The 55,680-nt window shown below is 61.5% G+C and carries 54 protein-coding genes and 2 tRNA genes (2 of these 56 running past the window's edge); 19 read left to right on the top strand and 37 right to left on the bottom strand.

What is annotated here, in order from left to right:
* Together RA19_RS11410 and speB are read left to right on the top strand one after the other, a co-directional pair.
* Positions 1 to 785: the 3' portion of an arginase family protein gene (locus RA19_RS11410; protein WP_039162609.1), read on the top strand. The gene continues 205 nt to the left of window position 1, outside the view; the window shows 785 of its 990 coding nt (coding positions 206–990); its start codon lies beyond the left edge, outside the window; the stop codon is at positions 783 to 785.
* Positions 782 to 1,762: an agmatinase gene (speB, locus tag RA19_RS11405; RefSeq protein ID WP_039162607.1), complete on the top strand. Its 981-nt coding sequence runs from the start codon at positions 782 to 784 to the stop codon at positions 1,760 to 1,762. The genes RA19_RS11410 and speB overlap by 4 nt, the downstream gene beginning before the upstream one ends.
* A 15-nt stretch (positions 1,763 to 1,777) precedes the next feature.
* Here speB and RA19_RS11400 read toward each other — a convergent pair whose 3' ends face one another.
* The 3 genes from RA19_RS11400 to RA19_RS11390 are packed head-to-tail and all read right to left on the bottom strand — an operon-like array spanning position 1,778 to position 4,467.
* Positions 1,778 to 2,425 (bottom strand): class I SAM-dependent methyltransferase, encoded by a 648-nt coding sequence (locus RA19_RS11400; RefSeq protein ID WP_039162605.1) that lies wholly within the window; start codon positions 2,423 to 2,425, stop codon positions 1,778 to 1,780.
* Positions 2,426 to 2,430: 5 nt separating this feature from the next.
* Positions 2,431 to 3,648 (bottom strand): DUF3419 family protein, encoded by a 1,218-nt coding sequence (locus RA19_RS11395; RefSeq protein ID WP_039162603.1) that lies wholly within the window; start codon positions 3,646 to 3,648, stop codon positions 2,431 to 2,433.
* Between the two features lie 15 nt (positions 3,649 to 3,663).
* A complete protein-coding gene (locus tag RA19_RS11390; RefSeq protein WP_039162601.1) occupies positions 3,664 to 4,467 on the bottom strand; it encodes a UDP-2,3-diacylglucosamine diphosphatase in 804 nt (267 codons plus the stop codon).
* Between the two features lie 144 nt (positions 4,468 to 4,611).
* Between RA19_RS11390 and RA19_RS11385 the strand changes: the two genes are divergently transcribed.
* Positions 4,612 to 4,698, top strand: a tRNA-Leu gene (locus RA19_RS11385).
* A gap of 76 nt (positions 4,699 to 4,774) precedes the next feature.
* Here the strand turns inward: RA19_RS11385 and RA19_RS11380 are convergent.
* Both RA19_RS11380 and RA19_RS11375 read right to left on the bottom strand, forming a co-directional pair.
* Positions 4,775 to 6,262, bottom strand: a complete 1,488-nt coding sequence (locus RA19_RS11380; RefSeq protein ID WP_039162599.1) for a flavin-containing monooxygenase — start codon at positions 6,260 to 6,262, stop codon at positions 4,775 to 4,777.
* Between the two features lie 11 nt (positions 6,263 to 6,273).
* Complete coding sequence (locus RA19_RS11375; RefSeq protein WP_039162596.1) at positions 6,274 to 6,717, bottom strand: cupin domain-containing protein; 444 nt, start codon at positions 6,715 to 6,717, stop codon at positions 6,274 to 6,276.
* Positions 6,718 to 6,843: 126 nt separating this feature from the next.
* Between RA19_RS11375 and RA19_RS11370 the strand changes: the two genes are divergently transcribed.
* Together RA19_RS11370 and RA19_RS11365 are read left to right on the top strand one after the other, a co-directional pair.
* Positions 6,844 to 7,860 carry an AraC-like ligand-binding domain-containing protein gene (locus RA19_RS11370; protein WP_039162594.1) on the top strand — a complete coding sequence of 339 codons (1,017 nt, stop codon included), beginning with the start codon at positions 6,844 to 6,846 and terminating at the stop codon, positions 7,858 to 7,860.
* 72 nt (positions 7,861 to 7,932) lie between these two features.
* Positions 7,933 to 8,008, top strand: a tRNA-Thr gene (locus tag RA19_RS11365).
* A gap of 188 nt (positions 8,009 to 8,196) precedes the next feature.
* Here RA19_RS11365 and RA19_RS25785 read toward each other — a convergent pair.
* The 5 genes from RA19_RS25785 to secA all read right to left on the bottom strand — a co-directional run bounded on the left by RA19_RS25785 (position 8,197) and on the right by secA (position 15,199).
* Positions 8,197 to 10,209: an ATP-binding protein gene (locus RA19_RS25785; protein ID WP_052261759.1), complete on the bottom strand. Its 2,013-nt coding sequence runs from the start codon at positions 10,207 to 10,209 to the stop codon at positions 8,197 to 8,199.
* Positions 10,194 to 11,054: a phosphate/phosphite/phosphonate ABC transporter substrate-binding protein gene (locus tag RA19_RS11355; protein WP_082020519.1), complete on the bottom strand. Its 861-nt coding sequence runs from the start codon at positions 11,052 to 11,054 to the stop codon at positions 10,194 to 10,196. Before RA19_RS11355 ends, RA19_RS25785 begins: the two co-directional genes overlap by 16 nt.
* On the bottom strand, positions 11,051 to 11,572 hold the full coding sequence (locus tag RA19_RS11350) for a response regulator (RefSeq protein ID WP_039162592.1): 522 nt from the start codon (positions 11,570 to 11,572) through the stop codon (positions 11,051 to 11,053). Before RA19_RS11350 ends, RA19_RS11355 begins: the two co-directional genes overlap by 4 nt.
* Positions 11,573 to 11,715: 143 nt before the next feature.
* Entirely contained in the window at positions 11,716 to 12,069 is a 354-nt protein-coding gene (locus RA19_RS11345) for a response regulator (RefSeq protein WP_052261758.1), read from the bottom strand.
* Between the two features lie 430 nt (positions 12,070 to 12,499).
* Positions 12,500 to 15,199, bottom strand: coding sequence for a preprotein translocase subunit SecA (gene secA, locus RA19_RS11340; protein WP_039162590.1), 2,700 nt, complete (start codon positions 15,197 to 15,199; stop codon positions 12,500 to 12,502).
* A 177-nt stretch (positions 15,200 to 15,376) separates the two neighbouring features.
* Here secA and RA19_RS11335 point away from each other — a divergent pair, with 177 nt between their 5' ends.
* The 3 genes from RA19_RS11335 to mutT are packed head-to-tail and all read left to right on the top strand — an operon-like array spanning position 15,377 to position 17,852.
* Positions 15,377 to 16,228: a peptidylprolyl isomerase gene (locus RA19_RS11335; protein ID WP_039162589.1), complete on the top strand. Its 852-nt coding sequence runs from the start codon at positions 15,377 to 15,379 to the stop codon at positions 16,226 to 16,228.
* Positions 16,229 to 16,230: 2 nt separating this feature from the next.
* Positions 16,231 to 17,457: a bifunctional glutamate N-acetyltransferase/amino-acid acetyltransferase ArgJ gene (argJ, locus tag RA19_RS11330; protein ID WP_039162588.1), complete on the top strand. Its 1,227-nt coding sequence runs from the start codon at positions 16,231 to 16,233 to the stop codon at positions 17,455 to 17,457.
* Positions 17,454 to 17,852: an 8-oxo-dGTP diphosphatase MutT gene (gene mutT / locus RA19_RS11325; RefSeq protein WP_039162586.1), complete on the top strand. Its 399-nt coding sequence runs from the start codon at positions 17,454 to 17,456 to the stop codon at positions 17,850 to 17,852. Before argJ ends, mutT begins: the two co-directional genes overlap by 4 nt.
* A 674-nt stretch (positions 17,853 to 18,526) precedes the next feature.
* Here the strand turns inward: mutT and infB are convergent.
* From infB to RA19_RS11295, 6 genes are all read right to left on the bottom strand, one after another.
* On the bottom strand, positions 18,527 to 21,013 hold the full coding sequence (gene infB / locus RA19_RS11320; protein ID WP_039162584.1) for a translation initiation factor IF-2: 2,487 nt from the start codon (positions 21,011 to 21,013) through the stop codon (positions 18,527 to 18,529).
* A gap of 8 nt (positions 21,014 to 21,021) precedes the next feature.
* Complete coding sequence (locus RA19_RS11315; RefSeq protein ID WP_039162582.1) at positions 21,022 to 21,642, bottom strand: RNA-binding protein; 621 nt, start codon at positions 21,640 to 21,642, stop codon at positions 21,022 to 21,024.
* A 26-nt stretch (positions 21,643 to 21,668) separates the two neighbouring features.
* Complete coding sequence (nusA, locus tag RA19_RS11310; RefSeq protein ID WP_039162580.1) at positions 21,669 to 23,285, bottom strand: transcription termination factor NusA; 1,617 nt, start codon at positions 23,283 to 23,285, stop codon at positions 21,669 to 21,671.
* Positions 23,285 to 23,875 carry a ribosome maturation factor RimP gene (gene rimP / locus RA19_RS11305; protein ID WP_039162578.1) on the bottom strand — a complete coding sequence of 197 codons (591 nt, stop codon included), beginning with the start codon at positions 23,873 to 23,875 and terminating at the stop codon, positions 23,285 to 23,287. Before rimP ends, nusA begins: the two co-directional genes overlap by 1 nt.
* Before the next feature lie 189 nt (positions 23,876 to 24,064).
* A complete protein-coding gene (locus RA19_RS11300) occupies positions 24,065 to 24,814 on the bottom strand; it encodes an anti-sigma factor family protein (protein ID WP_039162576.1) in 750 nt (249 codons plus the stop codon).
* Complete coding sequence (locus RA19_RS11295) at positions 24,811 to 25,287, bottom strand: RNA polymerase sigma factor (RefSeq protein WP_152615739.1); 477 nt, start codon at positions 25,285 to 25,287, stop codon at positions 24,811 to 24,813. The genes RA19_RS11300 and RA19_RS11295 overlap by 4 nt, the downstream gene beginning before the upstream one ends.
* Before the next feature lie 131 nt (positions 25,288 to 25,418).
* Between RA19_RS11295 and RA19_RS11290 the strand changes: the two genes are divergently transcribed.
* Positions 25,419 to 26,357: a c-type cytochrome gene (locus tag RA19_RS11290; RefSeq protein WP_039162572.1), complete on the top strand. Its 939-nt coding sequence runs from the start codon at positions 25,419 to 25,421 to the stop codon at positions 26,355 to 26,357.
* Positions 26,358 to 26,409: 52 nt separating this feature from the next.
* Here the strand turns inward: RA19_RS11290 and RA19_RS11285 are convergent, their stop codons facing one another.
* Entirely contained in the window at positions 26,410 to 27,255 is an 846-nt protein-coding gene (locus RA19_RS11285) for an ABC transporter substrate-binding protein (RefSeq protein WP_039162570.1), read from the bottom strand.
* A complete protein-coding gene (gene pip / locus RA19_RS11280; RefSeq protein WP_039162567.1) occupies positions 27,252 to 28,232 on the bottom strand; it encodes a prolyl aminopeptidase in 981 nt (326 codons plus the stop codon). Before pip ends, RA19_RS11285 begins: the two co-directional genes overlap by 4 nt.
* Positions 28,233 to 28,282: 50 nt before the next feature.
* Between pip and ubiG the strand changes: the two genes are divergently transcribed.
* Positions 28,283 to 29,029, top strand: coding sequence for a bifunctional 2-polyprenyl-6-hydroxyphenol methylase/3-demethylubiquinol 3-O-methyltransferase UbiG (gene ubiG / locus RA19_RS11275; RefSeq protein WP_039162565.1), 747 nt, complete (start codon positions 28,283 to 28,285; stop codon positions 29,027 to 29,029).
* Between the two features lie 302 nt (positions 29,030 to 29,331).
* On the opposite strand, the gene RA19_RS11270 is transcribed toward ubiG, so the two are convergent.
* The 4 genes from RA19_RS11270 to RA19_RS11255 all read right to left on the bottom strand — a co-directional run bounded on the left by RA19_RS11270 (position 29,332) and on the right by RA19_RS11255 (position 31,686).
* Positions 29,332 to 29,772: a MarR family winged helix-turn-helix transcriptional regulator gene (locus tag RA19_RS11270; protein ID WP_039162563.1), complete on the bottom strand. Its 441-nt coding sequence runs from the start codon at positions 29,770 to 29,772 to the stop codon at positions 29,332 to 29,334.
* A complete protein-coding gene (locus RA19_RS11265) occupies positions 29,772 to 30,602 on the bottom strand; it encodes a carbon-nitrogen hydrolase family protein (RefSeq protein ID WP_039162562.1) in 831 nt (276 codons plus the stop codon). The genes RA19_RS11270 and RA19_RS11265 overlap by 1 nt, the downstream gene beginning before the upstream one ends.
* 15 nt (positions 30,603 to 30,617) lie before the next feature.
* The gene (gene grxC, locus RA19_RS11260) at positions 30,618 to 30,875 is read right to left on the bottom strand and encodes a glutaredoxin 3 (protein WP_039126576.1); all 258 of its coding nucleotides are present in this window, start codon (positions 30,873 to 30,875) and stop codon (positions 30,618 to 30,620) included.
* Between the two features lie 82 nt (positions 30,876 to 30,957).
* Positions 30,958 to 31,686 carry a ComF family protein gene (locus RA19_RS11255; RefSeq protein WP_039162560.1) on the bottom strand — a complete coding sequence of 243 codons (729 nt, stop codon included), beginning with the start codon at positions 31,684 to 31,686 and terminating at the stop codon, positions 30,958 to 30,960.
* A gap of 13 nt (positions 31,687 to 31,699) precedes the next feature.
* Here RA19_RS11255 and RA19_RS11250 point away from each other — a divergent pair, with 13 nt between their 5' ends.
* From RA19_RS11250 to RA19_RS11240, 3 genes are all read left to right on the top strand, one after another.
* Positions 31,700 to 32,515, top strand: coding sequence for a methyltransferase domain-containing protein (locus tag RA19_RS11250; RefSeq protein WP_039162558.1), 816 nt, complete (start codon positions 31,700 to 31,702; stop codon positions 32,513 to 32,515).
* A 111-nt stretch (positions 32,516 to 32,626) separates the two neighbouring features.
* A complete protein-coding gene (gene hemH, locus RA19_RS11245; protein WP_039162556.1) occupies positions 32,627 to 33,688 on the top strand; it encodes a ferrochelatase in 1,062 nt (353 codons plus the stop codon).
* 71 nt (positions 33,689 to 33,759) lie between these two features.
* Positions 33,760 to 36,762: an aminotransferase class III-fold pyridoxal phosphate-dependent enzyme gene (locus RA19_RS11240; protein ID WP_039162554.1), complete on the top strand. Its 3,003-nt coding sequence runs from the start codon at positions 33,760 to 33,762 to the stop codon at positions 36,760 to 36,762.
* Positions 36,763 to 36,841: 79 nt separating this feature from the next.
* On the opposite strand, the gene RA19_RS11235 is transcribed toward RA19_RS11240, so the two are convergent.
* Together RA19_RS11235 and RA19_RS11230 are read right to left on the bottom strand one after the other, a co-directional pair.
* Positions 36,842 to 37,024, bottom strand: coding sequence for a hypothetical protein (locus tag RA19_RS11235; RefSeq protein WP_024092111.1), 183 nt, complete (start codon positions 37,022 to 37,024; stop codon positions 36,842 to 36,844).
* Positions 37,025 to 37,162: 138 nt separating this feature from the next.
* Entirely contained in the window at positions 37,163 to 37,810 is a 648-nt protein-coding gene (locus RA19_RS11230) for a L,D-transpeptidase (RefSeq protein WP_039162549.1), read from the bottom strand.
* A 170-nt stretch (positions 37,811 to 37,980) separates the two neighbouring features.
* On the opposite strand from RA19_RS11230, the gene RA19_RS11225 reads away from it, so the two are divergent.
* On the top strand, positions 37,981 to 38,463 hold the full coding sequence (locus tag RA19_RS11225; RefSeq protein ID WP_039162547.1) for a CAP domain-containing protein: 483 nt from the start codon (positions 37,981 to 37,983) through the stop codon (positions 38,461 to 38,463).
* 100 nt (positions 38,464 to 38,563) lie between these two features.
* Here RA19_RS11225 and RA19_RS11220 read toward each other — a convergent pair whose 3' ends face one another.
* The 8 genes from RA19_RS11220 to hslO form a co-directional block, all read right to left on the bottom strand.
* Positions 38,564 to 39,091 (bottom strand): L,D-transpeptidase family protein, encoded by a 528-nt coding sequence (locus RA19_RS11220; RefSeq protein ID WP_039162545.1) that lies wholly within the window; start codon positions 39,089 to 39,091, stop codon positions 38,564 to 38,566.
* A 91-nt stretch (positions 39,092 to 39,182) separates the two neighbouring features.
* Entirely contained in the window at positions 39,183 to 39,992 is an 810-nt protein-coding gene (locus tag RA19_RS11215) for an ion transporter (RefSeq protein ID WP_039162543.1), read from the bottom strand.
* 1 nt (position 39,993) lies between these two features.
* Positions 39,994 to 41,241 (bottom strand): class I SAM-dependent RNA methyltransferase, encoded by a 1,248-nt coding sequence (locus RA19_RS11210; RefSeq protein WP_039162541.1) that lies wholly within the window; start codon positions 41,239 to 41,241, stop codon positions 39,994 to 39,996.
* Between the two features lie 54 nt (positions 41,242 to 41,295).
* Positions 41,296 to 43,143, bottom strand: a complete 1,848-nt coding sequence (locus RA19_RS11205; protein ID WP_039162539.1) for an ABC transporter ATP-binding protein — start codon at positions 43,141 to 43,143, stop codon at positions 41,296 to 41,298.
* Positions 43,140 to 44,978 (bottom strand): ABC transporter ATP-binding protein, encoded by a 1,839-nt coding sequence (locus RA19_RS11200; RefSeq protein WP_039162537.1) that lies wholly within the window; start codon positions 44,976 to 44,978, stop codon positions 43,140 to 43,142. The genes RA19_RS11205 and RA19_RS11200 overlap by 4 nt, the downstream gene beginning before the upstream one ends.
* 219 nt (positions 44,979 to 45,197) lie before the next feature.
* On the bottom strand, positions 45,198 to 46,349 hold the full coding sequence (locus RA19_RS11195; protein ID WP_039162535.1) for a CCA tRNA nucleotidyltransferase: 1,152 nt from the start codon (positions 46,347 to 46,349) through the stop codon (positions 45,198 to 45,200).
* On the bottom strand, positions 46,349 to 46,975 hold the full coding sequence (locus tag RA19_RS11190; RefSeq protein WP_052261756.1) for a CoA pyrophosphatase: 627 nt from the start codon (positions 46,973 to 46,975) through the stop codon (positions 46,349 to 46,351). Before RA19_RS11190 ends, RA19_RS11195 begins: the two co-directional genes overlap by 1 nt.
* Positions 46,950 to 47,936, bottom strand: coding sequence for an Hsp33 family molecular chaperone HslO (gene hslO, locus RA19_RS11185; RefSeq protein WP_039162530.1), 987 nt, complete (start codon positions 47,934 to 47,936; stop codon positions 46,950 to 46,952). The genes RA19_RS11190 and hslO overlap by 26 nt, the downstream gene beginning before the upstream one ends.
* A gap of 77 nt (positions 47,937 to 48,013) precedes the next feature.
* Here hslO and RA19_RS11180 point away from each other — a divergent pair, with 77 nt between their 5' ends.
* Entirely contained in the window at positions 48,014 to 48,457 is a 444-nt protein-coding gene (locus RA19_RS11180; RefSeq protein ID WP_039162528.1) for an NUDIX hydrolase, read from the top strand.
* A 79-nt stretch (positions 48,458 to 48,536) separates the two neighbouring features.
* Here RA19_RS11180 and RA19_RS11175 read toward each other — a convergent pair whose 3' ends face one another.
* Positions 48,537 to 49,790 (bottom strand): PP2C family protein-serine/threonine phosphatase, encoded by a 1,254-nt coding sequence (locus RA19_RS11175; RefSeq protein ID WP_152615745.1) that lies wholly within the window; start codon positions 49,788 to 49,790, stop codon positions 48,537 to 48,539.
* Positions 49,791 to 49,978: 188 nt separating this feature from the next.
* Here RA19_RS11175 and RA19_RS11170 point away from each other — a divergent pair, with 188 nt between their 5' ends.
* Positions 49,979 to 50,302, top strand: coding sequence for an Hpt domain-containing protein (locus tag RA19_RS11170; protein ID WP_039162524.1), 324 nt, complete (start codon positions 49,979 to 49,981; stop codon positions 50,300 to 50,302).
* Between the two features lie 15 nt (positions 50,303 to 50,317).
* Here the strand turns inward: RA19_RS11170 and ilvA are convergent, their stop codons facing one another.
* Together ilvA and RA19_RS11160 are read right to left on the bottom strand one after the other, a co-directional pair.
* Positions 50,318 to 51,544, bottom strand: coding sequence for a threonine ammonia-lyase IlvA (gene ilvA / locus RA19_RS11165; protein WP_039162522.1), 1,227 nt, complete (start codon positions 51,542 to 51,544; stop codon positions 50,318 to 50,320).
* 72 nt (positions 51,545 to 51,616) lie between these two features.
* Positions 51,617 to 52,381: a hypothetical protein gene (locus RA19_RS11160; RefSeq protein ID WP_039162519.1), complete on the bottom strand. Its 765-nt coding sequence runs from the start codon at positions 52,379 to 52,381 to the stop codon at positions 51,617 to 51,619.
* Positions 52,382 to 52,518: 137 nt separating this feature from the next.
* Between RA19_RS11160 and RA19_RS11155 the strand changes: the two genes are divergently transcribed.
* The 3 genes from RA19_RS11155 to RA19_RS11145 all read left to right on the top strand — a co-directional run bounded on the left by RA19_RS11155 (position 52,519) and on the right by RA19_RS11145 (position 54,569).
* Positions 52,519 to 53,745 (top strand): argininosuccinate synthase, encoded by a 1,227-nt coding sequence (locus tag RA19_RS11155; RefSeq protein ID WP_039162516.1) that lies wholly within the window; start codon positions 52,519 to 52,521, stop codon positions 53,743 to 53,745.
* Positions 53,742 to 54,206: a DUF1810 domain-containing protein gene (locus RA19_RS11150; protein WP_039162514.1), complete on the top strand. Its 465-nt coding sequence runs from the start codon at positions 53,742 to 53,744 to the stop codon at positions 54,204 to 54,206. The genes RA19_RS11155 and RA19_RS11150 overlap by 4 nt, the downstream gene beginning before the upstream one ends.
* Before the next feature lie 78 nt (positions 54,207 to 54,284).
* Positions 54,285 to 54,569 carry an SCP2 sterol-binding domain-containing protein gene (locus RA19_RS11145; protein ID WP_039162511.1) on the top strand — a complete coding sequence of 95 codons (285 nt, stop codon included), beginning with the start codon at positions 54,285 to 54,287 and terminating at the stop codon, positions 54,567 to 54,569.
* 69 nt (positions 54,570 to 54,638) lie between these two features.
* Here the strand turns inward: RA19_RS11145 and RA19_RS11140 are convergent, their stop codons facing one another.
* Both RA19_RS11140 and RA19_RS11135 read right to left on the bottom strand, forming a co-directional pair.
* Positions 54,639 to 55,352, bottom strand: coding sequence for a sulfotransferase-like domain-containing protein (locus tag RA19_RS11140; RefSeq protein ID WP_039162510.1), 714 nt, complete (start codon positions 55,350 to 55,352; stop codon positions 54,639 to 54,641).
* On the bottom strand, positions 55,352 to 55,680 hold the final stretch of the coding sequence (locus tag RA19_RS11135; RefSeq protein WP_039162961.1) for a D-amino acid aminotransferase. Its footprint extends 580 nt past the window's final position; the window shows 329 of its 909 coding nt (coding positions 581–909); the start codon falls outside the window, past its right edge — the gene reads right to left on this strand; the stop codon is at positions 55,352 to 55,354. Before RA19_RS11135 ends, RA19_RS11140 begins: the two co-directional genes overlap by 1 nt.

Raw genomic sequence — 55,680 nt, 5'->3', positions numbered from 1 at the left:
TGCATGGAGAGTTCCGGCTGAACCCTTGGGAGGCCGCCAAAATCGCCGACGTCGGCGATGTGCCCTTCCCCCGCGCCAATGACAACGAAGACTGCATCGAGCAGATCACCCACTTCTACCAGGAAATTGACACAGCAGGCGCCCGCCCGGTCTCCATCGGCGGCGACCACTCAATCACCGGCGGCATCGTGCAAGCCATCGGCTGCGGCAAGATCACTAAGGGCGAGCCGGTCTGCTTCCTGCATTTCGACGCCCATACGGATGTCTTTACCAAGGTCGACCACTTCCTGGGCGCCAAGAAGTCCGCTGCCCATTGGGGCGCCTATCTGGTGGATCAGGGCAAGGTCGACCCGCACCACTCGATGCAGATCGGCATCCGCGGCCATGCCCGCACCCTGGACTGGCTGGAGCCGTCTTATGACTATGGCTACAACGTCGTCACCATGAAGGAGTTCCGCAAGCGCGGGGTCGAGGATGTGGTCGCCCAGATCAAGGAAGTGATGGCAGGCCGCCCGGTCTATATCACCTTTGACCTCGACAGCCTGGACCCGACAATTGCGCCGGCCGTTTCCAACCTGGAGCCGGGCGAAAAGGGCTTTGATATCGACGAAGCCGTTGCCCTGCTGCACGCCGTGCGCGGCATGAACATCGTCGGCGGCGATATCGTCTGCATGATGCCGACCAAGGACAGCCCCAACCAGATCACTGCCCTGACCGCCTCTGCTATCATGTTCGAGATGATCTCGATGATTGCGGAAAACGTGAAGAACGGAGCAACCGCATGACCCAAACTGGTGATGACTTCTTCCAGCCGGTATCTGCCATGGATCTGCCCCGCTTTGCCGGGGTGCCGACCTTCATGCGGCTGCCAGGGCTGACACCGGATCACCCGCGCTATGGTGATGTGCAGATGGGGCTGGTCGGTGTTCCTTGGGACGGCGGAACCACCAACCGTCCCGGCGCCCGGCACGGGCCGCGGCAGCTGCGCGACTATTCCACCATGATCCGGGCGATGAACCCGGTCACCGGTGTGAACCCCTTTACCACCGTCAACTGCGCCGACTTGGGCGATGTGCCGCCCAATCCGGTGGATATCCAGAACAGCCTGGAGCGGATCACCGCCTATTACAGCGGTTTCAAAGCAGCCGGCATCACTCCGATGACGGCGGGCGGCGACCATCTGATCACCCTGCCGATCCTGCGCGCGCTGGCGGCGGACGGCCCGCTGGGGCTGGTGCAATTCGACAGCCACACCGACCTCTTCGACAGCTACTTCGGCGGCTACAAGTATACCCACGGCACCCCGTTCCGCCGTGCGGTGGAGGAAGGGCTGGTCGACCCCAAGCGCTTTGTCCAGGTCGGCATCCGCGGCACCGCCTATAACACCGAGGACATCGAGTGGGGCCTGGAGCAGGGCATCCGGATCTTCCGGGTGGAAGAGCTGTTCGACCGCGGCATCAAGGATGTCATGGAAGAGGTGCGCGGCATCCTCGGCAGCCAGCCGGCCTATTGCACCTATGACATCGACTTTGTCGATCCGACCTATGCGCCCGGCACCGGCACGCCTGAAATCGGCGGCCCCAACAGCTTCCAGGCGCAGCAGGTGATCCGCGAGCTGGCAGGCGTCAACCTGATCGGCGCCGATCTGGTCGAGGTGGCGCCGCCCTTTGACGAAAGCGGCAGCACAGCCTGGCTGGGCATCTCACTGATGTTCGAACTGATGTGCGTGCTGTCGCAGGCGATGGCCGCGCGCGGCGTCTGACGGTTGCGGAGCACCTCAGCGCGGGTGCTCCACCATCCCGTATTGCGCATAGCCGCGGTAGAGCTGGCGGTGCCGCAGGGTGCCGCCAATCTCTGCCGCGGCCTTGCTCAGCGCCTCCTCCAGATCCAGCCGCGGGCTCACGTGGAACTTGTCCAGCCAGCGGTTCAGCCCGGTTCCGAACCAGCGCGGCCAGCAGTGCTGGTCTGAAAAATCCACCACATGCAGCTGGCCGCCCGGCGCCAGATGGGCGCAGGCCATGCGCAGGGCGGCTTGCCAGTCGGGGATCATCGACACGCCGTAAGAGATAAACACCCGGTCAAACCGGGCGCGGCGGAACAGCTGGGCACCGTCGAAATTGCAGGCATCCGCCTGGGCCAGTTGCACCTGCGGGTGCACCTTTGAACGGGCCGACGTCAGCATTTCAGCCGAGATATCCAGCCCGTAGAAAGCGCAATGGGGATACTTCCGCGCTGCAACCTGCAGGTTCCGCCCGGTTCCACAGGCGACCTCCAGCACATGCGAACCCTCGCGCGGGCTCAGCCCTCTGATCAGGTGGTCGCGGCCGAACAGATAGTATTTCCGGGTCAGGTCATAAAACAGCCGCTGGCGCCGGTAGGTCTGATCCATCAGCGCTGCGTGGGTGGCGGAGGTGTTATCAAGCATCGGTCTCAGCCCTGAAAACGGTAAAGATGGAAAGCGCCGTAAATGGCAGAACGGTCCTGCGCGGTGCCGAGGGCAGAAGCCTCAGCGTCATAGACCCAGCGGTCCAGGATCTCAGGTGCCACCCGGCCGGGCAGAATGTCATCGCCGCCGCCGGTGCGGAAAATCACCCGGGCACCGGGTGCCGCGGTGCGTGTGATTTCTGCCCAAAGCGCGTTGAGCTGCCCGTCATTCATCCAGTCCTGTGCATCCAGCAGCACATAACCTTGTTTGGACTTGTCAGCCTCACCTGCCAGCAGATCAGTCAGCGAACGGTTCACGATCCGTCCCCGGCCTGCATAGTCCCGCAGTGCTTCAAAGTTCTGCTGCTGCAGGTAAGGCGGCAGCGAGGCGTCCGGCGCCGGGTCATAGCAGCGGCCAAAGGCTTGCCAGGCAAAGTAATTTTCCCGGATCGGAAAGTCGCACATCAGCTTGCGCACCCGCTCGCGCAGCACTGGCAGCACGTCGCCGCCGCCGTCTGCCGCCAGCTTGTCGTACTGCGCGGGCGGGATGCCCAGGCCGAACAGCGACACCCGTAAACCCGCCAGCGTGCGCACCAGCCGCATCTCGAACAGCGGCGCGATGCGGGTATCAAAAAACACCTGCTGCTCCTCCAGAGTGCGGGCAGCCAGCAAAGGGGTAAAATCCACGCCGCCAAGCCGCGCGATCAGATGCACTGTCCCCAGGAACCGGCCCAGCAACCCGTGACGGTAAAACCCGGTTTGAAACACCGAGATCCGGCGGCGGAACAGCTGCCTGCTGTCCCAGAAGCCACGTGTTTCGGCGTCCAGGCTGCCGCGGATGTACCGGTCATAAAGCGCACCATTGGCAGCCATGTCAGCGCGCCCGAAGAACTGGTAGAACGCCGCGTGATCCGGAAGCCTGCGCGCTGCCGCCAGCTTCAGCCGGCCCAGCGCCACATGCGCAGGTGACAGATCCACCGCAGTCACCGAAGCCGGACCCGCGGTCAGATAGGACAGAAGGTTGCAGCTGCCGGAGGCAATGCAGACCAGATTGTCGCCCGGCGCAATCTCCAGCGCCTCCGTATCAACCACAGGGTCCTCCCATATCTGCGGATAGACCAGTCCCAGAAACAGGCGGGAGAACAGGCGCTCCAGCCGACCGGTTGCGGCATCGCCTTCTTGCAGAACGGCGGCGTCCAGCTGCGCCTGGGCAGTGCTACTCATGTCTCAAAGCCTTCTTCATACATTTTCGAGGTGTTTCTGGCGGGAGCGCACGCGCCGGGTGCGGACCCGGTGGCGGGCCTGCCGCGCCGTGCGTTCCCAGTCGATCAGGGCCAGCCGGCCGCTTTCCAGCTCAACCACCGCCGTGCAGCTTTCGACCCAGTCTCCGGTATTCACATAAGCGATGCCGCCCATGTCCCGAACTGCAGCACTGTGGATATGGCCGCAGACCACCCCGTCATAGCCGCCGCGCCGGGCTTCGGCAGTCAGCACGTTTTCATAGGCGCTGATGAAACTGACTGCCTGCTTGACCTGATGCTTGGCCCATTTCGACAGCGACCAGTACTGCCCGCCCCACAGCCGGCGCGCCCGGTTCAAATGAGTGTTGAGCCACAGCATGAGCTCATAGGCCCGGTCCCCCAGACGGGCGAGCCACTTGGCGTTCACCACAACTGAGTCGAACTGATCGCCATGGGTAACCAGGTAGCGTTTGCCGTCGGCAGCGGTGAAATCCGCGCTGCGCACCACCTCGATGCCGCCGAAATGGGTGCCAAGGTAAGAGCGCAGGAATTCGTCGTGATTGCCCGGGATCAAATAGATACTGGCGCCGCCGTGCGCCTTGGCCAACAGAGCCTGCACCACGTCGTTATGCGCCTGCGGCCACAGGAAGCCTTTGCGCCGTATCCGCCAGGCGTCGATGATGTCGCCAACTAGGTAATAGCTTTCGGCCTCGTGCCTTTGCAGAAAATCAAGCAGCAGCTCTGCCTGGCAGCCGGGAGTGCCCAGGTGAATGTCCGACAGAAAGATGGTGCGGTACTTCATGCGGCGCGCCCCAGCCTGTTTGCTTGGCACCACCCATAGCCCGCCTGCTTAACAGAACCATGACGCCCTGTTTGCCCGCCGGACCAGCGCGTTTCCGTTTGACGCCCCTCTCAAACAGGCTTATACGCCCTCCTCACGACACCTGCCCAGGTGGCGGAATTGGTAGACGCGCTAGCTTCAGGTGCTAGTGTCCGTATGGACGTGGAGGTTCGAGTCCTCTCCTGGGCACCATTCCCCCTAACTCGAAACTGGTTTTCCGCTGCAGAGAAATTGCGCCCGCCGTTTCCGGCAGGCGCGGGCCTGGTACTCAGGCCGCCTGATACTGCGGTGCGGTCGCCAGAAAACGGCCGTAGGCACCGGCATCCGGCGGTGCGAAATGCTCGGCCAGCGGGTTGGAACGCTTCCACTGCGCCGCCCCCATATCCATCAGCAGCTCATCGAAATGCTTGAAATGGAAGGGAGCCGAGCACAAACCGCCGTAAATCTGCGCAGCTGGGCGCTCCCTGCGGCGCCAGTCGAGCATCATCTGGATGTTCTCCTCCATCTCCGCCCGGGAGGGCTGGCGCGTCAGCTTGCCGTCGGCATAGCGCACCAGCCAATTGGCCACCATTTCGGCCGACAGGATCGTGCAGAAGCTGGAGTTGAAACCGACAAAGCCCATTTCCGGCAGGTCCGGGTTCACCGCCAGGCGATAGGTGCGGTACTGGCCGTCCGGCTCGATCAGCTTGTCCAGATGCTGCTGCCCCAGGTAAGGAATTCCCAGCTTCCAGCCCACCGCCGAGATCACCAGATCGGCGCCAATCCTTTCGCCGCTCTCCAGCACAATCTCCTCGCCATCATAGCGCGAAAACGTCGTGTGCTTCGGGATGATCGAGCCATCCCTGAAACCTTCGAACAGGCCCGGCGTCACAATCGGCACCGAGCAGGAGACGTCCTTTTCGATCGGGATATCCGGTACCATGTCCCACTTCTTGAGCCCCAGTTGCAGCTTCAAAAGCGTCTCTAATCCGCGGAAATTGGCCCAGATCAGAGGTTTCGCCAACCCATAGACCGCCCGGTGCAGCCAGCTGCGGCCCCAACCGTTGAACTGCACTTCCTGCGCCCGCATGTAGAGCAGCTTCTTGAAGTTGATGCCGCCGACAAAATACGGCACCCGCCAGACATTCTGCCGATAGACGAGATGCACCTGCCTGGCGCCGTTTTGCGCTGCGTTCACCGCAACATCGGTGGCCGACTTGGATCCGCCCAGCACCACCACCCGCTTGCCGCGCGCATGTTCCGGATCGAGGTATTCCGAGGAGTGCATCACCTCGCCGCCCTGCGCTGTGAAGGTCTCTTGGCCTGGATGAGTGAGGATGTTCTTCTCGGAAAACTGGCCGGTGCAGACGACGGCAAAATCCACGTCTTGCACCCGGGTTTCGCCCTCCGTTTCAACCGTCAGCCGCCAGCCCGGCTGCCCGTCCGGGCGCCGGTCCATCTCCAGCACATTGGTGTTCAGCCGGAACAGCCTGTGCAGATCATGCTTGGACGCATAGGAATGCAGATAGGCGTGCACCTGCGGACCCTTGGGCCACTCGGGATAATCCTTGGGCATTGGATGGTCGGTATAGCAGTAAAGGTCCTTGGGCGACTGCGTCTGCACCCCAGGATAAGAGCGCGAAGGCTCCCACACGCCGCCAAGGTCATGGCTGCGTTCAAATCCAAGAACCTCGTGCCCCTTTTCGGCAAAAGCCTTGGCTGCCGCCAGCCCGCTTACGCCGCCGCCGATCACGGCGACCGTTTTGCGTTTCACCATGTCCGCCCCCTTTACGCAGAGGGAGGCGGCAGGAAGTCGACCTCATGCAGCGCCGACAGCCGCACCAGCTCTTCCGGGTCTGTCACCCCATCGAGTGCGCAGAACAGTTCAAACAGCTTGCGCGACGGCGCCACCCCGAATACGCAAGCCGCCGGAGCTCCGGAGCGGTTGAAGATGCCATGCGCAATACCCATTGGCATCCGCACCGTGTCGCCCGGGCCAGCCCGATGGACATCGCCGCCGAACTCGACTTCCAGCGTGCCTTCCAGCATTGTGATCCACTCGTCTTGAGTAGGGTGCACATGCGGCGGCACAAAGGTGCCGTCCGGGATGACCGCATGCCAGATAAATGCGTTTTCGCTGTGCAGCTTGGGCGTATAGGTATGCCCCACCACATTCCAGGACAGGTTTTCCAGCCCGTCCTGTGCCTTGGTGATTCCCTGATCCAGAGCCATGCTTTCCTCCCATGTCCGTTCACCCGGTGAGCTTAGGGGCGGGGCAGCAAAAGGCTTATCCGGAATGCGCAAAATAACGCAGCCCGGGGCGATTGCCTGGGCACCGGGCCGTGTTAGGCTGTAGCGATGACCACACGGCAGGCAGCACATAGGCGCGAACCTTTGCGGGCATGGCGGCAGTTTCACAGCCGCGACGTGGATGAAACGCGCGCATTGGTGGCGAGGAAGTTTTGCGACCACCGCCTGCAGCCCAAGGGCCAGGCAGGCAGTTTCGCCACCCGCTATAACCACGTGGGCGGACGCAACCTGTCTCTCAACTACCTCAGCTACGGGTCGGCGGTGCAGATCGATCCGGGCGAGCTGCAGGATTTCTACCTGGTTCAGCTGCCGCTTAGCGGCGGCGCGCGGGTTGCCAACGGTGGCACAGAGGTGCGCTCGGACCGCCGGACCGCCACTGTCCTGAACCCGACCCGCGCAACCCGGATGACCTGGCATGCCGATTGCCGGATGCTGCTGCTGCAAATCAGTAAAACAGCGCTGCACGGCTTAGCCGAACGGGCGACCGGATTATCCCTGCCCGAGCCGGTGGTTTTCGACACAGCACTGCCGGTTGGTCAGGGCGGTATGCAAAACTGGACCCGCCAATTCGCAGCCTGCATCAGCGCGACAGATGCACAGAAGGGTTTCGGCCACTGGAGCGCTTTGCAGCAAGAAGTGATCGAAGAGCAGTTGATCCTTGGGCTGCTAACCCGTCAGCACAGCAATATCCGCCACCTGCTGAAATCCCGTGCACCGGCAGGCAGCCGCCAGATCCGCCGGGCGCAGGATTTCATCCATGCGAATGCCGGCGATCCGCTGACTGTCTCTGCTATTGCGGCTGCGGCAGGCTGCAGCATCCGCTCGCTGCAAGCGGGATTCCGGCAGCACGCCGGCCTCTCCCCCGCAGAATATCTGCGCAATCTGCGATTGGACCTGGCACATTACCTGCTCTTGTCCCGGCCCGCTGAGACGGCCGTCGGCAGCATTGCCTATGAATGCGGTTTCTCACATCTGGGCCGCTTCTCCCAAAGCTACCGGAACCGTTTTGGCGAATTGCCCAGCGCCACCCGCGCCTCTTCTGCGAAACCGGAGCAAAGCGCATGATCCCCACTTGCGCGGCTCAGGTGCAATGTTTAAACGAACACCACCTGATTTCTGCCGCCCGCAGAAACCGGTGCCGCTGTAGCTCAGCTGGTAGAGCACGTCATTCGTAATGATGGGGTCGGGGGTTCGAGTCCCTTCAGCGGCACCAAAATAGACTCTGTGGTCTGTGACCTTCTCTAAAGCTTTAAGTGGCAAGGCTATATGAGGCAGGTTGGGGGCGCTCTTCACCCGCCTCAAGCCATTGCAAAAATCCGGCACACAGAACCCCGGCGGGCTGATTTGGACCGCCAACGAAGGCTCCACGGTAAGTGCTTCCGGCAACGGCCTGACCTCAGGCTAGGCCGCAAAGTTCGGAAGGCCGGGTCTCTCTGACAAAGGCGCTTCATCACCCCCCTCCGCCTCAGAGTGCGCAGCAGGCAGCACTATCCGGAAACAGGCTCCGGGCCCTTCGTTTGTGACAGAGATGGCCCCGGACATATCCCGGATAGTGCCAAAGCTGATCGACAAACCCAGGCCTGTTCCTTTGCCAGGATCCTTGGTGGTGAAAAATGGCTCAAACAGCTTGTCCAGGAATTCCTCCGGCACTCCACCGCCAGTGTCACGGATTTCGATGACATGGCCATCTTCCGTCGCGAATTCGGCGGCGATAGAAATCATGCCCTCGCTTGCGCCGCTGGCTTCGATTGCGTCGCGGGCATTGCTGACCAGGTTAAGCAGTACCTGCTCGAAAATGACCTTCTCTCCCAGCACAACCGCAGGCTCGTCAGACATTGCCAGCCGCAGGGATATATCCTGCGTATGCAGCTGCGTCCGGGCCAGGGTTGCCATTTCCTCAAGGCTGGTGCGCAGATCGAACGGCTCGCTGACACCCTCGGCCTTACGTCCGAACACCCGCATGTGATTGATGATCTGAGAGGCACGCTCGGTTTGCTCGCCCATGCGGACAAGCTTGCTGCGCAGGTAGTCAAGCTCAGCCTTGCCTTTGTCGATCCGCTTGACGCAATTGGTCGATGCCATCCGGATCACCCCAAGCGGCTGGTTGAGCTCATGGGCAATCCCGGTCGCCATCTCACCCAAAGTGGCAAGTTTCGAGGCCTGGATCAGCTGATGCTCTGAGTGGCGCAGGTCAGTCACGTCTTTGGCGGACAGCACGGTTCCGATGCCTTCCACTTGAGATTGAACCGTCAGCAGGATCCGGTCCGGCGCACGGCGGATTTCACGCGGCGTGCCCTGTTCGCGGGTAAGCTGCTCTTCAATCCAGCTTTCATGGTCTTTCACGGCAGGGAATGCACCTTGATCCAATCCTTCTTCCAGGAAACTGCGCAGAGTGAAATCATCTGGCAGCACATCCAGCAGCGCGTGGTTGAACGACCGGAAAGCTGCATTCACAAACAAGACGGTTCCATCGATGCCAAAGATCGCAACCTGCTCTTCCACCTGGTCAAAGGCTGTGATCAGGCGCTGCTGTTCAAGCCGTGCCAGCTCGATTGCCCGCATTGCCTCGCGGAAAACGACCGTTGCACGGGCCATATCACCGATTTCATCCTGGCGCTCCGTATCCGGCACTTCGATGATTTCGCGCTTGCCTGCGATGTCCCGCAGGCACCCGACAAGCACCTCAACACGGGCCTTTTTCTCCAGCAGCTCGTCCTGCTGGTTTTGCAGAACCCGGCGGTCATGGGCCAGTGTGCGGGCCATGTTGTTGAAACACCGCGCTGTATCCGCCAGCTCGTCCCGGCCCCGTACATGGATCTGGCAGCCCAGATTGCCGCCGGCGATGGCGCGGGCGCCTTCACGCAGCCAGTGCAGCTGGCGGGTCAGCATGGTGCCAAGCCCGTAGCCGAAGACAGCCACCAGCGACATGCCCAGGATTGCGACAATCACATTCCAGCGCAGCGCCTGGGCGATTTCCTCTTCCACCGCCAATGCCGACAGGCCAAGCTCAATGTATCCGTAAGTGGTGCCGTTGACGGCAATGGGCAAATCAATATCGATCTGATGGTCGCTGCGAGCGGAATCAAAGTCCGCGTCGCGCTGAAAAGGAACGGCAAGCGCGGCTTCCTCGCCGCCCTGCGACAGGACCGCTCCGCTGGGGCTTTTAACGCGCAGATAAGTGAGCTCCTCACTGGAAACCGCAGTGGCAATGGTTGCGTCCAATGTCGCCAAATCCGTCGAAATCACGGCGTCCGAAACAGCATTGGCAAAAACACGCGCGGTTGCTTCGGCCCGCTGATAAAGCTGGGTGGCCGCGGAGCCGCCCAGAGCAAATTGGTTGATCCCGATAAGCAGCGCCATGACCGTAAGCTCGATCAGGGCGATGCCAAGAATTGTTTTCAGCCGGAAGGACATTCAACGTCTCCTTGCTTGGAAATTCCAGTGTCTTCCCGGGCCATTCCCAGCGCCCGGACATCGTCCCAATCGCTGTCCTTGGCCTGGACAAATCCCTTCATACCGATGGCCTTGACAAGTTCAGGGTAGGCCTCGGACAGGAGAAGCAATTCCTCCTGCACAATCTGCGCCAGGTCATCTGCAACGCTTTGGTGAACTGCGACGGCATGAGGGGTGTACCCGTCGGTTTCGTAAATGACCCGCAGTTGCGCACGCACTTCAGGGTCCACCGCATTCCAGGTCCGGGTCACCCCCCCGCCCGCTGCCATCAGCCCGGCGGCAACTGCGCGGTAGACGCTGTCATGGGACTTCACATATGACGGGGTGAACTCGACACCTTCTTTTTGCAGGGAGGCCCGGTTCAGGATGCTTGCGCCAAAAGCGCCCGGTGAAGGAAAGGCAATTCTCTGCCCGGCGAGGCTGCTGAGGTCCGCGAACGCTGAGTCCGCACGGGCCACCATAACGCCTTTCAGGCGCTTGCCCTCCTGATGCGCAATCGCCCGGTATGCCGCCTCCTGCGAGAAGATGGTGTAATGCATCGGGTTCATGTAGGCGAAGTCAAAAGCGCCGGCGGCCAGGCAAGCTTCAAACGTCGGGATATCCTTGGTGGTGCGGAACCGGAAGGTCATCCCCGTGCGGCTGCTCAATTCATCCAGCACAGGCCCCCACATGCGGGCCAGGCGGCTGGCGGATTGCTGCGGCACAATACCAAATGTGACTTCCCGGTTCGCGCCGCTCTGGCCCGACTGAGCGGGCGAACAGTGAACGAAGGTTAGGGCCGCAGCGGCTGCAAGAAGCAGTCTCATGCCACACCTCCTGCGGCACGGACGCGCGCATCATGCATTTCCTGAGTGACTTCTTGCACCCGCTTGAGCAGTTTCTGGCCGCTCTTGAGACAGCCTGGGGCCCCGATTCCAACTCCGGCACCTGCTTTGATCGCTTCGACCAAGAGGTCAGCATCAAGCGGCTTCGACAAGAAATCGACAGCGCCGATCTGTTCGGAGGATTTAACTGCAGATGGGTCGCCGCTCAACACCACAAAGTTGAGATCCCGGTCCGGGAAACGGGCCTGGGCCCTGGAGACAAGCTGGATTCCGGTGGACGAATCGCCCGAAGGATCAACGAAGTGAACATCGGTTACGACCACGCCGATGAACGGGTACCATTCAAGGACTTCCATCGCCATATCGACACTGTCGGCAATGATGGCATTCCAGCCTTCAAGATCAACAATATCCTGCAGCTCTTCCAGTGCGTCCTTGTCGTCGTCAACAACTAGGACGGTCATGGCTTGGACGTCTTTTGGGGTGTCTGTATGGGTCATCTCACTCTCCGCTGGCTGTTGAAGTTACAGTCACAGGATGAGCTATGTATACCGTTGCACACAATGACTTTAGCACGGCCCTATCCGTCAGAGCGCGGCAGGCCTATCCAAAAGGTGCACAGGCCTTACCCGGGTGAATAGGGTCAGGCCCGCTCACCGATGACTTCAATTAAGTCATCAATATCAAGAGGTTTTGAGAAACAGGCCGCGGCTCCAAGTGCGATTGCTTCCTCCCGCGACGATTCTGCGCCATGACCGCTGACGACAACCACAATACCCTGATAGTTGATCTGGTTCAGGTGGCGAATCAACTCAAGCCCGCCCATCTTCGGCATTTTCAGATCAGTGACCACAGCGTCAAAGGCCGCACCCTCGAGCTTCTGGAGAGCATCAGGAACGGACTCGGCAGTGGATACGTCAAAGTCCTCCAGTTCCAAGGACTCTTGAAGCTCTTCCCGCAGCAGGGGTTCATCGTCAACAATCAGAACATTGGTCATATGCAGCCTCCAGCAGTTTCGCGGCCAGCATGACACAGATCTGTTAACATGCTGATGACCTTTCGATCAGCATGGCGCAGCAATTCTTGGAGAAGGTGATCAAAAGGCATAGCCACAGCGCCTTCCCGGCACACCTATTTTAGCACTTTTGATAGATGAGAACGCTCTGAGTGCCGACCCGGTAACGCCTGCCGCAGTCTTCAGAACCACAGGACTGCAAAAAGCGCTATGCAAAGCGCGTCCGGGGTACACCCGCGCCTGCGGGTGCACTGGCTTCACCAGTACTCCCTGGCAGCCTTGGGCGTGGCGCTGCGCCACGCCCAACGGGAGCGGACTTTTCAAAAGTCCTGCGACGGGCGGGAGCCTCCTGCAATGCCCGGAAACCGGTACCGGTGCCTAGCGGCAGCCCCTCCAGATGCCTGTCACGGCCTCAAACGAGGCTGCCGTGGCAATGCTTGAACTTCTTGCCCGAGCCGCAGGGGCATTTGTCGTTGCGTGAGGGGTTGCCCCAAGTCGACGGGTCATCCTCGACGAAACCCGGCGCCGGATCTTCAGCCAATGCTTCAGCTGCAGCAGGCTGAGCAGCCATCTGCTGCATGGCTGCCTGGCGGGCCGCCATCTCCATCAGCATCTGCTGCTGCTCCTCGTCAGTCATCGGGCGCACACGGCTAAGCTGCTGGGATACTTCCTCGCGCAAGCTGTCGAGCATGCTTTCGAACAGCTGGAAGCTCTCATTCTTGTACTCGTTCAGCGGATCCCTGTTCGCATAGCCGCGGAAACCAACAACCGAGCGCAGGTGCTCCAGGGTCAGCAGGTGCTCGCGCCATTTCTTGTCGATGGTCTGCAGCAGCACCTGTTTTTCGATGTTGCGCATGTTTTCCGGGCCAAAGGCCTCGGCCTTCTCAGCCATCATCGTGTCGGAGGCTTCGACCAGCCGCTCGCGGATCTGCTCATCATCCACGCCTTCCTCGGCAGCCCACTCCGCCACCGGCGCGTCGATCGACAGCATTTCGCGGACCTGTTCCTGCAGGCCCTGGGTATCCCACTGATCGGCATAGGTTTTGGGCGGCATATGGGTGTCCAGGAGGTCGTCGATCACCTCGTGGCGCATGTCGTCAGTGATCTCGGACAAGTCCTCGGACGCCATGATCTCGCGGCGCTGGCTGAAAATCACCTTGCGCTGGTCGTTCATCACGTCATCGAATTTCAGCACGTTCTTACGCATGTCGAAGTTGCGGCCTTCGACTTTGGCCTGGGCGCGTTCCAGGGATTTGTTCACCCAAGGGTGAATGATCGCCTCGCCTTCTTTCATGCCCAGCGAGGACAACAGCTTGTCCAGACGTTCTGAGCCGAAGATGCGCATCAGGTCGTCTTCAAGGCTAAGGTAGAAGCGAGTGCGGCCCGGGTCGCCCTGACGGCCGGAACGGCCGCGCAGCTGGTTGTCTATGCGGCGGCTTTCGTGGCGCTCGGACGCCATCACGAAAAGCCCGCCTGCGTCCAGCACCTTCTGCTTTTCCTCAGCGTGTTTGGCTTCTTCCGCTTCACGCAGCTCGGCCGGGTCGGCCTCGGGGCTGGCGGCCAGGGCTTCAAGCACCTTCATCTCGACGTTGCCGCCCAGCTGAATGTCGGTGCCGCGGCCGGCCATGTTGGTGGCAATAGTCACCGCGCCATAGCGGCCGGCGTCGGCGACGATCTGGGCTTCCTGCTCGTGGTGGCGGGCGTTCAGCACGTTGTGCTGAATGCCTTCCTGCTGCAGCAGGTGGCTCAGCAGCTCGGACTTCTCGATCGAGGTGGTGCCCAGAAGAACCGGCTGGCCCTTCTCATGGGCAACCTTGGCTTCCTTGATCATCGCCTCGTATTTCTCGCGGGCGGTACGGTAGACCTGATCGTCTTCATCCACCCGTGCAATCGGGCGGTTGGTGGGCACTTCGACGACACCGAGGCCGTAGATTTCCTGAAATTCCTCGGCCTCGGTCATCGCAGTGCCGGTCATGCCGGACAGCGTGTCATAGAGGCGGAAATAGTTCTGGAAGGTCACCGAGGCCAGTGTGGTGTTTTCCGGCTGGATATCCACCTCTTCCTTGGCCTCGATAGCTTGGTGCAGACCTTCGGACAGACGGCGGCCCGGCATCATCCGGCCGGTGAATTCATCGATCAGCACTACGTTGCCGTCGCGGACAATGTAATCCTTGTCCCGCTGGAACAGCTTGTGAGCGCGCAGCGCCTGGTTCACGTGGTGAACAACCGTGGTGCTTTCCGGATCATACAGCGAAGCGTCTTCTTCAAGCAGGCCATGCTCGCGCAGCTTCTGCTCAAGATATTCGTTGCCGTCTTCGGTAAAGGTCACACCGCGGGTTTTCTCGTCCACCTCATAGTGCTCTTCCGCCAGCAGCGGGATCACCTTGTCGATGGTCGAGTAAAGCTCGGACCGGTCCTCGGCGGGGCCGGAGATGATCAGCGGGGTGCGGGCCTCGTCGATCAGGATCGAGTCCACCTCGTCGACGATGGCAAAATTGTGCTGCTTCTGGAACACCTGCTCCAGCGACGGCTTCATGTTGTCGCGCAAGTAGTCAAAGCCCAGTTCGTTATTGGTCGCGTAGGTCACATCGCAGCCATAGGCGGCCATTTTCTCGGCATCGGGCTGGTTCGACCCGATCACGCCGGTGGTCATGCCCAACTGGGCAAATACCTTGCCCATCCATTCGCTGTCGCGCGTGGCCAGGTATTCGTTCACCGTGACCACATGCACACCCTTGCCGGTCAGCGCGTTCAGATAGGCCGGGAAGGTCGCCACAAGGGTCTTGCCCTCGCCGGTTTTCATCTCGGAAATGTTACCCTGATGCAGGAAGATCCCGCCCATCAGCTGGGTATCAAAAGCACGCAAGCCCAGTGCCCGCTTGGCTCCTTCGCGCACGTTGGCAAAGGCCTCGGGCAGCAGCGCATCCAGGCTTTCACCGCCAAGTGCCCGCTTGCGCAGCTCTTCGGTTTTTTCGATCAGGCCTTCATCGCTGAGCTTCTCGAACGTCTCTTCCAGCCCGTTAATCTGCGCGATCAGCGGCCGCGTCGCCTTGATTTTACGGTCGTTCGGCGTGCCGAAAACCTTTTTGGCGAGTGTTCCGAAACCCAGCATATTTTCTCCAGCGATCCTATCTGCGGCCTTTGCACCGGGCAGGCTTGCCCGCCGTGTCCGCAACCCATAAACAATGGTGCAAAGACGGTCCTGCCAATGGCCTCAAGGCGATGTAAGCGGCAGGGTATTGAGTGTCAACGGCACGCCCCCTTGCGGCCATGGAATAGGAAGGTTTCAATGCGTAAAGGTCTCACTTTTCTGCGCGGTATTGCGGTGGCGGCCTGTGCGGCGCTTCCGCTGGCTGCTGCAGCAGCTCCGCACGCCAATACGGTGGTCGCTTCGGTCAACGGCGAGGAGATCACCATTGGCCACATGGTCATGGCGCGCGAAAACCTGCCTGAACAATACAAGCAGCTGCCTGATGAAGTGCTCTACAATGCCATCCTCGACCAGCTGATCCAGCAAACCGCCCTGAAACAACAGCTGCACGGGGAGGTGCCCCACTATGTGCAGCTGTCGGTTGAAAACGAAGAACGCGCCATGCTGGCCGCCAATGTGATCGAGATGATCATGGCCAAGGCCAGCACCGAGGAAAAACTGCGCGCCGCCTATGACGAGAAATATTCTTCGGGCGACGGCGGAGATGAGTTTCACGCCGCCCACATCCTTGTCGACAGCGAAGAAGATGCCCTGGACGTAAAGAAAGAACTGGATGCCGGCGCCGATTTCGCCACGCTGGCCAAAGAGAAATCTACCGGCCCCTCTGGCCCGAACGGCGGCGATCTGGGCTGGTTCACCACCGGCCGCATGGTGCCGGAGTTTGAACAGGCAGTACTGAAGCTGCAATCCGGCGAGGTGTCCGGCCCGGTGCAGACGCAGTTTGGCTGGCACGTGATTCTTCTGCACGAACGCCGCAAGACCGAAGCCCCCGAGTTCGACGAGGTGCGGGCCCAGCTCGCCGATGAGCTGCGCCAGAAAGCAGTTGAGGACCGAGTCAATGAGCTGACGGCCGCTGCCGAGATCGAGCAGAGCGAGATCGAAGACCTGGATCCGGCCATTCTCAAAGACCTCAGCCTGGTAAGGAACTGATCATGGGCGGAACGATGCCTGTCTCTCCCCTGGCCCCGGCCAGCTTTCCCGATCTGCCGGTTATCAAGGGCGTGCGTTTTGCTGCCGCCGCAGCCGGTGTCAAATACCAGGGCCGCACAGATGTGATGCTGGCTGTGATGGACCCGGGCACCGCGGTGGCCGGCGTCTTCACCCGGTCCAAGACCCGTTCGGCGCCGGTGCTGGACTGCCAGGCAAAACTGGGCGGCGCCACAGATACCGGCGCGGCAATCCTGGTGAACTCGGGCAACTCCAACGCCTTCACCGGCCACTATGGGCAAAGCTCGGTGGCTGAGATCACTGCGGCTGTGGCGGATGCAACTGGCCTGCCCGGAGAGCGGATCTTTACCGCCTCCACCGGCGTGATCGGCGAGCCTTTGCCGCATGACCGGATCGTCGCCAAAATCGGCGAGCTGAATGGCGCGCTGGCTGAGGCCGCATTGGAAGACGCAGCCAAAGCGATCATGACCACCGACACCTTTGCCAAGGGCGCTGCGGCTGAGGTCGAGATCGGCGGCCGGACGGTGCGGATTGCCGGCATTGCCAAGGGTTCCGGCATGATCGCGCCGGATATGGCGACAATGCTGGTTTACATCTTCACCGATGCGAAAGTGGAGCAGGCTGCCCTGCAAGCGCAGCTGGCTGAGATTTGCAACCGCAGTTTCAACTGCATCACCGTGGACAGCGATACTTCGACCTCGGACAGCCTGATGCTGTGCGCCACCGGCGCCTCAGGAGTGGACGCCACCGGCAATGCAGAATTCGCTGCCGGATTGGAGAAGGTCATGCTGGACCTCTCGCATCAGGTGGTGCGGGACGGCGAAGGCGCGACCAAATTCGTGGAAATCCAAGTCACCGGCGCAGCCTCCGATGCCGATGCCAAGGTGCACGGGCTGGCCATTGCCAACTCTCCGCTGGTCAAAACCGCCATTGCCGGCGAGGACCCCAACTGGGGCCGCGTGGTGATGGCGATCGGCAAATCCGGCGCCGCGGCCGATCGGGATCTGCTGTCAATTTCCTTTGGCGATGCTCTTGTAGCAGAAAAAGGCTGGGTGTCGCCGGACTACAAGGAAGAGCTGGGCGCAGCCGAGATGAAGAAGCAAGAGATTACCATCAAGGTGGATCTGGGCCTGGGTAACGGAAAATCTACCGTCTGGACCTGCGATCTGACTCATCAGTACATCTCTATCAACGCGGATTACCGGTCGTGAAGGTGGTTCTGGTTTCCGCAGTCGCGCTCATCGATGTAGATGGGCGTGTGCTGCTGGCGCAGCGGCCAGAGGGTAAGTCGATGGCCGGCCTGTGGGAGTTTCCCGGCGGCAAGATTGAACCCGGCGAAACCCCGGAGGCCGCACTGGTCCGGGAGCTGCACGAAGAGCTGGGGATCGATACCTGGACCTCCTGCCTGGCGCCCCTGACCTTTGCCAGCCACTCCTACGAGGACTTCCACCTGCTGATGCCGTTGTTTGCCTGCCGTAAATGGGACGGCATTCCGCAAGCCAAAGAGGGTCAGACACTGAAATGGGTGCGGCCGCAGGATCTGCGCGACTATCCGATGCCGCCGGCTGACATCCCGCTGATCCCGATCCTGCGCGATTGGCTTTGAGCCGCTGCGGCCCTGCTCCCTGGGGCCGCATCACTACCCTGACGAAATCCAGGCACTTTTCCGGACGTTTGACTGCAGCGATTCGGCCAGTGAACGATTTGTTAATCATTCTCTTCAAACATTAGAGGACGTTCGCAACCACCACCCGGAATTGTACACAGGCAGGAGACGGCCATGTTTCGGACAATTACTGTGGGAAGCTTCTCACTGGTTCAGGGCATCTTCATACGAGCACTCCCGGACGGGAAAATAGCGGTGCGGGTCGGCAAAAAAACATACGAAGGCCGCCCTGTTTCACCGGCCGCCTGAGTCGCCACTCACGGTTTTCAGGCGGAAAGGGCAGCTTCTCCCGGCTGCCCTTTTCCAGTGCCATGGCATGTTATTGAGCGGAGAAGCACCCTGCACTTCCGGTTAGGGCCCCACCGTTTTGAACCTGGGAGACCACCTTCCAGTCAGCTTTCCCTACGGCAGCCGCCAAGGCATAGTAGTTTGGCAGCAGCGAAGGGCCTGACCTGAGAACCACCAGCGCCAGAGAAAATGTTCCGCCCAGGCAAGCGCTTCGTTTAGCTGCTGCACGAAATCAGCCTTGAGCCATCGATCCCCCCCGGGCTCAAAGAAAACAGGCCCCGGCATATCTGCCGGGGCCTGTTTCTTTTTGTCATTCTCCGTACGGATCAGTCGAGAGTGCGGGTCACTTCCTCGCGCTCGAAGATCTCGATCACGTCGTTCGGACGGATATCGTCGTAGTTCTCGAACGCCATACCGCATTCCTGACCGGACTGAACCTCGGCAACTTCGTCCTTGAAGCGCTTCAGGGTCTTCAGCGTGCCTTCGTGGATCACCACGTTGTCGCGCAGCAGGCGCACACCGGCCGAGCGGCGGGCAACGCCTTCGGTAACCAGACAGCCGGCAACCTTGCCAACGCCGGTGACCTTGAAGACTTCCTTGATCTGCGCGTAGCCGATGAAGTTCTCGCGGATTTCCGCGGACAGCAGACCCGAGGCCGCGGCCTTCACGTCATCCACCAGATCGTAGATCACCGAGTAGTAGCGGATCTCGACGCTCTTCTGGTTGGCGGTGTTGCGGGCCGAGGCATTGGCACGGACGTTGAAGCCCATGATCGGCGCGCCGGAGGCTTCCGCCAGGCCAACGTCGGTCTCGGTGATCGCGCCAACACCCGAGTGCAGCACGCGCACGCGCACTTCCTCGTTGCCGATCTTTTCCATCGCCTGAACGATGGCTTCGGCGGAACCCTGCACGTCGGCTTTGACCAGGATCGGCAGCTCGGAGACATTTTCGTCTTCCTTGGCCTTCTGCATCAGCTGTTCCAGCGTGGTCGCAGCACCGGCAGCGGCGCGTTTGTCCTTCGCGGCCTGCTCGCGGTAGGCGGCAATCTCGCGCGCCTGGGCTTCGGTTTCGGTCACGTTCAGAACGTCGCCTGCTTCCGGGGTGCCGTTGAGACCCAAGACCTCAACCGGGACCGAGGGGCCGGCTTCTTTGACGCGCTCGCCCTTGTCGTTGATCAGCGCACGGACCTTGCCGTACTGCTCGCCCACAACAAAGATGTCGCCCTGGCGCAGGGTACCGGTCTGAACCAGAACGGTAGCGACCGGACCGCGGCCCACATCCAGCTGCGCCTCGATCACAGCGCCTTGGGCGGCGCGGTTCGGATTCGCTTTCAGTTCCAGGATTTCCGCTTGCAGCGCAATGGCTTCCAGCAGTTCGTCCAGGCCCTGGCCGGTGTGCGCCGAAACTTCGACGTCCTGCACTTCACCGGACATCTGCTCCACGATCACTTCATGCTGCAGCAGGTCGGTGCGGACCTTGTTCGGGTCTGCGGCCGGCTTGTCGCATTTGTTGATTGCCACGATCATCGGCACTTCGGCGGCCTTGGCGTGGTTGATGGCTTCGATGGTCTGCGGCATGACCGCATCGTCCGCGGCAACAACCAGAACCACGATGTCCGTCACCTGCGCACCGCGCGAACGCATCGAGGTAAAGGCCGCGTGGCCCGGAGTATCCAGGAAGCTGAGCGTGGTGCCGCTTTCGGTCTTCACCTGATAGGCGCCGATGTGCTGGGTGATGCCACCGGCTTCGCCAGCCACAACGCGGGCGTTGCGGATCGCATCCAGGATCGAGGTCTTGCCGTGGTCGACGTGGCCCATGATGGTGATCACCGGCGGACGCGGCTTCAGGTCCTCGTCCTTGTCTTCGACCTCTTTGATCACGTCTTCAACGTCAGAGTCAGAGACCCGCACCACCTTGTGGCCGAATTCTTCGATGATCAGTTCCGCGGTGTCGGCGTCGATGGTCTGATTCTGAGTGACCATCATGCCCATGTTCATCAGCGATTTTACAACTTCGCCGACGCGTTCTGCCATCCGGTTGGCCAGCTCGGAGACCACAATGGTTTCCGGAAGCTGAACGTCACGGATGATCTTTTCACGCTCGACCTGATTGCCCATGGCTTTCTGGCGCGCACGCTCTTGCTTACGCTTCATCGAGGCCATTGAGCGCTGGCGGTTGCCGGCGCCGCCGGTGGCTTGACCAAGAGTCAGCTTGCCAGAGCGGCGGCCATCGTCCTGCCCTTTGCCGCGGCCGGGGCGCTGATCACGCTCACGGTCGGACTTGCGCGGGGTCGCGGACGGGGCTGGCTTGTTCGGCACAGGGCGGGCAGTTTTGGGTGCATCGGGCGCAGGTGCAGCGGCGGCGGCAGCAGCGCGTTCCTTGGCTACCTCGGCTTCGCGTTTTTTGCGCTCTTCTTCTTCTGCCTTGGCCTTGGCACGCTCTTCAGCTTCACGCTGTTCGCGTTCCTTGGCTTCCGCTTCGGCACGGCGGCGCTCACGCTCTTCGGCACGGGCCTTTTCCTCGGCTTCGCGCTGCGCGGCTTCTTCTGCTTCGCGTGCCTTGGCAGCCTGCAGCGCCTTCAGGCGGCGCTCCATCTCCGCGTCACTGATACCGGCAGGCCGGCGGGATCCGGAGCCGCCCGGTGCAGCACCGCTGCCGCCTTTGGCTGCACCCGGCTTGGGAACCACAACGCGCTTGCGTTTGGTTTCCACTACGACATTCTTGGTCCGTCCATGGCTGAAACTCTGTTTCACGTTCCCCGGACGGGAACCCCCACGCAGACCCAGTGTCTTTTTGCCGTCACTATCGCTCATAAAGCTCTTTATCCTTCCGTGCGGCCGATGCCGCCCACCATTTCGCGCAAACCTTGCAGTCGTTGCGCCTCATCTACAACACGTTTGCTGAGTCCGCCAGAGGCGACGGCGGCATGTATCACAGTTTGGCGCCCAAATGCCATTCCCAGCTCGTCCGCCGTGAGGCAGCCGATAAATTTGCCCTTGTAAGGCGTGCTCAGCTTCGACTTGCCCCGCCCGGAGCCATCAGAAGCCTGGATCAGTACCTTGGCGTCTTCCTTGTAGAGCCAGTCCTTGACCTTTTCAAAGCCGGCCACCGCGTCGCCGGACTTGCGCGCCAGGCTGATCAGCTCGACCAGGCGGCGGACAATCAGGCGTTCGACGTCACCTACAAGGTTTTCAGGCAGCTGCACCTGCGACTTGAAACCACGGGCAAACAGTTTCTTCTTTACCGCGGCTTCCAGCGCCTCACGGGTGGAGGACACATAGACGCCACGGCCCGGCAGCTTGCCCATGACATCCGGGAACACCTGACCCTCAGGGCCCATCACAAACCGGATGAGGCCCTGTTTGGGTTCGATCTCCCCGGTTGCGATGCATTTACGCTCGCTGCCTTCGGACCGGTCTTTTGTGGCGCCGCCGCGTGTCATTCAGCTCTCCTGTTCGAAGCCTGGGATCAGGCCTCGCCTTCCTCTTCGCCAGCGTCTTCGTCCTCGGACGCTTCCGCTTCCAGCTCGGCCGGGTCGACCCAGCCCAGGGTGATGCGGGCGGTCATGACCAGATCCTGCGCTTCCTCCAGCGACATGCCGAAGGGCTCCAGGATACCGTCGTCCTTGATCCGCTCGCCGCCGTCGTTGGTCCAGCCGCCGGCCAGTTCCCAGTCGGCGCAGGTGGCGAAGTCTTCCAGCGACTTAACGTCGTCCTTGGCCAGAGCCTCAACCATCTGCGGAGTCAGCCCCTCGAAGTGGATCAGGCTGTCTTCGGCGCCCAGGGCACGGGCTGCATCGATCGCTGCCTTGGCCTGCGCTTCCAGGTAATCGCGGGCACGGGCCTGCAGTTCCTCGGCGGTGCCTTCGTCAACCCCGTCGATGACCAGCAGTTCGTCCAGCTCGACATAGGCGACTTCTTCCAGGTTGGTGAAGCCTTCGGAGACCAGCAGCTGGGCAAAGAACTCGTCCAGGTCCAGGGTTTCCATGAACAGCTTGGTGCGCGCCTCGAATTCCTTCTGGCGGCGGGCCGATTCTTCTTCCTCGGTCATGATGTCGATGTCGAGGGCAGTCAGCTGCGAGGCCAGGCGCACGTTCTGGCCGCGGCGGCCGATGGCCAGGCTCAGCTGCTCTTCCGGCACCACAACTTCGATCTTGCCGGCTTCTTCATCCAGAACAACCTTGGAGACCTCGGCGGGCTGCAGTGCGTTCACCAGGAAGGTCGGCTGATCTTCATTCCACGGGATAATGTCGATCTTCTCGCCCTGCAGCTCGTTCACCACGGCCTGCACGCGGGAACCACGCATACCCACACAGGCGCCAACCGGGTCGATCGAGCCGTCATAGGAGATCACCGCGATCTTGGCGCGCGAACCCGGGTCGCGGGCAACCGCCTTGATCTCGATGATGCCGTCATAGATTTCCGGCACTTCCATCTTGAACAGCTCGGCCATGAACTCCGGCGCGGTGCGCGACAGGAAGATCTGCGGACCGCGCGGTTCGCGGCGCACGTCTTTGATGTAGCAGCGCACACGGTCGTTCGGGCGGTAGCTTTCGCGGCCGATCTTCTCGTTGCGGCGCAGGATGGCTTCGCCGGCGCCCACGTCGACGATGACGTTGCCGTATTCCTCGCGCTTGACCAGGCCGTTGATGATGGTGCCGGCGCGGTCCTTGAATTCCTCGTACTGGCGGTCGCGCTCTGCTTCGCGGACCTTCTGCAGGATCACCTGCTTGGCCGACTGGGCCGCGATCCGGCCCATTTCCACCGGCGGCACTTCCTCGACAAAGGTCTGGCCGACCTCGGGGTTCGCCATGTACTGGCGCGCCTGCTCGACGGTCATCTCGGCCTGGTAGTTTTCCAGCTCGTCATCGGCAACCACGGTGCGCACGCGGGTAAAGGTGGCGCGGCCGGTTTTGCGGTCGATCGACACGCGGATGTCCATTTCGGCGCCATAACGGCTCTTGGCTGCGCGGGCGAGGCTCTCTTCCATCGCCTCGATGACCAGACCGGGGTCGATCATCTTTTCGCGTGCCACGGCCTCAGCGGTTTGCAACAGCTCCAGCTGGTTTGCAGAGGTGATCGCCATTACTTGTTCTCCTCGTCAGACTCTTCGGTCTCGATTTCGTCGAATGCGTCTTCGTTCAGCGTGCCGGCCTCTTTGCGCTGGCGCAGCATTTCCTTGATCAGCTCATCGGTCAGAACCAGCTTGGCATCGCTCAGCCAGTCGAATTTCAGACCGATGGTCACAGGCTGGCCCTGATCCTCGATGTTGATCAGAACCTCGTCGTCCTCAGTGCCTGCCAGCTCGCCCTTGAAGCGGCGGCGGCCGCCAACCAGCTCTTCGGTTTCGAGCTTGGCCTCGTAGCCTTCGAACATGTCAAAGTCTTTCAGCCGGGTCAGCGGGCGGTCAATGCCCGGGCTCGACACTTCCAGCGCATAGGCGTCGATGATCGGGTCCTCGACATCCAGGGTCGCGCTGACCGCGTTCGAGATCGCAGCGCAGTCATCCACCTCGATGCCGCCTTCGGGCTTGTCGGCCATGATCTGCAGCGTTGTCGCCTTGCCGGACATCAGCCGGATCCGCACCAGCTCATAGCCCAGATCCTCGATCACCGGAGAGACGATCTCGGCCAGGCGCCGGTCGATGGCAGCTTTGGCAATCAGGTCGTTGGTCATCAGACCTCCACTTGGAGCGCGCAGGCCGGGCCTGCAAACACAAAAAAACGGGCGCGCGGCCCGTCGAAATTCCCGGTGGAGCCTTGAGCCAGAGGTTCAACGCGCCGCTGTTGTCAAAGGCATATAGGCGGGTTTGGGCGAATCTGCAAGGGGGTCGTGAGATGCGGGCAGATAAGGCACAGCTGACAGTCAGCCCAGCTTGCCGCGGATGTCCTCCGCAATGGCATCGACAAAGCCCTGATCCTGGCCGCCGATCACCAGGTAGCCAACGCCGTTGCTGACCCAGGAAGCCGCGGCCATGCCCGCCAGAAGCTCGCTTTGCATCGGCTTGTCATCGCCGGAGGAGCGGGTGATGCAGAAAGCCACCGGAACGCCGTCCGGGCCGAGATAGGCCATTTGCAACAGAGGTTTGCCCTTGAAGCCCAGCAGCTGCGCGCGCTTGAACTCCAGACCTTCCACGGTTTGCGCCGGGGACAGGTCAACGCCGTGGCCGCTGCCGAACCCAGCCAGCACTTCGGCGGTCGCATCCGGCGACTGCACCGCATTTGCCACCGTGTCGGTTATATAGAGCGATTGGTAGGAGGCAACGACCGCCTTCCAGCCCGGCGCCTTGGCGGGCGGCGGTCCCGGCTGCAGCAGGTAGGTGGAAAGCACGCCCAGGCCAAAGGCCAGCGCCAGCCCGGCCACCAGCCGCAGCGGCGCACGGGTTTCACGTGGAGCAGGAATCAGCGTCTCGGGCATTTGCGGTGCGCCCAGCGCTTCAGGCGAGAACGCATCGCGCAAAGCCGCCACCGGCAAGTCAAGCGCCTGCAGCCGCCGCGCCAAAGCCGCATCGGAGGTGAGCGCCAGCTCAACCCGGTCACGCAGACCGGCATCGGCCTCACCGTCAAGATAGGCCGTCAGTTCTTCGTCTGTGAATGCCGCTTGCGCTTCATTCATGTTCCCGTCTCCGTTTCCGACAGCTCTGCCGCGATCTTCTTGCGGGCAGCTGCCAGCCTGCTCATCACCGTGCCGATGGGGACATTCAGGACTTCCGCCGCCTCCTTGTAGGCAAAGCCTTCGACGTAGACGAGCAGAACCGTGACCCGCTGGCTTTCGGGCAGTTCCCCTATCTTTGAAAACACCTCACGGGCAAAAATATTCGTTTCTGTGTTTGCGCGCTGATCCGGGATTTCGGTTTCTTCCAGCGCCACCAGCCCGCCGCCGGTGCGCACCGCGGTTGCACGCAGCTCATTCAGCCATAGCCGGTGGGCCATTCGGAACAGCCAGCGGTCCAGATGCGTGCCTGCCTGATAGCCCGCATGTTTCTCCAGCGCGCGCAGACAGGTCATCTGCGCCAGGTCGTCGGCCCGATCCCGCCGCCCGGTCTGCATCAGGCAGAACCGCCACAGCCGCGGGTAAAGGGGGCTTATCCCCTCCCGGATCTCATCCTCAGCCGTTTTTTTGCCGAACCAGCGAATAATCCGCGCTCCCGCCGTGTTTTGATCTCAGGGCCGGCCAAATAACCGCGCCACAAGAACATTGATAATCGGAAGGATATAGGATGCTCAACTCACTGTTTCGTGGCGTTTCTGTTGCAGCGCTGGTTTTTGCAGGCCAGGCAGCGCTGGCAGGCGGCTGGGTGCTGGACGGCGCCAGCTCCAAACTTGCATATGGTTCGATCAAGAAGGACAGCGTCGGCGAAGTGAACAGTTTCGAGGAGCTGTCCGGCACGGTGAGCAAGGACGGCATGGTGAAAGTGTCGATCTCGCTGCCGTCGGTGGAGACCTTCATCGACATCCGCAACGAACGGATGATCGAACATGTGTTCAAAGGTACGGCTGAGGCGACGCTGACGGCACAGGTCGACATGGCTGCGCTGGAGGCACTGCCCGCCGGCGGCACCATGGTTGCGGACGTGGAAGGCAAACTGAGCCTTCTGGGCCGCGAAATTGCAGTGGAAACAGAAATGTTCGTGGCCCGCCTGTCGGAGCGCAAGGTGATGGTCTCGACCAACGACCTGCTGTTTCTGGGGGTTGAGGACGCGGGGCTCACCAAAGGCGTCGACATTCTGCAGGAGCTGGCCAAGCTCTCTGGCATTACCCGTACCGTGCCGGTGACCGCCCGCTTTGTCTTTGAAAGCGATGGCGACACGGCACAGGCTGCGCCCACCCAGGAACAGGCCGAGGTTGCACTGGCCGGCGATCCGGCCAAGGGCAAGAAGGTGTTCCGCAAATGCCAGGCCTGCCACAGTTTTGACGAAGGCAAGAACGGCGCGGGCCCCAGCCTGCACGGCATCATCGGCACCGGCTCTGCCGCGGTGGACGGGTTCAAATACTCAGGCGCCTTTCAAGAGGCCAAGCTGACTTGGAGCGAAGACCAGCTGGCTGCTTTCCTGGCCGATCCCAAGGGCGTGGTGCCCGGCAACCGCATGGGCTTCCGCGGGCTGAAAAAGGATGAGGATATCCAGAATGTGATCGCCTACATCCGGCAGGAAAGCTGAGAGTATCGAGCAGGGGGGATGGCCGCCAAAAGGCCTCCCCCAAACTGCGTGCCTAGGCCAGCCACCAGCGTTCGGCGATGCGGCCATCGTCCAGCGGTGCGCGCTGGCCCACCTTGCGGGGGATGCCAACGGTGTGCCGGGCCGCCAGCGCCATATCGCTGGACGAGGGATAATACAGGAACTCGCCCCGTTTCAGCAGGCCGCGCGGTTCCGGCAAAGCGGCCACGTCGACATACCCATCGCGCAGCGCTTCGGCGCGGACAGCAGCGTCAGGGATCACGATAATCTCGACCGTATCCGCCCAGCCGGCCGTGCCGGATTTGTAGTGATCAGCCACTTTAGAGGCACGGAAGTGACGGCCTTCCTGACCGCGCTCCACCTTGTAGCAGCCGGTGCCAACGGCCTCGGCCAGCGGAACCGGCAACTCGCCGCCGGGGGCAATCATCTGATCAGCGCCGGCGAGCAGATAGGGAAGATGCGGATTGGGCTGCGCCAGTTCGACCAGCAACTGCCGACTGCCCAGCGCAGTGACGGCCTGCACGTCTGCTCCAGCAATGCCCTGGGATGTGAGCGAAGCAGCGGCGTCCTCAGCCGTCAGCGGTGCGCCATCGTGGAACGCCACGCCCTCGCGCAAGTCAAAGGTCCAGCTCCTGGCATCCGCTGTGGAGTGCCAAGCCGTGGCCAGCTCTCCGCGCAGCAGCCCGTCAGGGGCAATTTCAGTAAGCGTGTCATAGACCGCGCCGCGGGCCGCCTGCTCCAGCATGCCGCCATCGCGCGGCACCGCCAGACGCAGCACGCCGCCCGCCTTGGGCGCAGCATTGACCGACCCGCCGGCCGCCGCCAGCAAGGCGGCTGCAGCACCCGAGGTAAACAGCGCGCGGCGGTCGATGCGCGTCATCGGACAAGCTCCCCTGCAATCCGGTCCATCGCCCGGACCAGCTCAGCGCTGATTCCCGGCTCCGACAAAGCATGGCCGGCATTGCGCACCATCTTCAACTCCGCATTTGGCCACAGCTCGTTCAATTTCCAGGCAGAGGAAGGCGGGCAGATCATGTCATAACGGCCCTGCACGATCACGCCCGGAATATGCGAGATCCGCCCCATATTGGCGAGGATCTGGCCGTCATAGTCCAGGAAGCCGTGATTGATGAAATAGTGGTTTTCCAGCCGGGCAAAGGCGCGGGCGTAATCACCGGGGCTGTCGCCGCTCTGGCCGTTGGAATGCACCGAGGCCAGTGCATTCTCCCAGGCCGACCAGGCCCGGCCAAAGCGCACTTCCTCGTCCAGGTTCCCGGAAAACAGCCGCTTGTTGTAAGCGCCGATCATGTCGCCGCGTTCGGAATCCGGCACCAGAGACACGAACTTAGCCCAGGTTTCGGGCCAGAACTTGCCGGCCCCGCCGCCATAGAACCAGTCCAGCTCGCCCTTGGTCATCAGGAAGACGCCGCGCAGGATGATGTTCTGCACCCGGTCCGGGTGGGTCTGGGCATAGATCAGTGCCAGGGTCGCGCCCCAGCTGCCGCCGAACAGGATCCAGGACTCGATGCCGAACTGGCGGCGAATCAGCTCCATGTCGGCAACCAGGTGCCAGGTGGTATTGTCCTCGCAGGACGCATAGGGGCGCGAGCGGCCGCAGCCGCGCTGGTCGAACAGGATGATTCGGTAAACATCCGGATCGAAATACCGCCGCATCGCCGGGCTGCTGCCGCCGCCGGGACCGCCATGGCACACGATCACTGGAATGCCACTGGGATTGCCGCTTTGCTCGGCATATATGCGGTGGCCCTGGCCTGCGTCGATCATGCGCTGGTCAAACGGCTCGACCGGCGGGTAAAGATAATGCACAGCGCGCTTTTGGTCCGGGTATCTATCCATTACTGACCTTAGTGAAACGTCAGACTACAAAAGAGCACACGGAGACAGGAATGCAAGCGCATCAATCCACAGTCGACCCTGCGGAAGTCGCCAAATTCGAGGCGATGGCGGCGGAGTGGTGGGATCCGAACGGCAAGTTCAAGCCGCTGCATATGCTGAACCCGTGCCGCTTGGATTACATCACCAGCCAGATCGCCGGCGAGTTCGGCCGCGACCTGACGTCACAGCGCCCGTTCGAAGGCCTGCGCCTGCTGGATATCGGCTGCGGCGGCGGGCTGCTGAGTGAGCCGATGGCGCGTCTGGGCGCCACCGTGATCGGTGCCGATGCCGCTGAGGGCAATCTGCCGGTTGCGCGCATCCATGCCGAGCAGTCCGGTCTGGAGATCGACTACCGCCACACCACCGCCGAGGCCCTTGCCGCGGCAGGCGAACAGTTCGACGTGGTTCTGAACATGGAAGTGGTGGAGCATGTGGCGGATCCGCTGGGCTTCCTCACTGCCAGCCAGCAATTGCTTAAACCCGGCGGGCTGCTGATCTGCTCGACCATCAACCGCAACCCCAAGAGCTTTGCAGTGGCAATCGTCGGTGCCGAGGTGATCATGCGCTGGCTGCCCCGCGGCACCCATGAGTGGTCCAAATTCATCACCCCGGACGAATTGTTCGAATTGCTCCGCAACGCCGGCCTCAATCCGGTCGACCGCAAGGGGTTTGTGTTCAATCCGATCACCTGGAACTGGTCGATTTCAGAGCGCGACCTATCGGTGAACTATGTAACCGCCAGCGTGAAACCCGGCTGAAGCCGGCGCTCGTTCCCTCAGCAAGCGCATCTTCTATCCTTAAGGATAGGTAGTAATCCCAATGCGCACTTTAGTACTCCGGCGCTGCTTGGTATCGTTAGATAACGGATTTGGAATATTTTCCGGTCTGTCGTGGGGCCAAGCCCCGTAACTGAGTGAATGCTTGCCACCGTTACTGGTGGGTCCGCCCAAAGGTTTTCGAAACCGCCACTCACGGATTGATGGGGACTGATGGGGAAGAGGGGCGCCTGCTTGCAGGCGTCCTTCTTGTTTTTCAGCTACTTAGATCCCCAGATCAGGGTTTAGCTGCTTTCTTCCAGCTTGCCGCGCAGCTCACGCAGGATTGGCAGTGTGGCGCGCACGCGGTCGCTGCCCAGCTCGCCCACCACTTCGGAAATAACCGGAATGATCCCGGCCAGCGCTGCATCGCGGGCCTGTTTGCCAGCCGGGCTGATCGCTACCATCTTACGCCGCGCATCGTCCCAGTCGGGGCGGACATGGATATAGCCGGCCACCTCCAGCTTGTTCAGCGTGTTGGTCATCGCGCCGCGGGTCACGTGAAACGCTTTGGCCAGCTGTGCAGGCGAGCGTTCCAGCCCGGCGCGGGCCAGATGGTTCAACACCGAGAAATGCGACAGCTCCATTCCCTTGGGCAGCACTTTGCTGAGGCGTGACCGGGCCAACTGGTCAGCCATGAGTATTTCGCTGAACAGCGATACCGCCAAGGAATTGGTTTCGTCCATCAGGGTCCGTCAAACTCCCGGTCGTGGGTCAGGGAAGGCACGCGTTTGCGTGCTTCTGCCACTTTTTCCAGGTCGAGATCAACGAAAGTCACGCCCGGTTCCTGGCCCGCATCGGCCAGCACTTCGCCCCAGGGCGCCACGGCCAGCGAATGGCCATAGGTCTTGCGGCTGGGCCCGCGGGAGGCCGGGTGTTTGCCGGTCTGGGCCGGGGCCAGCACAAAGCAGCCGGTCTCGATCGCGCGGGCGCGCAGCAGAGAATGCCAATGCGCGGCACCGGTCACATAAGAGAACGCCGCCGGCGCAGTGATGATCTGCGCGCCGCCCTTGGCCAGCGCCCGGTGCAGATGCGGGAAGCGCACATCGTAGCAGATGGTCATGCCGATTTTGGCAAAGGGTGTTTCCGCCACAACTGCCTGGGTACCCGGGCGGTAGCCGTCAGATTCGCGGTAGGTTTCCTCGGGCGTGACCTCCACATCAAACATGTGGATCTTGTCATAGCGCGCCTTGATGTCCCCTTCCGGGGAAATCAGGAACTGCCGGTTGGCAAAGCGGCCGTCATCGTCGTGCGTCTTGATGCCCAGCGAACCAAGCAGCAGCCAGATGCCATGCTTGGCAGCCTCATCGCGCAGGGCCGCCAGAGTCGGATCGTCTTCCTCGTGGCACAGCACACCGTTCTGGTGGGTGCGGCTGCCGGAGAGGCAATTGGTGACCTCCGGCGTCAGCACAAAACCCGCCCCGCCGCGCACAGCTTCTGCCATCATCGCTTTCACCGTCTCCAGGTTTTCAGCCGGAATGTCGGTGGATGTCATCTGCAGCAAAGCTGTGCGCATATCAGGTCTCCAGGTTCAGGCAGCCAGAAGCGGGTCGAGCTTACCCGCCTGCTCCAGCGCATAAAGATCGTCGCAGCCGCCGACATGGGTATCGCCGATAAAGATCTGCGGCACGGTGCGGCCGCCGTTGGCGCGCTCGATCATCTCGGCCTTGCGGCCCGGTTCTGCCAGCACATTGACTTCGGAAAAGCTGACACCCTTCTGGTTCAGCAGACGCTTGGCCGCGTGGCAAAAGCCGCAGAGAGGCGAGGTGTAGATTTCGACGGTTTTCATTCAGGACCCCATGATCTGGTTTGCAAGGTTTTGGAGGAATTGGGGTCTCATTGCAACAATTGCCAGAGGGCGGCCCTTTGCCTCACGCTTGCGTGACCCGGGCCAAAACCGCAACCCGCACCTCTGCCGCGCCCGCCTGCAGGCAAGCGTCGGTGCAGGCGCTGAGCGTCGCGCCGGAGGTCATCACGTCATCCACGATCAGAACAACGCGACCCTTGATCCGATCCAGCCGACGCGGATGCGGCGTGATCGCCGTCCCCAAGAGCTGATAGCGCTGGTCCCGCGTCTTGCCCTCGAGCGCTGGTGTCTTGCGTGTCCTAAGCAACAGGTCGGGGCAATGCTCCAACCCGCTGCGTTTCGCCAGCGCACCGGCCAGCAGAGCCGACTGGTTATACTTGCGCTTGAGCAGCCGGGTCCAATGCAGCGGCACCGGGCAAAGCAGCGGATCATCCCGCAGAAGCGGCTGCGCCGACCGTTCCAGCCATCCCGCTGCTGTCTGCGCAATCTCTGTCCGGTCGCCGTGTTTCAAACCCAGAACCAGCCTGCGCCCCTGCCCTTCGTAAAGCAACGCCGAGCGCCCCTGGCTCCATGGCCGCGGGTGGCGCAGGCAGCTGTCGCATTCCAGCCGGAAACCATCCGCTTCACCAGGCAAAGGCACGCCGCAGCCTTCGCAGACTGTACCAGTGATGAAGTGCATACCCGCCCAGCAGGTGCCGCAGAGGCCAAAGTCGCTGTCGACCAGCCCGCCGCAGCCTATGCATTGGGCTGGATAAATCAGCGAAACAGCGGTTTGAATCCCGGCCAGCAGCATCTAAATAGCCCCCATGACACAAGCTCCCGTTCAGCTCTTCGACCGCCGCACATTGGCGGCCCGCCGCGCCCGCCGGCGCGCTGACGCTTTGTTCCTGCATCAGATGGCACGGGATGAGGCCGAGGATCGCCTGAGCCTGGTTAACAGAACCTTTACAGCGCCCGCTGTGGTCAGCCCTTTCCTGGAGGTTTGGGAGGGGTTCTTGCCCGAAGCCAAAGTTGTGCCGGACGAGGATGTGCTGGCGCTGGAAGCAGGCGCGCATGACGTTGTGATCCATGCCATGTGCCTGCATTGGGCCAATGACCCGGTCGGCCAGCTGATCCAATGCCGCCGCGCACTGAAAGAAGACGGGCTGCTGCTGGTCATCCTGCTGGGCGGCCAGACCCTGCACGAGCTGCGCGCCGCCATGGCCGAGGCAGAGACCATCGTGATGGGCGGGCTGTCACCGCGCGTTGTCCCGATGGGAGAAATCCGCGATCTGGGCGGCCTGCTGCAGCGGGCGGGGTTCGCCCTGCCGGTGGCTGATCTGGTGCCGCTCACAGCCGAATACCGCGACCTCACGCATCTGATCCACGACCTGCGCGGCATGGGCGAGACCAACGCCCTTGCCCAGCGCCTAAAACGACCCTCCCCGCGCGCTCTGTTTCAGCTGGCAGACCACATCTACCGGGAACACTTCGCCAATGCCGAAGGACGCCTGCCCGCTACCTTCGAGATGGTCTGTCTCACCGGCTGGTCGCCCTCGGACAGCCAGCAGAAACCTTTGCGCCCCGGCTCCGCACAGATGCGGCTGGCCGATGCGCTGAAAGTACCGGAATCCAAACTCTGATCCCGATAACCTGCCCCTATGACTGCGCCAATGTGATCCAATTGGCCTTTCGCCCGTAAAGACAGTAACTTCCTCTCGTTCACCGAATTTCAAGCCCCACAGGACCTGCCCATGCTGGACGCCGCCCAGACCGCCAATTGCCCTGCTCACGCTCCTGCCGATCATCCCAGGGTCGCAGCAGAGAAGGTCGGCATCCTGCTGGCAAACCTCGGCACTCCGGATGACTATTCCTACTGGCCAATGCGCCGGTACCTGAGCGAATTCCTGTCCGACAAGCGGGTGATCGACTACCCGTCCTGGAAGTGGCAGCCGCTCTTGCAGCTGATCATCCTGACCAAGCGGCCGTTTTCCTCGGGTGCAGCCTACAAATCGATCTGGAATCACGACAAGGGCGAAAGCCCGCTGATGACCATTACCAAAGACCAAACCGCCAAGATGGCAGAGGTGATGAAAGCGCGCTACGGCGATCAGGTGATGGTCGATTTCTGCATGCGCTACGGCAATCCGTCGACCAAGTCCAAGGTGCGGGAAATGGTGAAGGCCGGCTGTCAGAAGATCCTGTTTGTCCCGCTTTATCCGCAATATGCAGGCGCCACCTCGGGCACAGCCAATGATCAGTTCTTCCGCGCATTGATGGAAGAGCCCTGGCAGCCCGCCGCCCGTACCATCGAGCCCTATTTCGACCAGCCCGCCTACATCGACGCCTTAGCGCGTTCAGTTGAGGATGCCTATGCCACGGCGGAAAAACGCCCGGATATCCTGGTGGTCTCCTACCACGGGATGCCCAAACGCTATCTGATGCAGGGCGATCCCTACCATTGCCAGTGCCAAAAGACGACGCGGCTGCTGAAGGAGCGTCTAGGCTGGGACGACACCCAGATCACCACCACTTTCCAGTCGGTGTTCGGCCCCGAGGAATGGCTGAAACCCTATACCGTCGATCACGTCGCCACGCTGGCCAAGGAGGGCAAGAAGAACATCGCGGTGATCGCGCCGGCCTTCTCCGCCGATTGCATCGAGACGCTGGAAGAGATCAACGAAGAGATCCGCGAGAGCTTTGAGCACGCAGGCGGCGAGGACTTCCTCTATATCCCCTGCCTCAACGACGATGATGATCACGTTGCGGCACTGGCAGGCGTAATCGAGCAGAACCTGAAAGGCTGGCTGGACTAAACGCCCGTCCCGGTCCAAATAGGATCCAATATTGGATCGCCGGGCACACCGGCAGACCGGGGAGAGTTTGGATGACGCTAGCGCATTGGGCGGCCGCCCTGAAACAGCATTGGGGCATCGAGGCGGAGCTGACCCGCCTGGACGGGGAATACGACCTGAATTTCCTGGCCAAAGGGGCTGATGGCCGGGGGTATATCCTGAAAGCCATGCGCCCCGGTTGCGAGACCTGGCTGGTCGATATGCAGGTGAAGGCCTTTGAGCATATCGCCGAACGCCAGCCGGACCTGCCCTGCCCGCGGGTGATCACCTCGGCTGATGGCCAATCACTCCTGACCATCGCAGATGAAGACGGCAAGCAGCGGCTGGTCTGGCTTCTGAACCAGCTGCCCGGGCGCTGTTATGCCAAGGCTGAGCCCAAAGGCGATGCGCTGATCCATGAAATCGGCCAGGTTCTGGGCGGGTCGGCCAAGGCGCTGGCGGATTTCCAGCACGAAGGGCTGGAACGTGATTTCAAATGGGACCTGATGCGCGCGGGTTGGATCACGGATCAGCTCTCCTGCATTTCCGATCCCGCGCGCCGAGCGATCCTGGGAAATATCTGCGCTGATTTTGCCAAGTTAGAGCCTGTTCTAAGCAAGCTTCCAAAACAGGCTATCCACAACGACGCCAATGACTACAACATCATGGTCGCAGGTGAGCTGGGCGCGCCGCGCCAGGTATCCGGCCTCATTGATTTGGGCGACATGTGCACGGCGCCGCGGATCTGCGATCTGGCAATTGCCGCAGCCTATATCGTGTTGGACCACCCTGCGCCTGAAGCGGCGCTGTCGGCGCTGGTGGCCGGTTATCACGAGACCTGTCCGCTGACACCTGCTGAGCTGGACCTGGTCTGGCCGCTGCTGCGGGCGCGGCTGGCGGTGAGTGTGGTGAACTCCACTCTCATGGCGGCGGACAACCCTGACGATCCCTATGTCACTATCTCGCAGGCAGCTGCCTGGCGGTTCCTCGAAGGTACCGCATTGCACGGCGGCCTGCTAAGCGCCCGGCTGCGCGCCGCCTGCGGTCTGCCGGTGGTGGAAGGTGCTGACCGCGTGATGGCTTGGCTGGAGCAAGAGCGCGGCAATTTCGCCTCGCTGATGGGTGAGGATCTGGCTTATGCGCCGATGGGCTCGCTCTCGGTGGAACATTCCACCTGGCCGCAGAACCCCTTCCACATGCCGCTGGAGGAAGCTGCCAAAGTCGGTGATGAGTTCGAAGACAACGGCCGCATCTGGCTCGGCTACTATCACGAACCGCGGCTGATCTATGCGGAACCGGCGTTCCGCAAGGGGCCGTGGAAAGCCAGCGACCGGCGCACGGTGCATCTGGCCGTCGATGCCTTTGCACCCGCAGGCACACCAATGTTTGCTCCGCTGCGCGGTGAGGTTTTTGTCGCCGAGTACCGGGCCGGGCATCTGGACTATGGCGGAGTCATCATCCTGCGCCATGAAACCCCGGAAGGCGATCCTTTCTACACCCTTTACGGCCACCTGAACCCCGAGTTCCTCGACCGCCTGAAACCCGGTGACGTGGTTGAAAAAGGGCAGGAATTCTGCCGCCTCGGCGATCCCAGCCAAAACGGCGGCTGGGCCCCGCATGTGCATTTCCAGCTAGCCCTGACCACCGAGGGAATCGAGGCCGACTGGCCCGGCGTCGGCGACCCGGACGAGATGTACATGTGGCGCGCGGTCTGCCCGAACCCGGCGGCGCTTCTGAACCTCCCTGATGAGAAGGTCCGCTACCACCCCACTGACAAAGGCGAAGTTCTGGCAGGCCGCCGCGCGCATTTCGGTGGCAACCTCAGCCTCACCTACAACGATCCGGTGATGCTGGTGCGCGGCTGGAAACACCATTTGTTCGACGAATGGGGCCGGCCCTATCTGGACGCCTATAACAACGTCCCCCACGTCGGCCACGCCCATCCCCGTATCCAGGCAGTCGCCGCTGACCAGCTGAAGCGGATGAATTCCAACACCCGCTATCTGCACCCTGCGCAAACTGCCTTTGCGGAGAAAGTTCTATCAAAGCTGCCGGATCATTTCGAAGTCTGCTTCTTCGTGAATTCCGGCACCGAGGCCAACGAGCTCGCCCTGCGCCTGGCCCGCGCTCATACCGGTGCCAAAGGCATGGTGACACCCGACCACGGCTACCATGGCAACACCACCGGCGCGATCGACATCTCTGCCTACAAGTTCAACAAGCCCGGCGGCGTTGGCCAGTCTGACTGGGTCGAGCTGGTGGAAGTCGCCGATGACTACCGCGGCTCCTTCCGCCGGGACGATCCCGAACGGACACAGAAGTTTGCTGATCTCGTGGACCCAGCCATCGAAAGCCTGCAGGCAAAAGGCCACGGCATTGCCGGCTTCATCGCCGAAACCTTCCCCTCGGTCGGCGGCCAAATTATCCCTCCCAAGGGCTACTTGCCTGCAGTATACGAGAAAATCCGTGCGGCAGGCGGCGTCTGCATCGCTGATGAAGTGCAGACTGGCCTTGGCCGCCTTGGGGACTACTACTTCGGCTTCGAACACCAGGGCGCGCTGCCGGATATCGTGGTGATGGGCAAACCCATCGGCAACGGCCATCCCTTGGGAGTGCTGGTCACAACCAAGGAAATCGCCGACAGCTTTGCCAAAGGGCCTGAGTTCTTCTCAACATTCGGCGGTTCAACGCTGTCCTGCCGGATCGGCAAGGAAGTGCTGGACATCGTCGACGACGAGGGCCTGCAGGAGAACGCCCGGTTAATTGGTGCCAAACTGATCGATGGTCTGAAAGCGCTTGAGCAGAAACATGCCTGTGTCGGCGATGTCCGCGGCATGGGGCTGTTTCTGGGATTGGAGCTGATCAATCCGGACGGCTCAGAAGCGACGGAGATTTGCTCCTACGTCAAGAACCGCATGCGCGATCACCGCATCCTGATCGGCAGCGAAGGTCCCATGGACAGCATCCTGAAAATCCGCCCACCGCTCACCATTGATGGCGAAGATGCCAGCATGATCATTGCTGTCTTGGACAAAATCCTAGGCGAGGCGGCCTGACGGCCCCTGCACCCATAGTCTTCAGGCAACAAAAAAGGCGGTGGGAAACCACCGCCTTTTCTGTAACCGTGTATCGAAATTAGTTCGATGCAACAGCTGCGCCAACCAGGACCAGCAGCAGCAGCGGCAGCAGGATGCCGCTGGAAGAGCCCTGAGCTTCTTCCACGATGACCGGCGGCTCGACGACCGGCTCGGACAGGTTGCCAGCAGTGGCGGTCGAAGCAGCAGCGGTCAGCGCAGCGGCGATAACGAGTTTTTTCATGTTAACCTCCAGAATTTGCGCGGAACACACAACTGAACCACGCACCCAAGACTTACCTCGTGATTTTTTCTAACCAGCAAAAACGCGGGATTGCAATTGCTTGTTATAGTTAACAGCTTAGCGCCAAGGCAGGTGTCGTCAAATAAGCAACACCTGCGTGCCGACTTTCGCCAGGCTGAACAATTCAGCGATATGTTCGTTGTAAAGCCCGATGCAACCGTTGGAAGATTTACGGCCGATCTTCCGGGTGTCATGGGTTCCGTGAATCCGGTAGTACTTCCAGCTGAGATACAGCGCATGGCTGCCAAGCGGATTATCGGGTCCCGGTGGAATATATGCAGGCCACTCCGGGTTGCGTTTGCGCATGTTCGGCGTTGGAGCCCAGCTGGGTCCTTCCACCTTGCGCACGATCTTGGTGCGGCCGCGGCGGGTCAGGTCATCCGACAGCGGCACTGACGACGGAAACAGCTTGTAGGTGCTTTCGTCCTGAGACCAGTAATGCAGTGCCCGGCTGTCGATATCGACCAGAATCGCGCCATTACGTAGGTTGTCGAAATAGGGCGTCCAGGACTTGGCCCGGAAGGCAGAGATATTGCGCTGGACCGGCGGTTCGGGTTCCGGCGGCGGCCGCAGCGGATCATAAGCCGGCGCTTGTGCCGCAGACTCGGCAGCCTCCTGCGCCGTGTGCTCGCTGGCATCCAGTGCCAATGCAGGAGAGGAGATCAGTGCAGCACCGCCGGCAAGAACCTGCCGCCTGCTGAATCTTTCAAAGGTGTTTCGGGACATTACTCATTCCAACTTGCGCAATCGGGATCCAGGGTTGCCGCATTTTATGACCGGAAAGCCGCAGTCGCAAACCAATCCGGCCGGCGCATCTGCATATTTCTGCCGGCCCGTTTGCACCTCTGCCACAGGAAGGATAAGCCGGTCAGCAACTGACGGAGCGAGAGAGCAAAATGAAACGTGTTATTCTGTTGATGGCTGCTGCAATCCTGTCCGTCGCGGCAGCCTGTACCCCGGCGACAGAACCCAGCGGCGGTTACCGCATCAAAAACGCAGACAAGGTTCAGATCCGCATGCTCGACTCCGTCAACGCCCTGCGCCAGGCTGCGGGCGCACCGGCAGTTCAGCTGAACGCCGAACTGACCGCCGCCGCCGCCACCCATTCAAGGGATATGTCGGTGCAAAACCGGCCCTGGCACTTTGGCTCCGACGGCTCCTCCCCGCTCGACCGGGTTGCCCGCGCCGGGTACGGCGGCACGCTCCTGGGCGAAAACATCTCGGAAACCTATGAGAACGAGCAACAGACTTTGACCGCATGGCTGGAACAGCCTGCCACCCGGGCGGTCATTCTCGACCCCAAAGCCGTGGATATGGGCTTTTCCTGGTTCCAGGAGCCGAACGGCAAAATCTGGTGGACTATGGTGATGGGCAATTGAGCCGCGGCGCCGTGCGTCAGCACGGCGCTACGCCCAAGGCTGCCAAGGGGTGTCCGGCCCTGCCGGTGCACCTGCAGGCGCGGGAGTGCCTGCCTCCGGATTACGGCCGCAACGCAATCGTGGTGCCGTTCGGCACCATCGCATAAATCTCTTCGATTTCCTCGTTGGTCACCGCAATGCAGCCCGCGGTCCAGTCATCCACCCGCGCCGCCCGCTTGCGCTCTTTGGCGTTGTTCGGCTGGCCATGGATAAAAATCTCGCCGCCGGGCCGTTTGCCCTGCCCCCGCGCATGCGCCCGGTCCTGCGGATTCGGATACGAAATCCCAACTGACAGGTGATAGCGGCTGTTCGGATTGCGGCGGTCGATCACATAGGTGCCTTCCGGCGTCTTGCCGTCGCCTTCAAACTGCTTGTGCCCCAGCGGCGCAAACCCCAGGTCGACCTCATATTCCCGCAGGATCTCTTCCTTATGCAGCAGGTAAAGCTTGCGCGCGCCTTTATTGATCACAACAGAGGTGACCTGCGGACCGCTGTATGACTGGAATCTGCTCACCGCACCGCCTGCAGAGCTGCAGCCTGCCAGTGCCAGGCTTGCGGCCGCACTGATCCCAAATGCCCTTCTGTTCATTGTTGAGCCTGTATTTCTTATTTGCCTCTATTCAGCCCATAGCGCGAAATCAGCGTTAAGAAAATTCACATTTTCCTGCCACGTGTTCTCGTCAGGATTTCTTGTCCGGGGCGGACAAGGCGGAAATCCTCTGCTCGATGGCCTCCAGCCGGCTCAGCACTTCGTCCCGGTAGGCATCGGTGCGCTCGCCCTCTTCCTCGCCATGGGCATCCTGCATAGAGTTCACAATGAGGCCGACCAGCAGGTTCACCACCGCAAAGGTCGTCACCATAATGAAGGGCACAAAGAACGCCCAGGCATGCGGATGCACTTCCATCACCGGACGCACGATCCCCATCGACCAGCTTTCCAAGGTCATGATCTGGAACAGCGAATAGGCGCTGAGGCCCAGATCGCCGAACCACTCCGGGAAGTCCTGGCCGAACAGCTTGGTCGAGATCACCGAGCCGATGTAGAAAATGATCGCCATCAGCAGGAACACCGACCCCATGCCCGGCAGCGCGGTGATAAAGCCTTCAACCACCCGGCGCAGCCGCGGCGCGACCGAAATCACCCGCAGCACCCGCAAAATCCGCAGCGCCCGCAGCACCGACAGCCCTTGTGTGCCCGGCGCCAGCGCAATGCCGACGATCACAAAATCGAACACGTTCCAGCCACTCAGGAAAAACCGGTGCCGCCGGACGATAAGCTTGGCCAGGATCTCCACCACAAAAATCGACAGGCAAATGTAGTCGATCAGATGGATCAGCCCGCCCGCCTTGGCCATGACCGAGGGCGCCGTTTCCAGCCCCAGCGTCACCGCATTGACCAGGATGACCGCGGTGATGAACCGGCCAAAGCCATCACTGTCCAGGATGGCAGCCAGGCGGCCGGTTGGAGGAGTCGCTTGGGTATCGGTCATCTCAGTCTTCCAAAGTGAATTGCGCAACCAGTTCGGTATGGGCCGACCAGCGGAACTGGTCAACAACCTGTACCCAATCAAGGCTGTACCCCGCCGAGACAAGGGTCTTTGCGTCACGGGCAAAGCTCACCGGGTTGCACGAGACATAGGCGATCACCGCCGTGCGCGCTTTGGCCAGTTGAGCGGTTTGCGCTTCAGCTCCGGCCCGGGGCGGATCGATCACCGCAGCATCAAAAGCGGCACCAAAGGGGTTCAGGTCTTCGGGCAGCAGCGGGTTACGGAACAGGTCGCGTGCCTCGGTGGTGGTTTTCTTCAGCCCCTGCGCCTTGCGCCAGCCGGCATCCAGCGCCTCGACCATCTCCCGCTCGCCTTCCACCGCGTGGACCTCGGCGTACTGCGCCAAGGGCAGCGTGAAGGTGCCGCAACCGGCAAACAGGTCAACGATCCGCTTGGCGCCTTTGGTGATTTCCAGCACCCCTGCCAGCAGCGCATCCTCGCCCTCGCGGGTGGCTTGCAGGAAGGCGCCGGGCGGCGGGCAGACACGGGCCGCGCCAAAAGGCTGCACCGGCGGCTGCTCCATCGCAACCGGCTCATCATCCCAGGTCAGCCGGGCAATCCGGTGCTTCTCCGCCAGCTGCGCCAGTTCAATACGCAGCGGCCCGTCCAGCGGCTTGCCGTTCTTAACGAGCATGTCCAGACCGGCGTCCGAGGTGGTGACGGTCACCGCCAGCGGTGTCTTGCGGCTGGCGCCGGCCAGGGCCAGCGCCTCGGCCACCGGAATCGCCGCCATCAAGGCAGGCTCCAACAGCTGGCAATCAGGAATTTCGGTGATCACATCCGAGGCCTGGCCATGAAACCCGGCCATTGCACCCTTCTTGGTGCGCCGCACGGCCAGCGTTGCACGGCGGCGGGACCGCGGCGGCGAGGTGCGAAGGGGGCGGAACTCCGTCTCCAGCCCCTGCGCCGTCAGCGCATTTCGCACCACTTCCGTTTTCCACTCGGCCACAAAGGCGTCGCTGGCGTGCTGCAGCTGGCAGCCGCCGCAGGATTTGTAGTGGCGGCAAGGCGGCTGCACCCGGTGCTCGGACGGGGTTTCGATCCGGATCCCAGTCAGGCGGCTGCCCTCGGCGATGCCGGAAACGGTTTCGCCGGGAAGGGTGCGCGGGGCAAACAGGGGGCCGTCGGCCACGCCATCACCCTGATGGCCCAGCCGGCTGATCGTTGCTGTGGTTCTGGCTGCATCAGTCATGGCCGCTCCATAGCGCGGCACATGGGCCAGCAAAAGCAAAATGAACGGGGAATTCTATTCAGCCGCCTCAGCCGCGTCGTCATCGGTGCAGATAAACCCGCCCGACTGCCGCGCCCAGAACTGCGCATAGAGCCCGCCACTGGCCAGCAGCTCCTCATGGCTGCCGCTTTCGGCGATCCGGCCCTTTTCCATTACGACAATCCGGTCCATCTCGCTGAGCGTCGACAGCCGGTGCGCGATCGCCAGCACCGTTTTGCCGTCCATCACCCGGTGCAAGGCGGCCTGGATCGCGGCCTCAACCTCGGAATCCAGCGCCGATGTCGCCTCGTCCAGCACCAGGATAGGCGCATCCTTTACAATGGCGCGCGCCAAAGCAATCCGCTGCCGCTGGCCGCCTGAAAGCTTCACTCCACGCTCGCCCAGGTAAGCGTCATAGCCCTGGCGCCCCTGTCCATCTTGAAGCTCGGTGATGAACTCATGCGCCTCGGCCTTTTCTGCCGCGGCGATCAGTTCTTCCTCCGAAGCATCCGGCCGCCCGTACAGAATGTTCTCCCGCGCCGAGCGGTTGAACATCGCAGTTTCCTGAGTGACCATGCCGATCTGGCTGCGCAGCGAATTCTGCGTGACCCCGGAAACATCCTGGCCATCAATCCGGATCTGCCCTTTTTCCCCATCATAGAGCCTGAGCAGAAGCGACACGAGGGTCGACTTCCCAGCCCCGGATGCACCCACAATACCAAGCTTTTCACCCGGCTGAATGGTCAGGCTGATGCCCTGCACCCCGCCGACATCGCGGCCATAGGCAAACTCCACCTGATCAAAGACAATGCCGCCCTCACGAACCCGCAAGTCCGTGGCGTCCGGCACATCCTCAACCCGGTCACGCACCGACAGCGTTTTCATACCGTTCTCGATCTCACCCACGTTGGAGTAGATCGCCATCAGCGTGAAGCTGACCCACCCTGTCATCTGGGCAATACGGATCGAGACCGCGCCGGCAGCCACGATGTCACCTTCGGTGGCTGTGCCGGACTGCCACAGGAACAGGGTCGCACCAATCAGCAGCACCGGCAGGATACCGGCGAGGCACATCAGGCAGAAACGGAAGCTGGCCGAGAGATAGCCGAAATGCAGCGACTTTTCCCGGAAGGAGACCATGGCGTCCTGCGCTGTACGCTCTTCGTGGTCAGCATGGGCAAACAGCTTCACCGTCTTGATGTTGGTGATCGAGTCGACCACCTGGCCCGTCACCATCGCCCGCGCGCCGGCCCGCGCACCGGAGCGTTTGCGCACGCGCGGCAGGAACCAGCGGATCAGCGCAAAATAGCCGATCAACCAGGCCAGAAACACCCCGGTGATGCGCCAATCAATAGAGCCTAACAAGGCCAAAGACCCCGCAAGCGATGCCAAGGCAAAGGCCACGACATTGATCATCTCGGTGGTGACGGAGGTCACCGCCGTGGCCGTTTGCATCTGCTTTTGGGCAATCCGGCCGACAAAGTCATCGTCGAAGAACCGTACCGACTGCCCCAGCGTCCATCGGTTCAGCCGCGACAGCACCAGCGGGTTCACATTGGGCTGCACCACGATGGCATTCGAAGCAGCCGACAAGCCAAACAGCACCGGGCGCACAAACAGGAAAAAGCCCAGCGCCAGCGCAATCACCGCGACGTTGGCCGCGGAAAAGAACTGCTCTGGCCCGCTAGCGATCGCGGTGTCGATCACCATGCCGAGGATAAAGGCGGTGCCAGCTTCCATCCCGCCGGCCAGCGCCGAAAACGCCGCTGCCATGAACAGCATCGGCCAGGCGCCGGACAGGCACCAGCGCAGGAAGGCCCCCAGCCGCTGCGGCGGCGGGCCCTCGGCCGGGCGGAAGGCGTCGATCAAATTGCCTATGTTCATTCTGCTGCCTCGATGTTCAGGAAACCGCCGGACTGGCGCGCCCAGAGCTGTGCATACAGCCCCTGCGCTTCCAATAGCGCCTCATGCGTGCCTTCTTCAACTATACGGCCCTGATCCATCACCAGGATACGGTCCATCTGCGCGATGGTGGACAGCCTATGTGCAATCGCGATCACCGTCTTGCCCTGCATCATGCCATAGAGTGTCTCTTGGATGGCGGCTTCGACCTCTGAATCCAGCGCCGAGGTTGCCTCGTCCAGCACGAGGATCGGCGCATCCTTCAGGATCACCCGCGCGAGCGTCACCCGCTGGCGCTGGCCGCCGGACAGTTTCACCCCGCGCTCACCCACATGGGCGTCATAGCCCTTGCGGCCCTGCGGGTCCTCCAGATCGAGGATGAAGTCATGCGCCTGGGCCTGTTTGGCAGCCGCGATCATCTGTTCCTCAGTGGCGTCTGGACGGCCATACAGCAGGTTGTCCCGCACTGAACGGTGCATCAGCGCGCTGTCCTGCTGCACCATGCCGATCCGGCTGCGCAAGCTATCCTGAGTCACCGCGCGGATGTCCTGGCCGTCGATCAGGATTTGGCCGCTTTCGGCGTCATAGAACCGCAGCAGCAGTTTCACCAGCGTCGACTTGCCGGCCCCCGACCGCCCGATCAAACCGATCTTCTCTCCTGGCTGGATGGTCATGCTGATCTTGTCCAGCCCGCCGGCCTCACGCCCATAGTGGTGCGAGAGGTTGCGCAGCTCGATCTCACCCTCGGCCAGCCGCAGCGGGTTCGCGTTGGCGGCATCCACCAAGTCGATGGGCTGGGCAATGGTCTCCATGCCTTCGGCCACCACCCCCAGCTGGCGGAAGAAGGAGGTCAGCGCCCACATAATCCAGCCGGTCATCGCGTTGAGCCGCAGGGTCAGCGCCGTTGCGGCGGCCACCAGGCCAACCGAGGCTGTGCCCTGCATCCACAGCATCACCGCCCAGCCGACGACGCCAACAATCAGCAAGCCGTTCAGCGTAACCAGCGCCGCATCCATGACAGTGAAAATCCGCATCTCCACCTGGAAGGTCTTACGGGTGTTCTCGATCGCATCGCGGGCATAGGTCAGCTCGTGGTCGTGATGGGCGAACATCTTGACCGAATGGATGTTGGAGTAGCTGTCGACCACACGCCCCGTCACAGTGGAACGCGCATCCGAGGACGCCTGGCTGGCCGGCCCCACCCGCTTGACGGTCCACATCACCAATAGCGCATAGAGACCGAACCAGATCGCCAGCGGCAGCATCAGCCGCACATCAGCAACCCACAGCAGCACTGCAGCACCGGCGAGGTAAGCCAGCGAAAAAGTGATCGCATCAAAGACCTGAAAGATCACCTCACCCGCTGCGGGCGGGGTCTGCATGATGCGGTTAGCGATACGGCCGGCAAAATCGTTCTCGAACCAGCCAACAGACTGGCGCAGAACGTGCTTGTGCGCGCGCCAGCGGATCAGCGTGCCATAGTTCGGCAGGATTGCGTTGTTCAGCAGCACCACGTCCAGAAACTGGATCAGCGGCCGCAGCAGCAGGATGAACAGAGCCACCAGGATCAGCTCGGTGCCGTAGTCCTCCCAGACCTGCTCGGGCGTGCCGGACATGATATCCACCACCCGGCCCATGTAATAGATCAGCCCGACCTCGATCGCGGCGACGATCACCGACATCAGCGCGGTCAGGACAAAGACGGTTTTGAAAGGCTTGGAATAGTCGCGCAGGAACGGCCACAGCCGCGTCGGCGGCGTGTCGGTCTCGGGGTAGGCGCAATAAGGGTCAATCAGGTTTTCAAAGTAGCGAAACATGCGGGTGCTCCAAGCGTTCGAGCATTATGTTGGAATACAGATGCAGACAGCGGGCCGCCCAAGGCTCCCACGTCTAACGGGGCAAGGTCTCAGGCGTTAGAGAAACCAGATCCCGTAATACATCAGCATTCCTCCCGTCATGTGGTGGCTGCCCTAGGCTTAAGCAAGATTTCTTGTGTTGTCACCCCCCTGCGGTTGTGACGCTGCTGACAGGGTATGTCAGCGGAGGGAAGCCAGCAGCTCTTCCCGGCTTAGGGTGAAACCGGAGGCAATCCATTCGGCCTCGAGTTTTTTCAGCGCTGCGCCTAGCGCCGGCCCTTTGAGATCCGGCAGCAAATCACGCGCCTTCACAGGGAATACGGCCCCACTGCCCAGCGCGATTTCAGTCTCTAATTCAGGAAAAACCTGTTGTTCCAGCAAAGCGGCGCGCAGCAGCATTGCGTCCAGCGCCTGTTCCCCGCCAAGCCTGTAGCCCAGTTCTCCTGCCCCGGCCGTACCTTCCGCAGCGTCTCGGATTGCCATCAGATGAGACGCTTGCGCCCTGCTAAGCCGCAAGGCCTCCTGCAGCCCCTCCCCGCTCAGCGCACCCAGGCGCCGCAAACCGGATACGGCCCGGTCCGCTTCAAGATGAATCAACGGAGCCAATGCGCGATCATCTGCCCCGGGAAGCACCTGAGCCAGTACGCCAGACTGCCGCATCGCTGCAACCGAAGGGGCCGGATCAGGAGCGGACAGCAATTTCAGCAGCTCAGCCCCGACGCGCTCCTTCGACAATGCCGCCAAGCCATCCAGGTTTGCGGCAATTGCTGCCAAGGCGTCCGCGTCGAACCCTTCAGCAGGATCGCCGTACCAGGCATGGAAGCGGAAGTACCGCAAGGAGCGCAAGTAATCCTCGCGGATACGGTTCTGTGCAGTACCGATGAACTGCACCCGGCGCGCCTGCAGGTCCGCCATCCCACCCAGCGGGTCAACGATCTCGCCATCGGGGCGGGCGTAGATCGCGTTCATGGTGAAGTCGCGGCGGCGGGCGTCCTCGGCAATGTCTTTTGAAAACGCCACCACGGCACGGCGGCCATCGGTTGCCACATCCTTGCGGAAGGTCGTGACTTCATGCGGGATTCCGTGCTTCACCAGCGTCACGGTGCCATGGTCGATGCCGGTCGGAACTGCCTTGATGCCCGCACGCGCGGCCAGCGCCATCACCTGCTCTGGCAGCGCATCTGTGGCCAAGTCCATGTCCGAGACCGGTTCTTCCAGCAGTGCATTGCGCACGCAGCCGCCAACAAACAGCAGCTGCGCGCCATCTGCTGTTACCGCATTGCAAACCGCTTGGGTCGCCGGGTCCTTCAGCCAGGGCTGATCTATCCGCATTACGTCTCCATCCGCGCCGCCAGTCCGCGCAGCATCCGCGCGGTGGCGCCCCAAATGTAATAGGGGCCATAGGGTACGGTATAATAGCGGCGGCGGGTGCCGCGCCAGCGCCGGGATTCAATAATGTAGTTTTCCGGGCTCAGCACATGGGTCAGCGGCACCGAAAACACTTCTGCCACTTCTCCTGCTTCCGGGCGGGCGGTGAAGTCTTCCCGCACCAGCGCAACAACAGGAGTGACTGAAAATCCGGTCACGGTCTCATGTTCTGGCAGGCAGCCGATGATCTCCGGCAAGTCCTGCGGCAGGCCGATCTCTTCCCAGGCCTCGCGCAGCGCCGCAGCGCAGGCGTCCGCATCGCCGGCATCCACCTTGCCGCCGGGAAAGGCGATTTGGCCCGGGTGGTGTTTCAGCGCCGAGGACCGTTTGGTCAGGATCAGCCGCGGGGTACCTGTGGCTATCGAGACCGGCACCAGCACGCCGGCCGGCCGCAGCTTGCGCCCTTCCGGCAGAACGGTGCCGGGGTTCAGGTCAAAATCGGATGAGCCGCCGCCCTGTTTGCCCAGCGCGGCAGCAAGTTTTTGGGTGAGATCCTGCGCGGCCTCACTCACTGGGCGGATTGTCCGCATCAAAGCCAAGCGACGCCGGGTCCAGATCATAGTGCGCACCGCAGAACTGACAGTCGGCAGTGACCCGGCCATCCTCGTTCGTCATGGTTCCAATGTCCTTTGCCGAGTAGATCGACAGGCTTTGGCGCACACGCTCTTCCGAGCAGGTGCAGCCAAAGCGCACCGGCTGGAAGTCATAGACCCGCGGTTGTTCCTCGTGAAACAATCGGACCAGCAGGTCGGTGGGTGTGACGGACGGTCCGATAAGTTCCAGTTCTTCGACCGTGTTCATCAGCATGGTGACCCGGTTCCAGTTCTCTTCTTCCTCGCCGGCGACCAAATCGCCGGCCAGCAGAATCTCGCCTTCACCTTCGCTCTGGGCGGCAAAGGGCGACGCCTTGGGCATACTCTGCAGCATGACACCGCCTGCGCGCCAATGCTCGGCCACGCCGGGCGCAGCCGATTTGCCAAAGCTCAGCTTGAACATGGTCGGCAGCTGTTCGGACTGCGCAAAATAGGCCTCGGCGCAGGCGCTGAGCGAACCGCCGGCCAGCGGCGTGATGCCCTGGTAGGGCTGGGTGCCGTTGCCCTGGTCGATCAGAATAGCAAAATACCCCTCGCCCACCTGCTCGAACGGATCGCCATCGGTCAGCCGCTCGCGGTCAAAGCTGGCATAGGCACGGATCTGGCCAATCTCGCCCTCTTTCTGCGGCGCGTAATAGTCGGTGGCAATCATCCGCACCGCGCCTTTGGACTGCACTTGCAGCGACAGTTTCCAGCGCAGCGAGATGGTCTGGCCGATCAGCGCTGTCAGCAGCGCCATCTCGGCGACCAGCGCCTCGACCACCTGCGGATAGTCATGCTGTTTCAGGATACCGTCCAGCACGCCGTCCAGCCGCGCCACGCGGCCGCGCATGTCGGATGCATCAAGCTGGAAGGGCAGGACGGTGTCGTCCCACGCGATTTTCGAACCAATGGTCATGGGGTTTCCTTACGCGCCGGGGATTGGCATACCGGGGCTATATAGGAGAAACCGCAGAAGAGTGAAGAGGCAGGCCTGTGATCAGACGATTTGGCGACACGCCGCAGAAGGGCCAGACCTATCGCAGACGCCCCGGCGCTTATGCGCTGCTGCCACGGGACGGCAAGCTGCTGGTCACCTGCCAATATGATCCCGACCCCGATTTGCAGCTGCCGGGCGGCGGCATTGATCCAGGCGAATCACCCATTCCAGCCCTGCACCGCGAGGTGTACGAGGAAACCGGCTGGAAAATCTCCGCCCCGCGCAAACTGGGTGTGTTCCGGCGGTTTGCCTATATGCCGGAATATGATCTGTGGGCTGAAAAGCTCTGCCATATCTATATTGCCCGCCCGCTGCGCCGGATCGGACCGCCGCTGGAAGACGGCCACGAAGCGCTATGGATGGATCCGCAGGAAGCCGCGGCCCGGCTCGGCAATGCCGGAGACCGCCATTTCGCAGCCCAACTGGCCGCACGGCTGTAAGCCCGGAAAAATCGCCTTCCCAAAAACACAAAATCCCAGCCTCGGCCGGGGTGGTCTGGCGGACAACGGAAGAAGGTTTCTAGGGGCCTTGGTACTCGAACAGCGTGGCTGAGACATCATCCTCCAAGCCATGCTCCTTGCTCATCACCTGAGTCAGGTGCCAGTAGAGATCGTCCAGGAATTCCTTGCCGCTCTGATCCGGGCTGCATTTTCCCACCAGGTCGAGCAGGCCCTCGGGCTCCAGCATAGAGCCGTCTTCAAGCCGCGCCTCGGTGAACCCGTCAGAGAACAACAGAAGGCGGTCGCCCTGCTCCATGGTGAATTCTTCCTGGCTGTAGCCGATATCAGGCACCAGCCCCACCGGCACGCCGCCTTTGCCGATAAACTCCAACTCGCCGCTTTTGCGCAGCAGCAGCGGATGCGGGTGGCCTGCCTGCACCATCTTGACCACACCGCTGCGCAAGTCGGCGATGCAATAGGCCATGGTGAAATACTCTTCGATCCCGGTATCGGCGATCAGCCTGGCATTCAGCAGGCTGGCCACTTCCTCGGGCTGGCGCAAAGCGTAAAACCGGTTGAAGCGTTTCTCCATCCCGACGTTCTGATCGAAGTAATTCGAGGACAGATAGCCGCCAAGCCGCGCCGTCATCATCGCCGACGTAATGCCATGGCCGGACACGTCGATGGAGTAAAACCCGATTCGATTCACCCCTGGAGAGAACATGCCCACCAGGTCGCCGCCGATATGGCCGCAGGGCTTCAGCAGCAGGCTAACGGTTGAGGAGCCGAAATCCTTGGACAATTCCGGCACCAGCGATTCCTGGATCTTGCGGGCCTGGATCAAGTCCTTGTCGATTGCATCATAAACCCGCTGCAGCTCCCCCAGAGTTTCCGACACGATGCGGTTCTTCTCAGACAGTTCCCGCTGCATCCGCAGGATCCGCTCACCCGCGGAAATCCGTGCACGCAGCTCATCCGAGCTGACCGGTTTGGTCAGGAAATCATCGGCGCCGGCGTCCAGCCCCTCGGCCACCTCGTTCTTTTCGCTCTTGGAGGTCAGCAGGATGAAATAGGCATAGTCTTCGCTGGAGCTGTCCCGGAACGCCCGGCAAAACTCCAGCCCGTTCATGCCCGGCATCATCCAGTCGCTGAGGATCAGATCCGGAGTTTCGGCCCGGCAGATCTCCATCGCCGCCTCGCCGCTCTCGGCCTCGACAACCTCGAACCCCCACTTCTTGAGAGAAGCCACAAGGATGCGTCTTTGCAGTCGGCTGTCATCGACAACCAGCACACGGCGTATTGATCCGGCCACTGTGTGGTCCTCGTTGTCCATCGAACTTTCTGGCAGCACCGAAGGCACCTCACAAATGGCAAAATCAGATGATCTTGTGATACTATCGGTCCAGAAATTTAACAGGCGGTGAAACCTAAAATTTGAGCTTCCCCCTTTAATTCACTATATTTTTACTGCAATCAACTTATGAAATGACCTATCGCGACAGATCCTAAGGACGTTGAAACATGATTGACTGGCCGCGCGTGACCGAGCTTCGTGAAGAAGTCGGCGCAGAGGATTTCGAGGAAGTCGTTGAAATCTTTCTGGAAGAGGTCGAGGAAGTTATCGGCAAACTTCAGGGCGGCGGCAGCAGCCAGCTGGAGCAGGACCTGCATTTCCTGAAAGGCAGCGCTCTCAACCTGGGGTTTGAGGAATTTTCAGCACTATGCCTGGATGGCGAGCGGAGATCCGCACAAGGCGACGCAGAGAGCGTCGACGTCGCCGCCATCATCAGCAAATTCCACGATTCGAAGTCCGCATTCCTGACCGGCCTGTCGGAAAGATTCTAATCCCGGAGACCGGACTCAGATCACGAATTGAGCCAATGTCTCGTCCTGGGTGATATCGGTATAGGTCATCCCCGCCGCATCAAGCCGCGCAAACAGCAGCTCAAAATTCTCCGGCCGCTTGGTTTCGATCCCGATCAGAACCGAGCCGAAGTTGCGCGCCGATTTCTTCATGTACTCAAAGCGGGCGATGTCGTCCTCCGGGCCCAGAATGCCCAGAAACTCCTTCAGCGCGCCGGGCCGCTGCGGCAGCCGCAGGATGAAGTACTTCTTGACGCCGGAATACCGCTGCGCCCGTTCCTTGACCTCGGGCAGACGCTCAAAATCGAAGTTGCCGCCTGACGTCAGGCACACCACGGTCTTGCCCCGGATCCAGCTGCGCACGTCCTGCAGCGCCTCAACCGCCAGCGCCCCGGCCGGCTCCAACACGATGCCCTCAACGTTCAGCATTTCAATGATGGTGGCGCAAATCCGGTCCTCGGCCACGCTGAGCACATCCGGAAGCGGCACATCCTTCAGGATGTTAAAGGTCTGATTGCCGATCCGTCCCACCGCAGCGCCATCGCAAAAGGTATCGACATGCTCCAGCGCTACGGGCTTGCCCGCAGCCAGCGCCGCGCGCAGGCAAGCGCCGCCGGAGGGTTCCACAAACAGGCTGTGCACCTCCTCGCCGAACCAAGAGGCAACGCCGGAAGACATGCCGCCGCCACCCACTGGCAGGATCACGTGATCCGGCGCCTTGCCCAGCTGCGCCTCAATCTCCACCGCAATCGAGGCCTGGCCTTCGATCACATCCGCATCGTCAAAGGGCGACAGGAAATGCCCGCCCTCCTTGGCGCACCACTCCTGCGCGGCAGCCAGGCAGATGTCGAAATAATCGCCAACCAGGTGGATCTCGATATTGTCGCCGCCGAACATCCGGGTTTTCTGGATCTTCTGCTGCGGCGTGGTGACCGGCATAAAGATCACCCCGCGTTTGCCCATGTGGCGGCACATAAAGGCGACGCCCTGTGCGTGGTTGCCGGCCGAGGCGCAGACAAACAGTTCCTGATCGGGCTGCTTGCGCATCGCATTCAGCGCGCCCCGGATCTTGTAAGAGCGGACCGGGCTCAGGTCTTCGCGCTTCAGATAGATGTCGGCGCCGAAACGCTCGGACAGATGCACATTGCGTTGAAGCGGCGTGGGCGGAAACACATCGCGCATCGCCGCCTCGGCCTTGCGGGCCTGGGTCTTGAAATCGCTCATGCCACCTTCAGTGGCGCAAGCCCGCCCCCAAGGCAAGGGGCGGGCGAAATGCATACATAAGAATACCGGGAGTTAGATCGGGCGGCCTTCGACATAATGGCCATAGAACGTGGTTAGGACGCTGGCGCTCACCAACGACAGGATAAGCATCGCCGCAAAGACGATGATGGCACCGATAACCGGGATCATCAAAACGACAGCCGCCGCAAGTTGAATCAAGATCTGAAACGCCACCATAATCAGGAAGAGCGCAATAATTGTCCCATTGGCCCCCGCTGTCGCGTTCCAGGCTTCTGTCAGTTTTAATGGCTTGCCAATAGCTGCTGCCGGCAGCACCGGCACCAGCCGGTACATCGCAACCAGCAGGGCCAGGTAGGCGACAACCATAACAATGATCGAAACAGCCGGCGCCACCGCGGAAACAGTCATGATGAGCAGCATGATTGGTACCATGATGGCAAATGCAACCAGCAACATCAGCAAGCCATGCCCGAAATAGGACAGCATACGGTCAAACCGGAAGGCCGGCACCCAGCCGGACGGATATTCTTCCAGCAGAACAAACCGGTGCCAGGACACAACGATCCACAGCATCGTAACCATGATCAAAAGCCAGAACACAAGAATCCCGCCCGCAAAACTGCCCGAGTTCTCCACCAACATCTGCTCCATTGCGGCCTGATCAGAGAATGCAGAAAAGCTCAGCCCTGCTGTCGCTCCCAGAGCCAGCAACACCCCAAAGGCAATCGCCGCCGGAACCAGTGCGATCTGAACCGCCTCTTTAATGTTGCGGATAACCATCCCAAGTGAATGGGCGAAAATCGACCACGCTTTCATAGCCTACGTCTCCAAAAGATCATTCTGTTTTGCCGCGCACGTTATGCGTGCCCGGCGGATTAGAAAACCCCGGACAACCTTGCCCTTCCGGGCAAAACCCGCTACGCCCCAGACGTTCTGACCTGAGAGGGAATTCCATGTCCGCGCCCAAGAAAGTTGTGCTCGCCTATTCCGGCGGCCTCGACACCTCGATCATCCTGAAATGGCTGCAGACCGAATACGGCTGCGAAGTTGTCACCTTCACCGCCGACCTCGGCCAGGGTGAAGAGCTGGAGCCCGCCCGCAAGAAAGCGGAAATGCTGGGCATCAAGCCGGAAAACATCTTCATCGAAGATGTGCGCGAGGAATTTGTCCGCGACTTCGTCTTCCCGATGTTCCGCGCCAATGCGGTCTACGAGGGCCTGTATCTGCTGGGCACCTCCATCGCCCGCCCGCTGATCTCCAAGCGCCTGGTGGAAATCGCCGAACAGACCGGTGCCGACGCCGTTTCCCACGGCGCCACCGGCAAGGGCAACGATCAGGTTCGTTTCGAACTGGCGGCCTACGCGCTGAACCCCGACATCAAGGTGATCGCGCCCTGGCGCGAGTGGGACCTGTCCTCGCGCACCAAGCTGCTGGAATTCGCCGAGGCGCACCAGATCCCGATCGCCAAGGACAAGCGCGGCGAGGCCCCCTTCTCGGTCGACGCCAACCTGCTGCACACCTCGTCCGAGGGCAAAGTTCTGGAAGATCCGGCGGAAATGGCGCCCGACTATGTCTACCAGCGCACCGTGCATCCCGAAGACGCACCCGACACCCCGGAATTCATCGAGATCACCTTTGAAAAAGGCGATCCGGTTGCCATCAACGGCGAGGCGATGTCCCCGGCAACCATCCTGACCACACTGAACGAATACGGCCGCAAGCACGGCATCGGCCGCCTCGACCTGGTCGAAGGCCGCTTTGTCGGCATGAAGTCGCGCGGCATCTACGAAACCCCGGGCGGCACCATCATGCTGGAAGCCCACCGCGGCATCGAATCCATCACCATGGACCGCGGCGCCATGCATCTGAAAGACCAGCTGATGCCGCAATACGCCGAGCTGATCTACAACGGCTTCTGGTACTCCCCGGAGCGCGAAATGCTGCAGGCCGCAATCGACGCGAGCCAAACCCATGTTTCCGGCACCGTGCGCGTGAAACTCTACAAGGGCTCGGTGAACACTGTCGGCCGCTGGTCCGAGAACTCGCTCTACTCCGAAGCCCATGTGACCTTTGAAGAAGACGCCGGCGCTTACGACCAGAAAGACGCTGCAGGCTTCATCCAGCTGAACGCTCTGCGTCTCAAGCTGCTGGCCGCCCGCGAGCGCCGCGTCAAGAAATGAGTGAATACGACGATATAGACGGCGATTTCGAGGACGATTTCGCGGAAGAGCTGGATATGTTCGTCGAAGCTCAGGACACCGTTTGGGCGGATGTCCTGAGTGAGCTCACTGCAGGACAGAAGACGAGCCACTGGATGTGGTTCGTCTTCCCCCAGCTGGCAGAGCTCGGCCGTTCTCATATGGCGCAGCTCTACGGGATCGAAGATCTCAACGAAGCCACCGCCTATCTGAACCACGAGAAACTGCGCGCCCGCCTGGTCGAGGTCAGCCGGCTGATGCTGTCGCATCAGGACCAGGACGCTGCACAGATCCTCGGCGGCATTGACGCCAAGAAGCTGCGCTCCTCAATGACCCTGTTTACCGCGGTGCCGGATGCGCCCGGGGAATTCCAGCAGGTGCTTGATGCCTTCTACGGCGGCCAGCCCTGCCCGCTGACCCAAGACGCGCTTGCCGCCGGGTAACGCCGCGGCTTCCCCTTTGGTCAATATTGTCTGCAAGCACCTGCCTGCCTAACTCTTCCCACAGTACGGGAGGATCATATGGCACTGGACGAGATTGCCGCACACATCCGGGACGGCTTGGCCGGCAAGAGCTTTGACGGCTCACTCAAATTCGACTGCGGTGAGGAGGGTGTGATTGTCCTGGCCGGCGGAGACGCCGGCACCACAGACCGCGATGCCGACTGCACCTTGCGGCTATCGGCCGAGAACCTGACCAAACTGCTGAGCGGCAAGCTAAACCCGATGACTGCCGTGATGATGGGCAAGATCAAAATTTCCGGCGACATGAGCATCGCCATGAAACTCAGCAAGCTGATCGCCTAAGCTTTTCCTCTTGCCCAAAATATCCTGGGGTGAGCGCCGCAGGCGCGAGGGGCAAAGCCCCTCCTACCTTCAGATCTTCGCCGCCCTCATCTGCTCATAGTAGGGCATCGCTGCCTCCAGCACAGGCTGCAGTTCGTCCGGAACCTCCGGCAGCGGCCCTTCCGCCCCGGCAAACCCGGTGGAGCTCCAAACCGCTCCGTACCAGTGCGCGGCCCAAACACCATCATCCTTGTGACCGCCCTTCGGCCAGATCAGCATCCTGGGCGAGAAGGGCATGCCGATAGCCTCGCACAGCTGCTCCAGCTTGGCCGCCGGATCCTCGCGGACATCATGACTGTCCACGACGACAGGTGTTTGCCCCCAGCTGCGCACCAGATCAAACAGCTCGGCCTGCTGGCGGAACCCGATATCCTCCAGCGCCGGGTTTTCCCGTTTCACCGCATAAGAGGCAATCACACGCGCCGGGTGGCGGATCAGGAACACATTGGTGACATCGCGCATCCAGTCCCGCGGCACGCCGGGGATCATGTGGTGGGTCATGTGCTTCTGATAAAAAAACGGTTTGGCCTCAGGAACCGGCCCCAGCAGCGCCTCCGCTACGGTTTCCGGATCCTGCGACTGGCTGTCCAGAATCTCCGCCCGCATCGGGTGGTCCAGCCCGGTCATCGCCAGGTAGGCCGCATAAAACGGCTCATCCGCCACCGCGCAGTCGCCGCGGTTGCCAAAGGCATACATCATCGCCGTCGACAGGTTCCGCGGGCCGGACCACATGGCAATCCGCATCAGGCGCACTCCCGCTCTATAAGCGCTTTATACAGGCCACGGATGCGCTCGGTCACCGGACCCATCGTTCCGCTGCCGATTTGCCGCCCGTCGATATCCCCCACCGGCGTCTGAGCACCGAAGGTGCCGGTCAGGAAGGCCTCATCGGCGCCATAGGTATCGACCAGAGAATAGTTCCGTTCATGCACCGGAATGCCGTTTTCCCGGCACAGGTCAATCACCTTCTGGCGGGTGATCCCGTTCATGCAGTAGTCGCCGGTCGAGGTCCAAACCTCACCTTTGCGCACAATGAAGAAGTTGCAGGCGTTGGTGGTGTTCACAAAACCAT

Source organism: Leisingera sp. ANG-M1 (assembly GCF_000813745.1).
Classification (GTDB): Bacteria; Pseudomonadota; Alphaproteobacteria; order Rhodobacterales; family Rhodobacteraceae; genus Leisingera.
This window is presented reverse-complemented; position numbering and strand designations above follow the sequence as displayed.

Bases quoted from the DNA above. Each gene is read 5' to 3' on its own strand.
- speB (WP_039162607.1), top strand. From the start codon at position 782: ATGACCCAAACTGGTGATGACTTCTTCCAGCCGGTATCTGCCATGGAT.
- RA19_RS11400 (WP_039162605.1), bottom strand. From the start codon at position 2,425: ATGCTTGATAACACCTCCGCCACCCACGCAGCGCTGATGGATCAGACC.
- RA19_RS11395 (WP_039162603.1), bottom strand. From the start codon at position 3,648: ATGAGTAGCACTGCCCAGGCGCAGCTGGACGCCGCCGTTCTGCAAGAA.
- RA19_RS11390 (WP_039162601.1), bottom strand. From the start codon at position 4,467: ATGAAGTACCGCACCATCTTTCTGTCGGACATTCACCTGGGCACTCCC.
- RA19_RS11380 (WP_039162599.1), bottom strand. From the start codon at position 6,262: ATGGTGAAACGCAAAACGGTCGCCGTGATCGGCGGCGGCGTAAGCGGG.
- RA19_RS11375 (WP_039162596.1), bottom strand. From the start codon at position 6,717: ATGGCTCTGGATCAGGGAATCACCAAGGCACAGGACGGGCTGGAAAAC.
- RA19_RS11370 (WP_039162594.1), top strand. From the start codon at position 6,844: ATGACCACACGGCAGGCAGCACATAGGCGCGAACCTTTGCGGGCATGG.
- RA19_RS25785 (WP_052261759.1), bottom strand. From the start codon at position 10,209: ATGTCCTTCCGGCTGAAAACAATTCTTGGCATCGCCCTGATCGAGCTT.
- RA19_RS11355 (WP_082020519.1), bottom strand. From the start codon at position 11,054: ATGAGACTGCTTCTTGCAGCCGCTGCGGCCCTAACCTTCGTTCACTGT.
- RA19_RS11350 (WP_039162592.1), bottom strand. From the start codon at position 11,572: ATGACCCATACAGACACCCCAAAAGACGTCCAAGCCATGACCGTCCTA.
- RA19_RS11345 (WP_052261758.1), bottom strand. From the start codon at position 12,069: ATGACCAATGTTCTGATTGTTGACGATGAACCCCTGCTGCGGGAAGAG.
- secA (WP_039162590.1), bottom strand. From the start codon at position 15,199: ATGCTGGGTTTCGGAACACTCGCCAAAAAGGTTTTCGGCACGCCGAAC.
- RA19_RS11335 (WP_039162589.1), top strand. From the start codon at position 15,377: ATGCGTAAAGGTCTCACTTTTCTGCGCGGTATTGCGGTGGCGGCCTGT.
- argJ (WP_039162588.1), top strand. From the start codon at position 16,231: ATGGGCGGAACGATGCCTGTCTCTCCCCTGGCCCCGGCCAGCTTTCCC.
- infB (WP_039162584.1), bottom strand. From the start codon at position 21,013: ATGAGCGATAGTGACGGCAAAAAGACACTGGGTCTGCGTGGGGGTTCC.
- RA19_RS11315 (WP_039162582.1), bottom strand. From the start codon at position 21,642: ATGACACGCGGCGGCGCCACAAAAGACCGGTCCGAAGGCAGCGAGCGT.
- nusA (WP_039162580.1), bottom strand. From the start codon at position 23,285: ATGGCGATCACCTCTGCAAACCAGCTGGAGCTGTTGCAAACCGCTGAG.
- rimP (WP_039162578.1), bottom strand. From the start codon at position 23,875: ATGACCAACGACCTGATTGCCAAAGCTGCCATCGACCGGCGCCTGGCC.
- RA19_RS11300 (WP_039162576.1), bottom strand. From the start codon at position 24,814: ATGAATGAAGCGCAAGCGGCATTCACAGACGAAGAACTGACGGCCTAT.
- RA19_RS11290 (WP_039162572.1), top strand. From the start codon at position 25,419: ATGCTCAACTCACTGTTTCGTGGCGTTTCTGTTGCAGCGCTGGTTTTT.
- RA19_RS11285 (WP_039162570.1), bottom strand. From the start codon at position 27,255: ATGACGCGCATCGACCGCCGCGCGCTGTTTACCTCGGGTGCTGCAGCC.
- pip (WP_039162567.1), bottom strand. From the start codon at position 28,232: ATGGATAGATACCCGGACCAAAAGCGCGCTGTGCATTATCTTTACCCG.
- ubiG (WP_039162565.1), top strand. From the start codon at position 28,283: ATGCAAGCGCATCAATCCACAGTCGACCCTGCGGAAGTCGCCAAATTC.
- RA19_RS11270 (WP_039162563.1), bottom strand. From the start codon at position 29,772: ATGGACGAAACCAATTCCTTGGCGGTATCGCTGTTCAGCGAAATACTC.
- RA19_RS11265 (WP_039162562.1), bottom strand. From the start codon at position 30,602: ATGCGCACAGCTTTGCTGCAGATGACATCCACCGACATTCCGGCTGAA.
- grxC (WP_039126576.1), bottom strand. From the start codon at position 30,875: ATGAAAACCGTCGAAATCTACACCTCGCCTCTCTGCGGCTTTTGCCAC.
- RA19_RS11255 (WP_039162560.1), bottom strand. From the start codon at position 31,686: ATGCTGCTGGCCGGGATTCAAACCGCTGTTTCGCTGATTTATCCAGCC.
- RA19_RS11250 (WP_039162558.1), top strand. From the start codon at position 31,700: ATGACACAAGCTCCCGTTCAGCTCTTCGACCGCCGCACATTGGCGGCC.
- hemH (WP_039162556.1), top strand. From the start codon at position 32,627: ATGCTGGACGCCGCCCAGACCGCCAATTGCCCTGCTCACGCTCCTGCC.
- RA19_RS11240 (WP_039162554.1), top strand. From the start codon at position 33,760: ATGACGCTAGCGCATTGGGCGGCCGCCCTGAAACAGCATTGGGGCATC.
- RA19_RS11235 (WP_024092111.1), bottom strand. From the start codon at position 37,024: ATGAAAAAACTCGTTATCGCCGCTGCGCTGACCGCTGCTGCTTCGACC.
- RA19_RS11230 (WP_039162549.1), bottom strand. From the start codon at position 37,810: ATGTCCCGAAACACCTTTGAAAGATTCAGCAGGCGGCAGGTTCTTGCC.
- RA19_RS11225 (WP_039162547.1), top strand. From the start codon at position 37,981: ATGAAACGTGTTATTCTGTTGATGGCTGCTGCAATCCTGTCCGTCGCG.
- RA19_RS11220 (WP_039162545.1), bottom strand. From the start codon at position 39,091: ATGAACAGAAGGGCATTTGGGATCAGTGCGGCCGCAAGCCTGGCACTG.
- RA19_RS11215 (WP_039162543.1), bottom strand. From the start codon at position 39,992: ATGACCGATACCCAAGCGACTCCTCCAACCGGCCGCCTGGCTGCCATC.
- RA19_RS11210 (WP_039162541.1), bottom strand. From the start codon at position 41,241: ATGACTGATGCAGCCAGAACCACAGCAACGATCAGCCGGCTGGGCCAT.
- RA19_RS11205 (WP_039162539.1), bottom strand. From the start codon at position 43,143: ATGAACATAGGCAATTTGATCGACGCCTTCCGCCCGGCCGAGGGCCCG.
- RA19_RS11200 (WP_039162537.1), bottom strand. From the start codon at position 44,978: ATGTTTCGCTACTTTGAAAACCTGATTGACCCTTATTGCGCCTACCCC.
- RA19_RS11195 (WP_039162535.1), bottom strand. From the start codon at position 46,349: ATGCGGATAGATCAGCCCTGGCTGAAGGACCCGGCGACCCAAGCGGTT.
- RA19_RS11190 (WP_052261756.1), bottom strand. From the start codon at position 46,975: ATGCGGACAATCCGCCCAGTGAGTGAGGCCGCGCAGGATCTCACCCAA.
- hslO (WP_039162530.1), bottom strand. From the start codon at position 47,936: ATGACCATTGGTTCGAAAATCGCGTGGGACGACACCGTCCTGCCCTTC.
- RA19_RS11175 (WP_152615745.1), bottom strand. From the start codon at position 49,790: ATGGACAACGAGGACCACACAGTGGCCGGATCAATACGCCGTGTGCTG.
- RA19_RS11170 (WP_039162524.1), top strand. From the start codon at position 49,979: ATGATTGACTGGCCGCGCGTGACCGAGCTTCGTGAAGAAGTCGGCGCA.
- ilvA (WP_039162522.1), bottom strand. From the start codon at position 51,544: ATGAGCGATTTCAAGACCCAGGCCCGCAAGGCCGAGGCGGCGATGCGC.
- RA19_RS11160 (WP_039162519.1), bottom strand. From the start codon at position 52,381: ATGAAAGCGTGGTCGATTTTCGCCCATTCACTTGGGATGGTTATCCGC.
- RA19_RS11155 (WP_039162516.1), top strand. From the start codon at position 52,519: ATGTCCGCGCCCAAGAAAGTTGTGCTCGCCTATTCCGGCGGCCTCGAC.
- RA19_RS11150 (WP_039162514.1), top strand. From the start codon at position 53,742: ATGAGTGAATACGACGATATAGACGGCGATTTCGAGGACGATTTCGCG.
- RA19_RS11145 (WP_039162511.1), top strand. From the start codon at position 54,285: ATGGCACTGGACGAGATTGCCGCACACATCCGGGACGGCTTGGCCGGC.
- RA19_RS11140 (WP_039162510.1), bottom strand. From the start codon at position 55,352: ATGCGGATTGCCATGTGGTCCGGCCCGCGGAACCTGTCGACGGCGATG.